The sequence below is a fragment of the Streptomyces sp. NPDC014764 genome (genome assembly GCF_043082785.1).
GTDB classification, from domain to species: Bacteria; Actinomycetota; Actinomycetes; order Streptomycetales; family Streptomycetaceae; genus Streptomyces; species Streptomyces althioticus.
This window is the reverse complement of sequence record NZ_JBIBXY010000004.1, coordinates 55911-113005: the sequence shown is the minus strand read 5'-3', so window position 1 is coordinate 113005 and position 57095 is coordinate 55911. Positions and strand designations below refer to the sequence as shown.

The 57095-nt window shown below is 72.6% G+C and carries 49 protein-coding genes and 1 tRNA gene (1 of these 50 only partly in view); 38 read left to right on the top strand and 12 right to left on the bottom strand.

The annotated features are described in order from the left end of the window. Positions 1 to 167 precede the first annotated feature (167 nt). The 9 genes from ACF1AG_RS12360 to ACF1AG_RS12320 all read left to right on the top strand — a co-directional run bounded on the left by ACF1AG_RS12360 (position 168) and on the right by ACF1AG_RS12320 (position 15292). Positions 168 to 2579: a sodium-translocating pyrophosphatase gene (locus tag ACF1AG_RS12360; RefSeq protein WP_391809706.1), complete on the top strand. Its 2412-nt coding sequence runs from the start codon at positions 168 to 170 to the stop codon at positions 2577 to 2579. A 182-nt stretch (positions 2580 to 2761) separates the two neighbouring features. Beyond that, positions 2762 to 3352 carry a small secreted protein gene (locus ACF1AG_RS12355; RefSeq protein ID WP_242592085.1) on the top strand — a complete coding sequence of 197 codons (591 nt, stop codon included), beginning with the start codon at positions 2762 to 2764 and terminating at the stop codon, positions 3350 to 3352. A 115-nt stretch (positions 3353 to 3467) separates the two neighbouring features. Continuing rightward, the gene (locus ACF1AG_RS12350) at positions 3468 to 4997 is read left to right on the top strand and encodes a methyltransferase (RefSeq protein ID WP_387795817.1); all 1530 of its coding nucleotides are present in this window, start codon (positions 3468 to 3470) and stop codon (positions 4995 to 4997) included. Positions 4998 to 5412: 415 nt separating this feature from the next. Then, on the top strand, positions 5413 to 5610 hold the full coding sequence (locus tag ACF1AG_RS12345; RefSeq protein ID WP_359599879.1) for a hypothetical protein: 198 nt from the start codon (positions 5413 to 5415) through the stop codon (positions 5608 to 5610). A 244-nt stretch (positions 5611 to 5854) separates the two neighbouring features. After that, the gene (gene topA, locus ACF1AG_RS12340; protein ID WP_387795815.1) at positions 5855 to 8692 is read left to right on the top strand and encodes a type I DNA topoisomerase; all 2838 of its coding nucleotides are present in this window, start codon (positions 5855 to 5857) and stop codon (positions 8690 to 8692) included. 158 nt (positions 8693 to 8850) lie between these two features. Continuing rightward, positions 8851 to 12018: a dTMP kinase gene (tmk, locus tag ACF1AG_RS12335; protein WP_359599876.1), complete on the top strand. Its 3168-nt coding sequence runs from the start codon at positions 8851 to 8853 to the stop codon at positions 12016 to 12018. Between the two features lie 163 nt (positions 12019 to 12181). Further along, on the top strand, positions 12182 to 13387 hold the full coding sequence (locus tag ACF1AG_RS12330; protein ID WP_391809705.1) for a DNA polymerase III subunit delta': 1206 nt from the start codon (positions 12182 to 12184) through the stop codon (positions 13385 to 13387). Positions 13388 to 13494: 107 nt separating this feature from the next. Then, on the top strand, positions 13495 to 15099 hold the full coding sequence (locus ACF1AG_RS12325; RefSeq protein WP_391809704.1) for an alpha/beta hydrolase: 1605 nt from the start codon (positions 13495 to 13497) through the stop codon (positions 15097 to 15099). A 119-nt stretch (positions 15100 to 15218) separates the two neighbouring features. Next, a tRNA-Thr gene (locus tag ACF1AG_RS12320) sits at positions 15219 to 15292 on the top strand. Positions 15293 to 15348: 56 nt separating this feature from the next. On the opposite strand, the gene ACF1AG_RS12315 is transcribed toward ACF1AG_RS12320, so the two are convergent. Next, positions 15349 to 16116, bottom strand: coding sequence for a response regulator transcription factor (locus tag ACF1AG_RS12315; RefSeq protein WP_359599871.1), 768 nt, complete (start codon positions 16114 to 16116; stop codon positions 15349 to 15351). Between the two features lie 415 nt (positions 16117 to 16531). On the opposite strand from ACF1AG_RS12315, the gene ACF1AG_RS12310 reads away from it, so the two are divergent. The 14 genes from ACF1AG_RS12310 to ACF1AG_RS12245 all read left to right on the top strand — a co-directional run bounded on the left by ACF1AG_RS12310 (position 16532) and on the right by ACF1AG_RS12245 (position 29637). After that, positions 16532 to 17665 carry a sensor histidine kinase gene (locus ACF1AG_RS12310; RefSeq protein ID WP_391809703.1) on the top strand — a complete coding sequence of 378 codons (1134 nt, stop codon included), beginning with the start codon at positions 16532 to 16534 and terminating at the stop codon, positions 17663 to 17665. 176 nt (positions 17666 to 17841) lie between these two features. Continuing rightward, positions 17842 to 18744: an ATP-binding cassette domain-containing protein gene (locus ACF1AG_RS12305; protein WP_359599907.1), complete on the top strand. Its 903-nt coding sequence runs from the start codon at positions 17842 to 17844 to the stop codon at positions 18742 to 18744. Next, on the top strand, positions 18737 to 19489 hold the full coding sequence (locus tag ACF1AG_RS12300) for an ABC transporter permease (protein WP_359599867.1): 753 nt from the start codon (positions 18737 to 18739) through the stop codon (positions 19487 to 19489). The genes ACF1AG_RS12305 and ACF1AG_RS12300 overlap by 8 nt, the downstream gene beginning before the upstream one ends. A gap of 116 nt (positions 19490 to 19605) precedes the next feature. After that, a complete protein-coding gene (locus ACF1AG_RS12295; protein WP_106963308.1) occupies positions 19606 to 19734 on the top strand; it encodes an aborycin family tricyclic lasso peptide in 129 nt (42 codons plus the stop codon). Positions 19735 to 19795: 61 nt separating this feature from the next. Then, positions 19796 to 21607, top strand: a complete 1812-nt coding sequence (locus ACF1AG_RS12290; RefSeq protein WP_359599865.1) for a lasso peptide isopeptide bond-forming cyclase — start codon at positions 19796 to 19798, stop codon at positions 21605 to 21607. Continuing rightward, positions 21604 to 21867 carry a lasso peptide biosynthesis PqqD family chaperone gene (locus tag ACF1AG_RS12285; protein WP_037640857.1) on the top strand — a complete coding sequence of 88 codons (264 nt, stop codon included), beginning with the start codon at positions 21604 to 21606 and terminating at the stop codon, positions 21865 to 21867. The genes ACF1AG_RS12290 and ACF1AG_RS12285 overlap by 4 nt, the downstream gene beginning before the upstream one ends. Next, a complete protein-coding gene (locus ACF1AG_RS12280; RefSeq protein ID WP_102640378.1) occupies positions 21864 to 22289 on the top strand; it encodes a lasso peptide biosynthesis B2 protein in 426 nt (141 codons plus the stop codon). The genes ACF1AG_RS12285 and ACF1AG_RS12280 overlap by 4 nt, the downstream gene beginning before the upstream one ends. Then, complete coding sequence (locus ACF1AG_RS12275) at positions 22286 to 23254, top strand: ATP-binding cassette domain-containing protein (protein ID WP_391809702.1); 969 nt, start codon at positions 22286 to 22288, stop codon at positions 23252 to 23254. Before ACF1AG_RS12280 ends, ACF1AG_RS12275 begins: the two co-directional genes overlap by 4 nt. Continuing rightward, complete coding sequence (locus tag ACF1AG_RS12270) at positions 23251 to 24120, top strand: ABC transporter permease (RefSeq protein ID WP_359599861.1); 870 nt, start codon at positions 23251 to 23253, stop codon at positions 24118 to 24120. The genes ACF1AG_RS12275 and ACF1AG_RS12270 overlap by 4 nt, the downstream gene beginning before the upstream one ends. 13 nt (positions 24121 to 24133) lie before the next feature. Beyond that, positions 24134 to 24607, top strand: a complete 474-nt coding sequence (locus ACF1AG_RS12265) for a MauE/DoxX family redox-associated membrane protein (RefSeq protein WP_391809701.1) — start codon at positions 24134 to 24136, stop codon at positions 24605 to 24607. Positions 24608 to 24609: 2 nt separating this feature from the next. Further along, positions 24610 to 25335 (top strand): DsbA family protein, encoded by a 726-nt coding sequence (locus ACF1AG_RS12260; RefSeq protein WP_391809700.1) that lies wholly within the window; start codon positions 24610 to 24612, stop codon positions 25333 to 25335. Next, positions 25332 to 26654, top strand: coding sequence for a lasso peptide C-terminal Trp epimerase (gene mslH / locus ACF1AG_RS12255; RefSeq protein ID WP_391809699.1), 1323 nt, complete (start codon positions 25332 to 25334; stop codon positions 26652 to 26654). The genes ACF1AG_RS12260 and mslH overlap by 4 nt, the downstream gene beginning before the upstream one ends. A 99-nt stretch (positions 26655 to 26753) precedes the next feature. Next, positions 26754 to 27431, top strand: coding sequence for a response regulator transcription factor (locus tag ACF1AG_RS12250; RefSeq protein WP_359599854.1), 678 nt, complete (start codon positions 26754 to 26756; stop codon positions 27429 to 27431). A 307-nt stretch (positions 27432 to 27738) separates the two neighbouring features. Then, the gene (locus ACF1AG_RS12245; protein WP_359599852.1) at positions 27739 to 29637 is read left to right on the top strand and encodes a BTAD domain-containing putative transcriptional regulator; all 1899 of its coding nucleotides are present in this window, start codon (positions 27739 to 27741) and stop codon (positions 29635 to 29637) included. Here the strand turns inward: ACF1AG_RS12245 and ACF1AG_RS12240 are convergent. Continuing rightward, positions 29619 to 31313 carry a bifunctional 3'-5' exonuclease/DNA polymerase gene (locus ACF1AG_RS12240; RefSeq protein ID WP_391809698.1) on the bottom strand — a complete coding sequence of 565 codons (1695 nt, stop codon included), beginning with the start codon at positions 31311 to 31313 and terminating at the stop codon, positions 29619 to 29621. The genes ACF1AG_RS12245 and ACF1AG_RS12240 overlap by 19 nt on opposite strands. 64 nt (positions 31314 to 31377) lie before the next feature. Further along, positions 31378 to 32127 (bottom strand): Clp protease N-terminal domain-containing protein, encoded by a 750-nt coding sequence (locus ACF1AG_RS12235; protein WP_359599848.1) that lies wholly within the window; start codon positions 32125 to 32127, stop codon positions 31378 to 31380. A gap of 87 nt (positions 32128 to 32214) precedes the next feature. Between ACF1AG_RS12235 and ACF1AG_RS12230 the strand changes: the two genes are divergently transcribed. Further along, positions 32215 to 33363 carry a DUF2786 domain-containing protein gene (locus ACF1AG_RS12230; RefSeq protein WP_391809697.1) on the top strand — a complete coding sequence of 383 codons (1149 nt, stop codon included), beginning with the start codon at positions 32215 to 32217 and terminating at the stop codon, positions 33361 to 33363. A gap of 129 nt (positions 33364 to 33492) precedes the next feature. On the opposite strand, the gene ACF1AG_RS12225 is transcribed toward ACF1AG_RS12230, so the two are convergent. After that, a complete protein-coding gene (locus ACF1AG_RS12225; protein WP_391809793.1) occupies positions 33493 to 34005 on the bottom strand; it encodes a hypothetical protein in 513 nt (170 codons plus the stop codon). Positions 34006 to 34426: 421 nt separating this feature from the next. Here ACF1AG_RS12225 and ACF1AG_RS12220 point away from each other — a divergent pair, with 421 nt between their 5' ends. Further along, on the top strand, positions 34427 to 34711 hold the full coding sequence (locus ACF1AG_RS12220) for a DUF397 domain-containing protein (protein WP_391809696.1): 285 nt from the start codon (positions 34427 to 34429) through the stop codon (positions 34709 to 34711). 81 nt (positions 34712 to 34792) lie between these two features. Here ACF1AG_RS12220 and ACF1AG_RS12215 read toward each other — a convergent pair whose 3' ends face one another. Continuing rightward, positions 34793 to 35278, bottom strand: coding sequence for an ATP-binding protein (locus tag ACF1AG_RS12215; RefSeq protein ID WP_359599843.1), 486 nt, complete (start codon positions 35276 to 35278; stop codon positions 34793 to 34795). 386 nt (positions 35279 to 35664) lie between these two features. On the opposite strand from ACF1AG_RS12215, the gene ACF1AG_RS12210 reads away from it, so the two are divergent. The 5 genes from ACF1AG_RS12210 (at position 35665) to ACF1AG_RS12190 (ending at position 40607) form a co-directional block, all read left to right on the top strand. Beyond that, positions 35665 to 36489 (top strand): helix-turn-helix transcriptional regulator, encoded by an 825-nt coding sequence (locus ACF1AG_RS12210; protein WP_359599903.1) that lies wholly within the window; start codon positions 35665 to 35667, stop codon positions 36487 to 36489. A gap of 124 nt (positions 36490 to 36613) precedes the next feature. After that, complete coding sequence (locus tag ACF1AG_RS12205) at positions 36614 to 38074, top strand: aldehyde dehydrogenase family protein (RefSeq protein ID WP_391809695.1); 1461 nt, start codon at positions 36614 to 36616, stop codon at positions 38072 to 38074. Positions 38075 to 38153: 79 nt separating this feature from the next. Then, positions 38154 to 38795, top strand: a complete 642-nt coding sequence (locus ACF1AG_RS12200) for a PadR family transcriptional regulator (RefSeq protein ID WP_359599841.1) — start codon at positions 38154 to 38156, stop codon at positions 38793 to 38795. A 76-nt stretch (positions 38796 to 38871) separates the two neighbouring features. Further along, positions 38872 to 39843 carry an ATP-binding cassette domain-containing protein gene (locus ACF1AG_RS12195; protein ID WP_359599840.1) on the top strand — a complete coding sequence of 324 codons (972 nt, stop codon included), beginning with the start codon at positions 38872 to 38874 and terminating at the stop codon, positions 39841 to 39843. Continuing rightward, a complete protein-coding gene (locus ACF1AG_RS12190; protein ID WP_359599839.1) occupies positions 39840 to 40607 on the top strand; it encodes an ABC transporter permease in 768 nt (255 codons plus the stop codon). Before ACF1AG_RS12195 ends, ACF1AG_RS12190 begins: the two co-directional genes overlap by 4 nt. Before the next feature lie 48 nt (positions 40608 to 40655). Here the strand turns inward: ACF1AG_RS12190 and ACF1AG_RS12185 are convergent, their stop codons facing one another. Both ACF1AG_RS12185 and ACF1AG_RS12180 read right to left on the bottom strand, forming a co-directional pair. Next, the gene (locus tag ACF1AG_RS12185; RefSeq protein WP_359599837.1) at positions 40656 to 42065 is read right to left on the bottom strand and encodes a glutamate decarboxylase; all 1410 of its coding nucleotides are present in this window, start codon (positions 42063 to 42065) and stop codon (positions 40656 to 40658) included. Positions 42066 to 42118: 53 nt separating this feature from the next. After that, positions 42119 to 43405: an ion channel protein gene (locus ACF1AG_RS12180; RefSeq protein ID WP_359599836.1), complete on the bottom strand. Its 1287-nt coding sequence runs from the start codon at positions 43403 to 43405 to the stop codon at positions 42119 to 42121. 101 nt (positions 43406 to 43506) lie between these two features. Here ACF1AG_RS12180 and ACF1AG_RS12175 point away from each other — a divergent pair, with 101 nt between their 5' ends. Continuing rightward, a complete protein-coding gene (locus tag ACF1AG_RS12175) occupies positions 43507 to 44268 on the top strand; it encodes a MerR family transcriptional regulator (protein ID WP_359599834.1) in 762 nt (253 codons plus the stop codon). A 189-nt stretch (positions 44269 to 44457) separates the two neighbouring features. Continuing rightward, positions 44458 to 45378 carry a VTT domain-containing protein gene (locus tag ACF1AG_RS12170; RefSeq protein WP_391809694.1) on the top strand — a complete coding sequence of 307 codons (921 nt, stop codon included), beginning with the start codon at positions 44458 to 44460 and terminating at the stop codon, positions 45376 to 45378. A gap of 33 nt (positions 45379 to 45411) precedes the next feature. Here ACF1AG_RS12170 and ACF1AG_RS12165 read toward each other — a convergent pair whose 3' ends face one another. After that, positions 45412 to 47106, bottom strand: coding sequence for a threonine/serine exporter ThrE family protein (locus ACF1AG_RS12165; protein WP_387795766.1), 1695 nt, complete (start codon positions 47104 to 47106; stop codon positions 45412 to 45414). 131 nt (positions 47107 to 47237) lie between these two features. Next, a complete protein-coding gene (locus tag ACF1AG_RS12160; RefSeq protein WP_024885835.1) occupies positions 47238 to 47729 on the bottom strand; it encodes an inorganic diphosphatase in 492 nt (163 codons plus the stop codon). Positions 47730 to 47808: 79 nt separating this feature from the next. Between ACF1AG_RS12160 and dacB the strand changes: the two genes are divergently transcribed. The 6 genes from dacB to folE all read left to right on the top strand — a co-directional run bounded on the left by dacB (position 47809) and on the right by folE (position 55661). Continuing rightward, positions 47809 to 49410, top strand: coding sequence for a D-alanyl-D-alanine carboxypeptidase/D-alanyl-D-alanine-endopeptidase (gene dacB / locus ACF1AG_RS12155; RefSeq protein WP_391809693.1), 1602 nt, complete (start codon positions 47809 to 47811; stop codon positions 49408 to 49410). Positions 49411 to 49703: 293 nt separating this feature from the next. Further along, complete coding sequence (locus ACF1AG_RS12150) at positions 49704 to 50837, top strand: zinc-dependent metalloprotease (protein WP_078492963.1); 1134 nt, start codon at positions 49704 to 49706, stop codon at positions 50835 to 50837. Positions 50838 to 51030: 193 nt separating this feature from the next. After that, positions 51031 to 52059 carry a tRNA lysidine(34) synthetase TilS gene (tilS, locus tag ACF1AG_RS12145; protein ID WP_359607826.1) on the top strand — a complete coding sequence of 343 codons (1029 nt, stop codon included), beginning with the start codon at positions 51031 to 51033 and terminating at the stop codon, positions 52057 to 52059. Positions 52060 to 52125: 66 nt separating this feature from the next. Continuing rightward, the gene (gene hpt, locus ACF1AG_RS12140) at positions 52126 to 52686 is read left to right on the top strand and encodes a hypoxanthine phosphoribosyltransferase (RefSeq protein ID WP_145829365.1); all 561 of its coding nucleotides are present in this window, start codon (positions 52126 to 52128) and stop codon (positions 52684 to 52686) included. A gap of 188 nt (positions 52687 to 52874) precedes the next feature. Further along, positions 52875 to 54914, top strand: coding sequence for an ATP-dependent zinc metalloprotease FtsH (ftsH, locus tag ACF1AG_RS12135; RefSeq protein ID WP_033274921.1), 2040 nt, complete (start codon positions 52875 to 52877; stop codon positions 54912 to 54914). A 141-nt stretch (positions 54915 to 55055) separates the two neighbouring features. Beyond that, entirely contained in the window at positions 55056 to 55661 is a 606-nt protein-coding gene (gene folE, locus ACF1AG_RS12130) for a GTP cyclohydrolase I FolE (protein WP_359607834.1), read from the top strand. A 69-nt stretch (positions 55662 to 55730) separates the two neighbouring features. On the opposite strand, the gene ACF1AG_RS12125 is transcribed toward folE, so the two are convergent. The 3 genes from ACF1AG_RS12125 to folB all read right to left on the bottom strand — a co-directional run. Beyond that, complete coding sequence (locus ACF1AG_RS12125; protein WP_359607836.1) at positions 55731 to 56219, bottom strand: DUF3180 domain-containing protein; 489 nt, start codon at positions 56217 to 56219, stop codon at positions 55731 to 55733. A 61-nt stretch (positions 56220 to 56280) separates the two neighbouring features. Next, the gene (folK, locus tag ACF1AG_RS12120) at positions 56281 to 56892 is read right to left on the bottom strand and encodes a 2-amino-4-hydroxy-6-hydroxymethyldihydropteridine diphosphokinase (protein ID WP_359607838.1); all 612 of its coding nucleotides are present in this window, start codon (positions 56890 to 56892) and stop codon (positions 56281 to 56283) included. After that, a protein-coding gene (gene folB / locus ACF1AG_RS12115; protein WP_359607840.1) for a dihydroneopterin aldolase crosses the window boundary here: on the bottom strand, positions 56889 to 57095 show its 3' portion. Its footprint extends 153 nt past the window's final position; only the last 207 of its 360 coding nucleotides appear in the window; the start codon falls outside the window, past its right edge — the gene reads right to left on this strand; the stop codon is at positions 56889 to 56891. The genes folK and folB overlap by 4 nt, the downstream gene beginning before the upstream one ends.

Here is a 57095-nt window from a genome sequence, read left to right as displayed (position 1 = left end):
GAGAATGCCTCAAAGGCATTACCGATTTCCGGCCGACCGGCTGCCGGAGATCAATGGTGAAGAGCGACTGCACGCCATTTACATTTCTCGCGGTCTGTTTAGATCAGGTTCCGGTACCTACAATCCCGTCCACATCTTGAGCTCAGCCCAAGCGTCAAGGAGGACGAATGGCGGGGCTTTCCATCTCATACGAGTCGGGCCAACCCACATCCCTCGCAGCCGCCGTGCTGACCGACGAGAACCGCGTGCTCGTGGTGACCATCGGTGTCGTGGCCCTGGCGGCGCTGGCCGTCGCGGCCGTCCTGGTGCGCCAGGTGCTCGCGGCCGGCGAGGGCACCGACAGCATGAAGAAGATCGCGGCCGCGGTCCAGGAAGGCGCCAACGCCTATCTGGCCCGCCAACTGCGCACGCTCGGCGTATTCGCCGTGATCGTTTTCTTCCTGCTCCTGCTGCTGCCCGCGGACGACTGGAATCAGCGTGCCGGGCGGTCGGTGTTCTTCTTGATCGGAGCGGCGTTCTCGGCGGCCACCGGCTATATCGGCATGTGGCTCGCGGTACGCAGTAATGTCCGGGTCGCAGCCGCGGCCAGGGAAGCCACTCCGGCCGAGGGCGAGCCGGAAAAGGATCTCACCACCGTTTCGCACAAGGCGATGAAGATCGCTTTCCGTACGGGCGGTGTGGTCGGCATGTTCACGGTGGGGCTGGGTCTGCTCGGCGCCGCCTGTGTCGTGCTGGTGTACGCGGCCGACGCGCCGAAGGTGCTCGAGGGATTCGGCCTCGGGGCCGCGCTGATCGCGATGTTCATGCGGGTCGGCGGCGGCATCTTCACCAAGGCCGCCGACGTCGGCGCCGACCTGGTCGGCAAGGTCGAGAAGGGCATTCCGGAGGACGATCCGCGCAATGCCGCGACCATCGCCGACAACGTGGGCGACAACGTCGGCGACTGCGCGGGCATGGCGGCCGACCTCTTCGAGTCGTACGCCGTGACGCTGGTGGCCGCGCTGATCCTCGGGTCTGCGGCGTTCGGCAACGCGGGCCTCGCGTTCCCGCTGCTGGTCCCCGCGATCGGTGTGATCACCGCGATGATCGGCATCTTCGCAGTGGCGCCCCGGCGCGCCGACCGCAGCGGCATGAGCGCGATCAACCGCGGGTTCTTCATCTCCGCGGTGATCTCGCTCGTGCTGGTCGCGATCGCCACGTTCGTCTACCTGCCGTCGTCGTACGCCGACCTCACCGGGGTGACCGACGAGGCCGTCCTGGCCAAGAGCGGCGACCCGCGGATCCTCGCGCTGGTCGCGGTGGCCATCGGCATCGTGATGGCCGCGCTGATCCAGCAGCTCACCGGCTACTTCACCGAGACCACCCGGCGTCCCGTGCGGGACATCGGGAAGACCTCGCTCACCGGACCGGCCACCGTGATCCTCGCCGGTGTCTCCGTGGGCCTGGAATCGGCCGTCTACACCGCCCTGTTGATCGGCCTCGGCGTGTACGGGGCGTTCCTGCTCGGCGGCACGTCGATCATGCTGGCGCTCTTCGCGGTGGCGCTGGCCGGCACCGGTCTGCTCACCACGGTCGGCGTGATCGTCGCGATGGACACCTTCGGCCCGGTCTCCGACAACGCGCAGGGCATCGCCGAGATGTCCGGCGACGTCGAGGGCGCGGGCGCGCAGGTGCTCACCAACCTGGACGCGGTCGGCAACACCACGAAGGCCATCACCAAGGGCATCGCCATCGCCACGGCCGTCCTCGCGGCGGCGGCGCTGTTCGGCTCGTACCGGGACGCCATCACCACCGGCGCGCGGGAGGTGGGCGAACGGCTCAGCGGCGAGGGCGCGCCGCTGAGTCTGATGATGGACATCTCACAGCCCAACAACCTCGTCGGCCTGATCGCGGGCGCGGCGGTCGTCTTCCTCTTCTCGGGGCTGGCGATCAACGCGGTGTCCCGGTCGGCGGGTTCGGTGGTCTACGAGGTGCGGCGGCAGTTCCGTGAGAAGCCCGGGATCATGGACCACACCGAGACGCCCGAGTACGGCAAGGTCGTCGACATCTGCACCAAGGACGCCCTGCGGGAGCTCGCCACGCCCGGTCTGCTCGCGGTGATGGCGCCCATCTTCATCGGGTTCACGCTCGGTGTGGGCGCGCTCGGCGCCTTCCTGGCCGGCGCGATCGGCTCGGGCACGCTGATGGCGGTGTTCCTCGCCAACTCCGGCGGCGCGTGGGACAACGCCAAGAAGCTCGTCGAGGACGGCCACCACGGCGGCAAGGGCAGCGAGGCCCACGCGGCCACCGTCATCGGCGACACGGTCGGCGACCCGTTCAAGGACACCGCCGGTCCGGCGATCAACCCCCTGCTGAAGGTGATGAACCTGGTGGCGCTGCTCATCGCGCCCGCGGTCATCAAGTTCTCCTACGGCGCCGACGAGAGCGTCGGGGTGCGGGTGCTGATCGCGGTCGTCTCCGCGCTGGTGATCATCGCGGCGGTGTACGTGTCCAAGCGGCGCGGGATCGCCGTGGACGACGACGGGGGCGACGCGCAGCCGAGGCCCAACTCGCCCGACCCGGCGGTGGTTTCCCGGTAGGGCGAGACGGACACCGGTCCAAGGTGCGGGCGGGCGGCGCGGATTGACGCGCAGCCCGCCCGCACCGTTTTCGGCCCGTGACCCTTGTCTCGCCTGGTGCAAATGGTTACAAAAACGTTCTTACCGGACGTTCGACAAGTGGGTGTAGGCCATCCGGCGTGTATGTTCCGGGGCCGAAGGCCATGGAAGGGACCAATCCGGTGAACAAGAAGCTCGCGGCCGCACTGTCCGGCGGTGCGGTACTGGTACTGGCGCTGACGGGATGCGGCGGCGACGACAGCGACGAGAAGCTGGACGCATGGGCGAAGGAGGTCTGCGACGCCGTGCAGCCGCAGGCCGCCAAGATCAAGGCGGCCAACACCGCCATCCAGAAGGAGACCTCGGACAACAGCACGCCGCAGGCGGTCCAGCAGGCCGACTCGAAGGCCTTCCAGGACATGTCCGACGCCTACAAGGCCATCGGCGCCGCCGTGAACAAGGCCGGCGCGCCCGACGTCGAGAACGGCGAGCAGAAGCAGCAGGACGCCGTGAAGGAGCTCAACAGCATCTCCGCGTCCTACGCCACCCTCAAGAAGCAGGTCGACGGCCTCAACACCAAGGACCAGGCGGACTTCGCCGACGGTCTGAAGGACATCGCGGCCGAGCTGGACAAGCTGAGCAAGAGCGGCAGCGACGCCCTCAGCACGCTGGAGGAGGGCAAGGTCGGCGAGGCCATGTCCCGTCAGGCCAGCTGCCAGACCGCCACCGCGTCGGCGGGCGCGACCAAGAGCTGACGGCGGCTCGCGCGGTCGGGGCCGCCCGGCTGACGGCGGCTCGCGCGGTCGGGGCCGCCCGGCTGACGGCGGCTCAGCGGCCGCGGGTGCGCGCCGGGTGGGGGCGGCGGCCACAATGGAGGGCGTGAGTGACGCCAGCCTGCCGCCCCTGCCCTCGTCCGACCGCACCGATGCCGCCGCCCGGCTGCGGGAGGCGCTGCTCGGCGCCTCCTTCACCGCCGACGGACTGCTCGACCTGCTCGGCGCCCCCGCGTACGCGGCGCTGGCCCGCAGCGAGACCGTGCCCGCGCTCCGCGCCACCCGCGGGGACACGCCGCTGGAGCTGCTCGTGAGGCTGTTCCTGCTCCAGCAGCCGGTGTCCCGCGCGGGACTGGACGGCGTCGTGCCCGTCGACGTCTGCCTGGAGAGCGGCTGGCTCCGTCCCGCGGACGCGGACACGCTCGCGGCGACCGTGGACGTCCGGCCGTACGGCGGGTCCGACGGCGAGGACTGGTACGTCGTGTCGGACCTCGGGTGCGCGGTCGGCGGCGCCGGGGGCATCGGCAGCCGGGAGGCGGGCGTGGTGCTCGGCGTCGGCGGCGCGTCCGCCACACTGGCCGGCATCACCGTCCGGACGCCCGTGAGGTCGGCGCTCGACGTGGGCACCGGGTCCGGCATCCAGGCGCTGCACGCCGCCCGGCACGCCATGCGCGTGACCGCCACCGACGTGAACCCGCGCGCCCTGCACATCACGGCGCTCACCCTGGCGCTGTCCGGTGTCCCGGCCGCCGATCTGCGCGAGGGATCGCTGTTCGCCCCCCTGCGGGACGACGAGACGTACGACCTGATCGTGTCGAACCCGCCGTTCGTCATCTCGCCCGGGGCGCGGCTCACCTACCGCGACGGCGGGATGGGCGGGGACGACCTGTGCCGCACACTCGTCCAGCAGGCGGGAGAGCGGCTCGACGAGGGCGGGTACGCGCAGTTCCTGGCCAACTGGCAGCACGTCGAGGGGGAGGACTGGCAGGACCGGCTCCGCTCCTGGGTGCCGCGCGGCTGCGACGCGTGGATCGTGCAGCGCGAGGTGCAGGACGTGACGCAGTACGCCGAGCTGTGGCTGCGGGACGCGGGCGACCACCGCGGGGACGAGGCGGAGTACCGGGCGCGGTACGACGCGTGGCTGGACGAGTTCGAGGCGCGCAAGGTCAGGGCGGTCGGCTTCGGCTGGATCACCCTGCGCCGGACGGACGCAGCTGTGCCGTCGGTCACGGTGGAGGAGTGGCCGCACCCGGTGGAGCAGCCGCTCGGCGACACGGTCCGCGCCCACTTCGAGCGGCTGGACTACCTGCGGTCGCACGACGACGCGGCGCTGCTGGAGGCGCGCTTCGAGCTGGCTCCCGAGGTGGTCCAGGAGCAGGTCGGGCTGCCCGGCGCCGAGGACCCCGAGCACGTCGTGCTGCGCCAGAACCGCGGGATGCGCCGGGCGACCAAGGTCGACACCATCGGTGCCGGCTTCGCCGGCGTCTGCGACGGCACCATGACGGCGGGCCGGATCCTGGACGCCATCGCCCAGCTCCTCGGCGAGGACCCGGTCCTGCTGCGCGACCGCACCCCGGCGCAGATTCGGCTGCTGGTCGAGCAGGGGTTCCTGGACCCGGTGGACTGAGGGGCCCTCGCCCCTGGATCTCGGGTGCGGGTGGTCGGTGGTTGCTCGCGCAGTTCCCCTCGCCCTTGAAGGTGCTGCGGTGGACGCGCCCCGAAGGGGCGCGGGGAACTGCGCGGCCAGCCCGTCCCGCGGACGACGACGACACCGCACCACGCCGAGCCACACGCGCCACGGTGACCGGCTCCCGTACACCTCTGTGTCGTACGCCGCATCTTTCACGCCCGTGTCGGCCCCGGGGCGGGACGGTCCGGATCCCGCTGAAGTTTTCGGAAGCGGACCCCGCGTGCCCGCTTCCGGACCCCTCGCCGCCCTCCCGAGCCGATCCGTTCACCTCCGGTTCGCCCTCCCGCCGCCCACGCGTGACAGCGTCCCGAGCAGTCGGCGCAGGGACGGACGAGAGGGGACGCGGGCGACCATGGAGAGCGGGCCGGCGATCTACGCGGGAACGGTGTTCTGCCTGTTCGGTGCCGGTTTGCTGGCCTGGACGGTGTCCCGTGCGCGGCTGCACCGCCCGGTCGCCCTCGGTGTGAACCGCGTCGCATCGACCACGCTCGCCTGGACCGTCGCGCTCGTCTCCCTGGCCCTGGGCGCCTGGTGCTTCGGCCGTCTCTGACGCGCACCGGGGGCCGGACCCCGCAGTAACCGAAGGATCGCCCTCCGCATAAGAGCGGGCGGAGTCTGGACACTCCGGGCGGCAGGAACGGTGGTAGTCGGGTTACCGTTCGAGTGGCCGTTGCGGGCTTTTCCCGTTTGACACGGGGGCGGGATGTACCGTCACACTCCGCAGCGTCACCATGACCCGACCCCGGGGAGAAGCGCCTGGGGAGGCCCGAGCGTCGACGGAGAGAAGAGCGAAGTTGTCCCCGACCAGCGAGACCGCGAACGGCGGCCGCCGACTCGTCATCGTCGAGTCGCCTGCCAAGGCGAAGACGATCAAGGGCTATCTCGGCCCCGGCTACATCGTCGAGGCGAGCGTCGGGCACATTCGCGACCTCCCCAACGGCGCTGCAGAGGTTCCGGACAAGTACACCGGTGAGGTGCGCCGCCTCGGTGTGGACGTCGACCATGACTTCCAGCCGATCTATGTGGTCAACGCGGACAAGAAGGCGCAGGTCAAGAAGCTCAAGGACCTGCTGAAGGAGTCCGACGAACTCTTCCTCGCCACCGATGAGGACCGCGAGGGCGAGGCCATCGCGTGGCACCTCCAGGAAGTGCTCAAGCCGAAGATCCCGGTCAAGCGCATGGTGTTCCACGAGATCACCAAGGACGCGATCCGGGAGGCCGTGGCCAACCCGCGCGAGCTCAACCAGAAGCTGGTCGACGCCCAGGAGACCCGCCGCATCCTCGACCGTCTCTACGGCTACGAGGTCTCGCCGGTCCTGTGGAAGAAGGTCATGCCGCGGCTGTCCGCCGGCCGCGTGCAGTCCGTCGCCACCCGGCTCGTGGTCGAGCGGGAGCGCGAGCGCATGGCGTTCCGCTCCGCCGAGTACTGGGACCTGACCGGCACCTTCTCCACCGGCCGCGCCGGTGACGCGAGCGACCCGTCGACGCTGGTCGCGCGGTTGCAGACGGTCGACGGACGCCGGGTCGCGCAGGGCCGCGACTTCGACTCGCTGGGGCAGCTGAAGAGCGCCAACACCCTCCATCTCGACGAGGCGAACGCCCGCGCCCTCGCCGCCGCCCTGGAGGACACGCGGTTCGCGGTCCGCTCGGTCGAGTCCAAGCCGTACCGCCGCTCGCCGTACGCGCCGTTCCGTACGACGACGCTGCAGCAGGAGGCGAGCCGCAAGCTCGGCTACGGCGCGAAGGCCACGATGCAGATCGCGCAGAAGCTGTACGAGAACGGCTACATCACTTACATGCGTACGGACTCGACGACCCTGAGCGAGACGGCGGTCGCCGCCGCCCGCGCCCAGGTCACGCAGCTGTACGGAGCCGACTACCTGCCGCCGCAGCCGCGCACCTACGCGGGCAAGGTGAAGAACGCGCAGGAGGCGCACGAGGCGATCCGTCCTTCGGGGGACCGTTTCCGCACGCCCGCCGAGACCGGTCTGACCGGCGACCAGTTCAAGCTCTACGAGCTGATCTGGAAGCGGACCGTCGCCTCGCAGATGAAGGACGCGACCGGCAACAGCGTGACGGTGAAGATCGGCGGCACCGCCGCCGACGGCCGGGACGTCGAGTTCAGCGCGTCCGGCAAGACCATCACCTTCCACGGCTTCCTCAAGGCCTACGTCGAGGGCGCCGACGACCCGAACGCCGAGCTGGACGACCGCGAGCGCCGGCTGCCGCAGGTCGCCGAGGGCGACGCGCTGAGCGCCGAGGAGATCTCGGTCGACGGCCACGCCACCAAGCCTCCGGCCCGCTACACCGAGGCGTCGCTGGTCAAGGAGCTGGAGGAGCGCGAGATCGGCCGCCCGTCGACGTACGCGTCGATCATCGGCACGATCCTCGACCGCGGCTACGTGTTCAAGAAGGGCACGGCCCTGGTGCCGTCCTTCCTCTCCTTCGCCGTGGTCAACCTGCTGGAGAAGCACTTCGGCCGGCTCGTCGACTACGACTTCACCGCGAAGATGGAGGACGACCTCGACCGCATCGCGCGCGGTGAGGCCCGTGCGGTGCCGTGGCTGAAGCGTTTCTACTTCGGCGAGACCGTGCCGGACAGCGGCTTCGCCACGGGCGGCGACGCCGGCGCGGCCGACGCGGGCAACGGCGACGGGGACCACCTCGGCGGCCTCAAGGAACTGGTGACCGACCTGGGCGCGATCGACGCGCGCGAGGTGTCGTCGTTCCCGGTGGGCAACGGCATCGTGCTGCGGGTCGGGCGCTACGGCCCGTACATCGAGCGCGGCGAGAAGGACACCGAGGAGCACCAGCGTGCCGACATCCCGGAGGACCTGGCGCCCGACGAGCTGACCGTCGAGCTGGCCGAGGAACTGCTCGCCAAGCCGAGCGGCGACTTCGAGCTGGGCACCGACCCGGCGACCGGGCACACGATCGTCGCCAAGGACGGCCGCTACGGCCCGTACGTGACGGAGATCCTGCCCGAGGGCACCCCGAAGACCGGCAAGAACGCGGTCAAGCCGCGCACCGCGTCGCTCTTCAAGTCGATGTCCCTGGACACCGTGACGCTCGACGACGCGCTGAAGCTGATGTCGCTGCCGCGCGTGGTCGGCACCGACCCCGAGGGCCAGGAGATCACCGCGCAGAACGGCCGCTACGGCCCGTACCTGAAGAAGGGCACGGACTCGCGGTCGCTGCAGTCGGAGGAGCAGCTCTTCACCATCACGCTGGAGGAGGCTCTGGCGATCTACGCCCAGCCCAAGCAGCGTGGCCGGGCCGCGGCCAAGCCTCCGCTGAAGGAGCTGGGCACCGACCCGGTCAGCGAGAAGCCGGTGGTCGTCAAGGACGGCCGCTTCGGCCCGTACGTCACCGACGGCGAGACGAACGCGACGCTGCGCTCGGGCGACAGCGTGGAGACGATCACGCCGGAGCGCGGGTTCGAGCTGCTGGCCGAGAAGCGCGCCAAGGGTCCCGCCAAGAAGACGGCGAAGAAGACCGCCAAGAAGACGACGGCCAAGAAGGCCCCGGCGAAGAAGACGACCGCGGCGAAGAAGACCACGGCCGCCAAGAAGACGACGGCGAAGAAGACCGCCGCGAAGAAGACGGCCGCGGCGAACGGCGCGGAGGACTGATCCCCGTCCCGCCGGGCAGTGGAACCCCCGTCCCCTGACGCCGGGTTCCGCCGCCCGGCGTTCGGAATGCGAACGTCCCGGCAGGGTTCCGTGTCGGGGCGTGTGCATGTCAGGCGCGTCGGCCCCGGGGTGTCCCCCCGGGCCGATAGGCTGAACGCATGACGCGAGCCGAGCAGCCCACGGCCTCCCCACCGGCCCCCGACGACGCCCTTGTCGCGGACTCCCGCGAGCGTGCCGTCCGCGCCCTGCTGCGCCGACCGCAGGTGAAACGGTTGTGGAGCGCACAGCTCGTGGGCGGGGTGGGCGACGTCCTCGCCCTCCTCGTGCTGGTGCTCCTCGTCCTCCAGGCGTCGGTCGCCGAGCAGGCCTTCGGCGGCGGGTACCGCGGAGCGGCGTTCGCAGTGGCGACCGTTTTCGGCGTGCGGATCCTCGCGACGCTGCTGTTCGGCGCCGTGCTCCTCGGCCCGCTCACCTCGCTCACCTCGCAGGAGGGGCCGCTGGACCGCCGCTGGACCATGGTCGGCGCGGACGGACTGCGCGCCGCCCTGCTGATCGTCGCGCCGCTGTGGATCGACTGGACGTCCGACAACGCCCTGGCGATCCTGCTCGTCACCGCGTTCGTGGCCGGCGTCGCCGAGCGTTTCTGGGCCGTGTCCCGCGAGGGCGCCGCGCCCGCGCTGCTGCCCGGACCGCCGCCCGAGGGCGCCAGCATCCGGCCGCTGCCCGACCATCTCGACGCCCTGCGTCGCCTGTCGCTGCGCACCGGCTTCGTGGCGATACCGCTCGCCGCCCTGACGCTCGTCGCCGCGGCCCTCTTCAACAACCTGCTGGGCACAGGCATCGAGTGGTTCGGCCAGCACCAGGCGGCTCTCCCCTCGTACGTCGCGGCCGGACTCTTCGCCGCGTCGCTGTCCGTCGTCACCTTCCTCGAACTGCCCGGCACCCGCACGCCCCGCCCGCGCTCGCCGCTGGAGGGCCTGCGCCGCCCGCGGCACGCCGCCGGACCCGACAAGGGCCGCACCGGCGCGCTGGCGCTGCTGGTCGTCGCGGGCGCGTCCGTGGCCGGGGCCGTGGCGGCCGCCGTCGCCGTGGCCGTACTGCACGCCAAGGACCTGGGCGGCGGGCCCGTCCTGTTCGGCCTGATGGTGGGCGCGCTCACCGGCGGTGTGGTCGTCGGCATCCGTACGGCCCCCGCCCTGCTGCCGTCGCTGTCCCGGCGGCGCATGCTCGCCCTCACCCTGGCCTTCACGGGCCTCGCGCTGCTCGCCGCCGGGCTCGTCCCGGACGTCACCAGCGTGCTGCTGATCCTGGCGTTCGCCGGCGTCGGCGCGGGCATGGCCGCCAACATCGCGCACACCCTGCTCGACCAGGAGACCGAGGAGCAGCGCCGGTCCCGGGTCACCGAGCACCTGCACGCGGTCGTCCGCGTGTACGTGGCACTCGGCGCGGTGATCGCCCCCGTCGTGGCGGCGGCGATCGGCCCGCACCGCCTGGAGAACGGCAGGTTCGTCTTCGCCCACGGCGGCGCCGCCTTCACGCTCATGCTCGTCGGCGCCCTGCTCCTGCCGGTCGCCGCGATGGTGCTGGCCAAGGTCGACGACCGCTCCGGTGTCCCGCTGCGGCAGGACCTGCGGGACGCGCTGCTCGGCGGCGACGACCCCGCCCCCGCGTCCGCCGGCACCGGCTTCTTCATCGCCCTGGAGGGCGGCGACGGCGCGGGCAAGTCGACCCAGGCCGAGGCCCTCGCCGACTGGATCCGCTCCAAGGGCCACGAGGTCGTCCTCACCCGCGAGCCCGGCGCGACCCCGGTCGGCAAGCGGCTGCGCTCGATCCTGCTGGACGTCTCCAGCGCCGGGCTCTCGCACCGCGCCGAGGCCCTGCTCTACGCGGCGGACCGCGCGGAGCACGTGGACACCGTCGTGCGCCCGGCGCTGGAGCGCGGCGCGGTCGTCATCAGCGACCGTTACATCGACTCCTCCGTCGCCTACCAGGGCGCCGGGCGCGACCTGTCGCCGACCGAGATCGCCCGCATCAACCGCTGGGCCACCGCAGGGCTCGTGCCGAACCTGACGGTGCTGCTCGACGTGTCCCCGGAGACCGCCCGGGAGCGGTTCACCGAGGCGCCGGACCGGCTGGAGTCCGAGCCCGCGGAATTCCACGCGCGCGTGCGCTCCGGTTTCCTCACCCTCGCCGCCGCCGACCCCGGCCGCTACCTGGTGGTCGACGCGGGCCAGGAGCCGGAGGCCGTCACCACGGTGATCCGGCACCGGCTCGACCGCATCCTGCCGCTGTCCGAGGCCGAGATCGCCGCCCGCGAGGAGGCGCGCCGCAAGGCCGAGGAGGAGGCCCGCCGCAAGGCGGAGGAGGAGGCGGCCCGCAAGGCCGAGGAGGAGCGCCTGGAGCGTGAGCGCCAGGAGCAGCTCGCCAAGCTGCGCGCCGAGGAGGAGGAGCGCAAGCGCCGCGAGCTGGAGGAGGCGCAGCGGCGGGAGGCCGAGCGTCAGGCGGAGGAGGCCCGGCAGCGCGCCGAAGAGGCCCGCCGCCGCGCCGAGGAGGAGCGTCAGCGGCTGCTCGCCGAGGAGAAGGCGCGCGCCGAGGAGGAGGCGCGCCGCAAGGCCGAGGAGGAGCGCCGCCGCAAGCAGGCGGAGGAAGAGGCGCGGCTGCGTGCGGAGGCCGAGGCACAGCGCCTGGAGAAGCAGCGCAAGGCCGAGGAGGCCCTGCTGCGCGCCGAACAGGCCCGGCAGCTCGCCGAGCGCGCGGCGGCCGCGGCGGAGGCGGGCCCGCGCACCGCGGCGACCCCCTCCGAGGCCCCGGCCCGGCCTGCCCCGGGTCAGGACGCCGACGAGGCGCTGACCGTGCCGACGCCGGTGGTCACGCCGACCAATGCGACCGGCGGCCCCGTGGACGAGACGGCCGTCCTGCCGCGCGTACGGGACGAGGAAGCGGCGCGGCACGCGGACCGTCCGGCGCCGGCCGACGCCGAGGTGACGACCGAGCTGCCCCGGCCGCAGGTGCCGGGCGCGGCGGACGAGACGGCGGTGCTGCCTTCCGTGCCTCCGGGCGCGGCGGACGAGACGGCGGTGCTGCCGCCGGTGCGCGAGGGCGAGCCCGGCCCCGCGGGCGGCGCGGAGGAACCCGAGGACCGTACGCGTGAGCTGCCGCAGGTCGACGCCGGGAGCGCCCCGCGCCGCCGGGAACGTCCCGACTGGGCGGAGGAGACCCCGCTGGACGACCTGCCGTCGCTGGCCGACGAACTGCTCGGCCCGCACGAGGACGACCACGGCGACGACGACCGCCGGGACGGCGGAGGACGGTGGCGCCGGCGCTGAAGCGCAGCTTGTACCGTGCCGGGCGTGCCTTCGGGCGCGCCCGGCGCTGTTCCCCGCGTCCGGTGGAAACCGGCTCCGGGCGCCGGCCGGGACGGAGGTGTCGGTCCGGACCCGCACAATGGATCCGGCAGAGCACGACGCGACGGAGAGGCGGGGCTGACCCATGACCGTGTGGGACGACCTGGTCGGGCAGGAGCGGGTGAGCGAGCAGCTCGCGGCCGCCGCCCGGGACGCCGACGCGTTCGTCACCGCCGCGGCGAGCGACGCGCCCCCGCCCGAGGCGTCCCGCATGACGCACGCATGGCTGTTCACCGGCCCGCCCGGCGCGGGCCGCAACCAGGCGGCGCGCGCCTTCGCCGCCGCCCTCCAGTGCGTCAGCCCCGACCGGGCCCTCGGCGGCGCCCCCGGCTGCGGCTTCTGCGACGGCTGCCACACCGCGCTCGTCGGCACCCACGCCGACGTCTCCACGGTGGCCGCCGTCGGCGCGGAAATCCTGGTCAAGGACATGCGCGACACGGTCCGCAAGTCGTTCACCGCCCCGGCGAACGGCCGCTGGCAGGTGATCCTCGTCGAGGACGCCGAGCGGCTCAACGAGAAATCCGCCAACGCCGTCCTCAAGGCCGTCGAGGAGCCCGCCCCGCGCACGGTGTGGCTGCTGTGCGCCCCGTCCGTCGAGGACGTCCTGCCGACGATCCGCTCCCGCTGCCGCCACCTCGTCCTGAGCACGCCGTCGGTGGAGGCCGTCGCCGACATGCTCGTCCGCCGCGAGGGCATCGAGCCGGACATCGCCGCCTCCGTCGCCCGCGCCACCCAGGGCCACGTCGACCGGGCGCGCCGCCTGGCCACCGACCCGGCCGCGCGCGCCCGTCGCGCCTCCGTGCTGAAGCTGCCGCAGCGGGTCGAGGACGTCGGTGGCGCGCTGAGGGCCGCCCAGGAACTGGTCGACGCGGCCGCCGAGGACGCCAAGCAGCTCGCCGAGGAGATGGACGGCAAGGAGACCGAGGACCTGAAGACGGCGCTCGGGGCGGGCCAGGGCGGCCGTCTCCCGCGCGGGACGGCAGGCGTGGTCAAGGACCTGGAGGACATGCAGAAGCGGCGCAGGACGCGCACCCAGCGCGACAGCCTCGACGTCGCCCTCGCCGACCTCACCAGCTTCTACCGGGACGTCCTCGCGTTGCAGCTCGGCTCCCGCATCGCCCTCGCCAACACCGACGCCGAGGACGTGCTGGAGCGCCTGGCCCGCAGCAGCACGCCCGAGTCCACCCTCCGCCGCATCGAGGCGATCGCGGCCTGCGGCGAGGCGCTGGACCGGAACGTGGCGCCGCTGCTGGCGGTGGAGGCGATGACGATGGCGCTCAGGGCGGGCTGACACCCAGGCAGGCCGAGCGGTGCCTTCTTCCCCGGAGGCCTCAACTCGTCCGGGTCGCGGCGTGTGCACAGAGCATCCGCCCGGTCGCTCACCGTTACGCTCCCGGTATGCACACACGGCGCACCCCACGCAGGACCCGCACCCCACGCAGGACCCGCACCGCAGCAGCCCTGTTCACCGCGGCCGCGCTGCTGCTGGCGGGCTGCTCCTCCGGGACCTCGACCAGCAGGGCCAGTTCACCGGTGGCGGGAGCGGCCGCCGCCCTCGCCCCGCTGCCCGGCTCGACCCCCGCGGTCCTCGCCGGGTACTACGAACAGGAACCGGCGTGGCGCGACTGCGGCGTTCCCGGGTTCCAGTGCGCCACGGTCAAGGCCCCGCTCGACTACGCCGAACCGTCCTCCGGTGACGTCCGCCTCGCCGTCGCCCGCAAGAAGGCCACCGGACCCGGCAAGCGGCTGGGATCCCTGCTGGTCAACCCGGGCGGCCCCGGCGGCTCGGCGGTCGACTACCTCCAGATGTACGCGGGTATCGGCTACCCCGAGGATGTGCGCGCCCGCTACGACATGGTGGCGGTCGACCCGCGCGGCGTCGCCCGCAGCGAGCCCGTCGAGTGCCTGGACGGACGCGCGATGGACGCGTACACCCGCACGGACACCACGCCCGACGACGAGAAGGAGACCGAGGCGCTCGTCTCGGCGTACCGGACGTTCGCCGAGGGGTGCGGGGCGAAGGCGCCGAAGCTGCTGCGCCATGTCTCGACCGTCGAGGCGGCCCGGGACATGGACATCGTGAGGGCGGTGCTCGGCGACGAGAAGCTGACGTACGTCGGCGCGTCGTACGGCACGCTGCTGGGCGCGACGTACGCGGGGCTGTTCCCGGAGCGGACCGGGCGGCTGGTGCTGGACGGCGCGATGGACCCGTCACTGAGCGCGCGCCGCCTCAACCTGGAGCAGACGGAGGGCTTCGCCACGGCGTTCACGGCGTTCGCGAAGGACTGCGTGCGGCGCAGCGACTGTCCGCTGGGCGGCAAGGGCACGAGCCCGGAGCGGGTCGGCGAGAACCTCAAGACGTTCTTCGAGAAGCTCGACGCCCGCCCGCTGCCCGCCGGAGACGCCGACGGCCGCCGGCTGACCGAGTCGCTGGCGACGATGGGCGTGATCGCCGCGATGTACGACGAGGCGGCCTGGCAGCGGCTGCACGAGGCGCTGACGTCGGCGATGAAGGAGGACGACGGCGCGGGACTGCTCGTCCTCTCCGACAGCTACTACGAGCGCGACGCGGGAGGCGCGTACAGCAACCTGATGTCCGCCAACGCGGCCGTCAACTGCCTGGACCTGCCGCCCGCCTTCGATACCCCGGAGCAGGTGCGGGAGGCGCTCCCCGACTTCGAGAAGGCGTCCCCGGTGTTCGGCGAGGGCCTCGCCTGGGCCGCGCTGAACTGCGCGTACTGGCCGGTGCGGGCCACCGGCGAGCCGCAGCGCATCGAGGCGAAGGGTGCGGCGCCGATCGTGGTCGTCGGCACCACCCGGGACCCGGCGACCCCGTACCGCTGGGCGGAGGGCCTGGCCGGCCAGCTCTCCTCGGCCCGCCTCCTCACCTACGACGGCGACGGCCACACCGCGTACGGCCGCGGCAGCTCCTGCATCGACTCCGCGATCAACACGTACCTGATCGACGGCACCCCTCCGGCGGACGGAAAGCGCTGCTCGTAGCGGGTACGGCCACCCCCGGAGGCGACGGCCCCTGCCCGCCTCCGGGGGCGGTACGAAGCACCCCCGGAAACTGTGTAGACTTACCGACGTCGCTGATCGCACCATGGTGCACACGGCGCGCCGCCTTAGCTCAGATGGCCAGAGCAACGCACTCGTAATGCGTAGGTCTCGGGTTCGAATCCCGAAGGCGGCTCTTCTTCAAGCCCCGCGCAGACAGTGTCTGAGCGGGGCTTTCCCGTTCCGGTGCGCTCACGCGCTGTTCCGCACCAGTTCCCCGGCGGGCTCGCCGAAACCCGCGTCCCGGGCCATCACCACCGCCGTCGCCCGGTCGTGCACCTCGAGCTTGGCGAAGATGCGCGAGACGTAGTTGCGGACGGTCTTCTCGGCCAGGAAGAGCCGGCGGGCGATCTGCCGGTTCCCCATGCCGCCGGCCAGGAGCTCGAGTATCTCCAGCTCGCGGCTGGTGAGCCCCGGGAACCCGGTGCTGTCGTGCGGGCCCTGCATGGTGGAGAAGTAGCGGCTCATGCGGGCCGCGACGCTGGGGCAGAAGGCGGCGCCGCCCCGGGCGACGAGCTTCAGTGAGCGAAGCAGTTCGTCGGCCGAACCGAGGCGGGCGAGGTAGCCGTTGACGCCTGCCCTGAGGGCCGAGACGATCATCTCGTCGTCGTCGTTCTGCGCCACCACGATCGTGTGCGGCCGGGACGCCTCGTCGGGGAAGGCGGAGGCGATGTGCCGGACGCGTGCGGAGACGGTTCTGCTGGAGGACGGTTCGCTCAGGACGATCACGTCGGGGTGGAGGGCCGTGCCGGCCAGGTCCGACAGACATCGGAGGTCGTCCGAGTCGTCCGTGGCACGGCCGACGAGAGCGCACTCCTCATCCTGATCGACAATCGTTTCCAGCCCGGCGAGGGATACCGGGTTGTCGCTGACCACGAACAGGTTGACGGTCATCTCGTACATCCCCCAGAAATGCGTCGGCGTGGTGCGGACGGCGCCGTACGGTCCCCAGGGGCACACGCGACGAAGGGTCGGTCCGTATGCGACCGACTCCGGGCGTGACGTAGTCAGTTGTGGCTTCTCAGCGGCCCCCGTGGCCATGACCTGTCGGCGCAGGCATGGTGTTGCATCGGAGCGCGCAGGGCGCTCGTGATGCCGAGTATGTGGACACGTCCGGACAGAACGCAAGGACGCCAACGCCCCTGTACGGCCCGAGGGGTGAGTATCGGCCGGGCCCCGCCGGACCACCGCGTCCCCGGCGTCGGCGGTGGTGGGGGCGGCTCCGGGCGCGCGACCCGCGGGGCCGCACGCCCGTGTGGGCCGTGGTGCGGGGCGGACGACACTGTCCGAAACGGTCACCTCGGCGTGCGACACGCGGACGTCCGGCCCTGTGCCCGTTGGACGGGCCGTGGAGCGAGGGCCTACGTTCGACGGCATGGGTGAGGGGTCCCGGAGGCGTGCGCTCGTGCTGGACGGGGCGGCGGCCTGTGCTTTCACGCTCCTGCCGCAGGTGTCGCTGTTGCGGCCGGCCGTCGACGGCGGGACGGGCGGCGGCCTCCTGTGGCTGTTGTCCCTGGGGGCCGGGCTCCCGCTCGCCGTACGGCGGTTGTGGCCCGTGCCGGTCTTCGTCCTCGTCCTGGCCGCCGCCTGCGGGGCGCTGGCCGCCGGCCTCGGACCCGCCTCGTTCCTGGCCGCCGCCTACGCCGTCTACACGGTGGCCACCACCCGGCGGCGCGACCCCGGGGTGTCGGCCGTCGCCGTCGCCGCGCTGTGCGCGGCGGTCGCGGCCCTGCTCACGCTGTCGGGCGGGCAGTCCTACCAGGGCGGCAGCACCGCCGTGCAGGCCGTGTTCGGCCTCCTCGTGCTCGGCGCGACCTGGGCGGCCGGCTCGGCGGTCAGGGAGCGCGGACGCAGTACCCGGCGCGCCATCGAGCACGCCGCCGAGCAGGCGAAGACCGAGGAACGCCTGCGTATCGCACGCGACATCCACGACGTCGTCACCCACAGCGTGGGACTCATCGCCGTCAAGGCCGGCATCGCCAACCACGTCGTGCCCACCCGCCCCGAGGAGGCGAAGGAGGCCCTGGCGGTCATCGAGGACGTCAGCCGCCGGGCGCTGCGCGACATGCGCGCCACCCTGACCGTGCTGCGCGGTGAGGACCGGAGCGAGGCAGGAGATCTGCGGCCCGCCCGCGGCCTGGCGGATCTGCCCGCGCTGCTCGAGACCGCCGAGGCGGCAGGCGCCCGCGTCGAACTGCGCACCCGCTACGACCAGGAGCCGCCGGAGGGTGTCGCGCTGGCGGCGTTCCGCATCGTCCAGGAGGCCCTCACCAACGTGGTCAAGCACGCCGCGCCCACCGGCTGCCGGGTGGACGTCACGGCGCGGGAGGGGGTGCTCACGGTGGACGTGACCGACGACGGCCCCGGCCCCGGACGCCGGACGACGGTGCCGGGCGGGGGCATGGGGCTGGTCGGGATGAAGGAGCGGACCGCCGCGCACGGCGGCACGCTCAGGGCCGGCCCCCGGCCCGGCGGCGGCTTCCGGGTGACGGCCACCCTGCCGTTCTAGGTGTGCTGCCCTGGGACTCCAGGTGTGCTGTCCCGGGTCGTCGGTGACAGCAGTCCCAGGGCCTCACCGGCACCGACTCATCCTCGGGTATGAGGGGCGTCCGCGCGGAACCGCGCCGGGTTCCCGACCGCGGACCGATGCGGCCGAGGGGTGCGCGCCGCGAGACTCGACGCGTGATGCTTGCCGAGAGACTGACCAAGCGGTACGGGCCCGCCACCGTCGTCGACGACCTGTCCTTCACGGTGCGACCGGGGGTCGTCACCGGCTTCCTCGGGCCCAACGGCGCCGGGAAGTCCACGACGATGCGGATGATGCTCGGCCTGACCCGCCCCGACAGCGGCACGGCCGTCGTCGGCGGACGCGCCTACCGCGACCTGACCTACCCGCTCCGGCACGTCGGCGCGCTCCTGGAGACGTCGGCCCCGCACCGTGGCATGACCGCCGTCGGTCATCTGTCGTGGCTGGCGCGCAGCAACCGCATCCCCCGCCGCCGGGTGGACGAGGTGCTCGACGCGGTCGGTCTCACGGGAGCCGCCCGTAAACGGGTCGGCACCTTCTCCCTGGGCATGGCACAGCGCCTCGGCCTCGCGGCGGCCCTCCTCGGCGACCCCCCGGTCCTGGTGCTCGACGAGCCGGTCAACGGGCTCGACGCCGAGGGCATCCGATGGCTGCGCGAACTGCTGCGCGCCAAGGCCGCCGAGGGCCGCACCGTCCTCGTCTCCAGCCATCTGATGGCGGAGATGGCGCAGGTCGCCGACGAACTGGTCGTGATCAGCCGGGGCCGGCTCCTCGCCGAGACCGGCGTGGCGGAGTTCATCGGACGCCACGGCCGGACGTTCGTACGGGTCCGGACCCCCGAACCGCTGCGGGCCGCGCAGGAGTTCCAGGCGAAGGGCGCCACCTCGGTGCGGCGGGCCGTGGACGGCGCCCTGGAGGTGGACGGCCTGCCCGCGGCCGAGGTGAACCGCATCGCCGCGGCGGCCGGCGTCCCCGTCGAGGAACTGAGCACCCACACCGGCTCGCTGGAGGAGACCTTCCTCAAGCTCGTCGACGACGGAGGAGATCCCACGCATGTCTGAGACCCTCGCGGCCGCGCGGGCGGAGTTCACCAAGATGCGGGCGGTGCGCGCCACGTCCGTCGCGCTGCTGCTGTTCGTCGCCCTCAGCGTGTTCATCGCCGCGCTGGGCGGCTGGTCCGCCAGGGGTGCGATCGAGTCCGACAACCCCGGGCTGCGCTCCGACTTCACGCCCGAGCAGGCCGGCCTGGACGGCATCCTCTACGGCCAGCTCGCCCTGATCGTGTTCGGGGTGCTGATGATGTCCGGCGAGTACACCTCGGGCATGATGCGGGTCTCGCTGCTGGCGGTGCCCCGGCGCGGCCGGCTCTACCTGGCCAAGACGGCCGTCACCGCCGTCGCGGCCCTGGCCGTCGCCCTCCCGGTCACGGTCGTGTCGTACCTGGTCACCCAAGTCGCGCTGGGCCCCCACGGGTCGTCGCTCGACGCGGACGGCGTCCCGCGCGCCCTGGCCGGCGCGGTCGTCTACCTCACCCTCATGAGCCTGCTCGCCGTCGGGGTGGCGGCCGCCGCCCGCAGTGCCGTCCTTCCGCTGGCCGTGCTGCTGCCGCTGGTGCTGGTCGGCTCGCAGATCCTGTCCGTCATCGGGGCGACCAAGGAGGTGGCGCGCTGGTTCCCCGACCGGGCCGGCGCCCAGATGCTCACCGTCGACTCCGGCGACGCCCTCACCGGTCTCGTCGTGCTGCTCGCGTGGACCGCGGCCGCGCTGACGGCCGGCTTGCTCAGGCACCGCTCGTGGGACGGGTGACGGGACGCGCCTGAGTCATGTGCCCCATGCACGTGGGACATGACCGCTCGTAGGTTCCCGGACAGGTCACGGAGCCGAAAAGGTCGGCCCGGGCCGTTCGACCCACGGGAGGAACCATGACCGCGATCTACGAGCCGCCCGCCCTGCAGGAGATCGGCGACTTCGACGAGCTCACCAAGTGCCTCGGCATCGGGAGCTGCAACGACTTCGCCGGCTGCGGTTACGCCGTCGTCTGCTTCTGGTGATCGCACCGGTGCCGGTGTGCCCCTCGGGGCGCACCGGCACCGCCCGGGGGAGTGAGGCGACATGGAATTCACAGTGCTTCCGGACTGTCCCGCCGGCGCCGCGCTGGCGGACCGGGTGGCGGCGCCGAAGCGGATCGACCACGCGTCGGGCCGGCCCTGGATCGTGGGCGACTGGGCCGAGGGCGAGGCAACGGTGGCCGAGGCCGGCACCCACCGCCTGGCGGTGTTCGGACACACCCGGCCCGACGCGGCGGGGACGGCCTCCGCGGTCGGCCGGATGCGCTCGCTGCACGACGTCGACCAGGTCGCGTCCCGGCTGCCCGGGGTCTTCCACCTCGCGGTCTCCCTGGACGGCGCGGTCCGCCTCCAGGGCTCCGTGGCCGGCGTGCGGCAGGTCTTCACCGCCCGGGTCGACGGGGTGACGGTCGCCGCGAGCGCCGTGGACCCGCTGCTGCGCCTCACCGGCGCGGGACTCGACGAGACACTGCTGGCCGCACGGCTGCTGGCGCCCGGCGGGGCGCCCTGGCCGCTCTCGCTGCGCCCGGTCCACCGCGGCGTGGACGCGCTGCCCACCGGCCACTGGCTGGAACTGGGCGCCGACGGCCGGGCCCGCAGCGTCCGATGGTGGCGACTGCCCGAGGCGACCCTCTCGCTGGAGGAGGGTGCCGGGGCCGTCCGTTCCGCGCTCACCGACGCCCTCGCGACCCGTGTGGACCCGCACCGCACGATCAGCGCGGACCTCTCCGGCGGACTCGACTCGACCACCCTGTGCTTCCTCGCCGACGCGGCCGGCGCCGACCTGGTCACCTACCACGTCATGCCGCTCGACGAGGCCAACGAGGACACCGCGTGGGCCCGCAAGGCAGCCGCGCATCTGCCGCGCGCCCGCCACCACATGCTCGCCGCGGACCGCGCCGCCAACCTCTTCGACATCGGCTACACCGCCGACACCGTCAACGCGGCTCCCGAGGGCCCCTCGACGTGGGCCTCCGGACTCGCACACATCCGGGACCTCGCCGGGCGGGCCACCGCCGAGGGCGCGGCCCTGCACCTGTCCGGGTTCGGCGGGGACGAGCTCTTCGGCCGGATGCCCGCCTGCGCCTGGTCCCTTGCCCGCGTCCGCCCGGCCGACGGCCTGCGACTGGTGAACCGCTACCGGCTGGCCAACCGCTGGCCCTGGCGCAGCACCCTGCGGCAGCTCGCGGACCGTTCGACGTTCGCACGGAACCTGAGCGAGGTCGCGGGGCGGATCACCGCCCCGCCCCCGCCGGTCAACGAGCCCGACTTCGGCTGGGTGTTCGCGCCGCGCATGCCCGCCTGGGCCACCCCGGACGCGGTGGCCGCCGTACGGGACCTGCTGACCACGGCGGCCGAACGGAACCCGGAACCGCTGGACGCCGACCGGGCCCGGCACCAGGCGCTGTCCTCCGTCGTGTTCGAGGGGAACACCGTCCGGCAGGTCAACACCGCCGTCGCCGGCACCGGCCTGGTCTGGGAGGCGCCGTTCCTCGACGACCGGGTTCTCGAGGCGGCCTTCGCCACCCGTATCGACGAGCGGCTGGCCGCCGGACGGTTCAAGCCGCTGCTGACCACCGCCGTGCGGGACCTCGTGCCCGGCGACTTCCTCGCCCGTCGCGACAAGGGCGAGTTCAGCGCCGAGACGTTCCGGGGCATCGAACGCAACCGGGACCGGATCCTGGACCTCTGCGAGGACTCGCTCCTGGCCCGGCTCGGCCTCGTCGACCCGGACGCCTTCCGGTCCGCGGTGCTCAACCCCGGGCCGATGTCCCATCACCTCCAGCCGATCCAGACCACGGTGGCGTGCGAGAGCTGGCTGCGGGCGCACCCCCAGGACACCGGAGAGAACCGATGAAACTGAGTCTTGCCCGCGATGTCACCCTCACGCCCGTCGATTCCGGGGCGGTCCTGCTCGACGGCCGTCGCGGACGCTACTACCAGCTGAACGCCTCCGGCTCGGCGATCCTGCACAAGCTGCTCGACGGCGACACTCCCGCCGCGGCCGCCGCGAGCCTGTCGGAGTCCGCCCCCGTCAGCGAGGAGCGGGTGCACCAGGACGTGCTGGCCCTGGTCCGCTCGCTGAGCGAGGCCGACCTCGTGGAGGTGACACAGTGACCACGCCCGCCGTCGCGGAACAGGCCACGCGCCTCCCGCTGCACCGGCAGATCGCCCCGAGATGCGCGGCCGGCGCCGCCCGCCTGCTGGTAAGGCTGCCCCCGGCCCGGCTGCACCGGGTGCTGCGCGTACTGAGCAAGGGCTCCCGCCCTGCCGGGTACGCCCAGGTGGCACGGGCCCGGCGGTCCGTCGTCTCGGTCAGCACCCGCTGCGCGGGCCTCGGCTGCCTCCAGCGGTCCGTCGCCACCGTGCTGCTGCTCCGCGTCCGGGGCAGGTGGGCCGACTGGTGCACCGGCTTCCGGGTGCAGCCCTTCGCCGCGCACGCCTGGGTCGAGGCCGACGGCCGCCCGGTCGACGAGCCCGGAGAGGTCGGCGTGTTCCGCACCGTGCTGGCCGTGCGCCGCACCGGAGGCGGCTCATGACGGCGATCCGGGCCGAGGGCCTCTACGCGTACTACGGCACCACACCGGCCGTGAACGGCCTCGACCTGAACGTCCCCGAGGGGGCCACCTTCGGGTTCCTCGGGCCGAACGGCGCCGGCAAGACCACCACCATCAGCATGCTCACCACGCTGCTCAGGCCCACGGCGGGCCGCGCGGAGGTGGCCGGGTTCGACGTCACCACGCACGCCGCCGAGGTGCGGCGCAGGATCGGCATCGTCTTCCAGGAGTCGACGCTCGACCTGGAGCTCACGGCCACCGAGAATCTGCGCTTCCAGGCCGACCTGTGCGGTCTGGCCCGCGCCGAGGCGCGCGCCGCGGTAGCCGCGATGCTCGACATGATGGAGCTCACGGGACGCGACAGGACCCCCGTACGGCACTTCTCCACCGGTCTGCGCCGGCGGCTGGAGATCGCCCGCGGCCTGCTCGGCTCCCCGCGCGTGCTTTTCCTCGACGAGCCGACCACCGGCCTCGACACGCAGACCCGAGCGGCCGTCTGGCACCACCTGGACCGGCTCCGCGAGGAGCAGGGCATCACGGTCTTCTTCACCACGCACCAGCTGGAGGAGGCCGAGCACTGCGACCGCATCGCGATCTTCGACCGCGGCAAGCTGGTCACGGAGGGCTCACCCGCGGAGCTGAAGTCCGTCATCGGGGCCGATGTCGTCGACCTGCGCACCGAGGACGACCGGCGGGCCGTGGACCTGCTGTCGGACCGCTTCGGACTGACGGCCGAGAGCACCCCCGGCGGCGGGCTGCGGCTGAGGGTGCAGGACGGCGCCTCCACGGTGCCCCGCCTGTGCACCGGACTGGGCCTGACCGTGCGGTCGGTGACCGTCACCCCGCCCTCGCTCGACGACGTCTACCTGCACCACACCGGGACCGCGATCAGGGACAGCAGGTCCGACGCCCGCTCGCTCGACAGCCTCGGGGAGGGACTGCGATGACCCGGACCGACATCCCGCCGAGCGTCACCGTGACGAAACCGGCCCCGCCCCCGTCCGAGGGGCGGACCTGGCACACCGCACGGCCCTACGCCCTGCTGTGGCGGCGTGAGATGACCAGGCTGCGGCACAATCCGCTGCGCCTCGTCATGGGCCTGGTCACCCCGCTGCTGTTCCTGGTCGTGCTGGGCACGGGGCTGGAAGCGGCGTCGTCCACGCTCGGCAAGGCCCAGCTGAACGACTACCGGGCCTACCTGTTCCCGGGCGCACTCGTGATGTCCGTGCAGGCCCCGGCCATCGCCGTGGGCATCTCGCTCGTCTGGGACCGCCGGCTCGGCATGCTGCGCCAGATGCTCGTCTCCCCGTTCCCACGGTCGAGCATCGTCCTCGGCCTCGCGCTCGGCGGAGCGACCACGGGTGTCGTCTACGGCCTCGCCCTGCTCGCGGTCGGAGGCATCGCGGGCGTCCGGTACACGCCGATGCTGCTGGTCGTCCTCGTCGAACTGCTGCTGGTGTCCCTGCTCTTCACCTCGTTCGGCCTGCTCGCCGCGGTCACCATCCGGCAGGTCGACACCTTCCAGATCGTGGTCAACCTCAGTCTCATGCCGCTGATGTTCTTCTCCGGCGCGATGTTCCCGCCCAACGGGCTGCCGGGCTGGCTCGACACCGTCGTCAAGCTGAACCCGCTGACCTACGGCGTCGACGCCGTGCGCCGGACCCTTCCCGGCCCGGACGTCCTCACCTCGGAGCAGACCCGGCTGATGCTCGGCGACTGGAACCCGCCCGTGTACGCGGAACTCGGGGTGCTGGCCGCCCTCACCGCCGCCGTACTGGGCCTCGCCACCTACCGGTTCTCCCGGACGCAGTGAGGGGGGCCCGGCCGTGACGATCGTGCGGACATGGGCGGGCACCGCGGCCCGGGTCGTCCTCGCGGCGGTCCTGGGCTACGCGGGCTGGGTGAAGGTCCAGGACCTCACGGAGGCCGGCCGTACCGTCGCCCTCTACCAGCTCGTCCCCGAGGAAAGCGCACAACTCGTCGGCGCCGCCGTGGCGTTCACAGAGCTGGCGCTGGCCCTGCTGCTTCTCGCGGGGCTCGCCACCCGCGCGGTGGCGGCCGTCACCGCCCTGCTGATGGTCACGTACATCGCGGCCATCGCCTCGGTGTGGGCGCGCGGGATGTCCATCGACTGCGGCTGCTTCAGCAGCGGCGGCACCCTCACCGGCGGCGCGGAGCGGGGTTACGTCGTCGACATCGCGCGCGACCTCGCCTTCCTCGGTGCCGCCGCGTTCCTGATCACCCGCCCGCGAACCCGTTACGCCCTGGACCGCTGGGTCCTGGAAACAAAGGAGCGTTAGACATGCAGCCGTCGACGGACGTCCAGGTCCGGGAAATGGTGCACCGGCGCCGGCGACGCCGCCGCACCGTGCTGGTGTCGCTCGCGGCGGTGGTCACGGTGCTCGGCGCCGCGCTCGTCGGCGCCGGCCTCGTCCGGGCCACCAACACCGAGCCCGGCGAGGCCCCCGAGGAGGTCCCCGCCGGCGTGGCCGCCGACCGGGCCGGACTCGTCACGTCCGAGGGTCCGGTCCGGGTCGACCTCTACCTCGACTACCTCTGCCCCGAGTGCCGCATCACCGAGAAGGCCCTCGCACCCGAACTGAGGAGGATGCAGGAACGCGGAGAGGTGCGCGTCGTCCACCACCCGGTCGCCTTCCTCGACGACCGCAGCGCCCCCGCCGGCTACTCCACCCGGGCCGCGTCCGCCGCGGCCTGCGCCGCGGACCAGAACAGGTTCCAGCCCTACACGGCGGCGCTCTTCGACGCGCAGCCGCCGGAACAGGGCCCCGGCCTCGACACCGACCGCCTGGTCGCCCTCGGCCGGGACGTCGGCATCACCGGCGCGTCCTTCGAGCGGTGCGTCCGCGACGGCACCTACCGGCCCTGGGTGACGTACGTGTCCGACGTCGCCGCCTCCCGCGGGGTGGCCCTCACCCCGACCGTGAAGGTGGCCGGCAAGCGCGTGGAGCTCTCCGGACCCGACCGGGCCAAGGCGTTCGTGCGAGCGGTGGAGGAGAGCCGTTCATGAGCCGCCTGACCGTGGCCCTGACCGGGGACTGCATGATCACGCGGGGCGCGCCGCTCACCTCCGACCCCGCCGCCGGCCGGCTGGGCGAGGTGCTGCGCACGGCCGACTTCGCCTTCACCAACCTGGAGGTCGCGCCCGCCACCGGACGCGGCCACCCCGTACCCGACGCGGCCAGCGGAGGCGGCCTGATCGCGGACCCCGCCGTCCTCGACGACGTGACGGCGATGGGTTTCTCGGTCCTCAGCTGCGCCAACAACCATGCCCTCGACCTCGGCACGGAGGGAGTCCTCGGCACGGCGGACCTGCTGCGCGCCAAGGGTGTGCCGTTCGCGGGGATCGGCCCCGACCTCACCGCGGCCCGGCGCCCGGTCTACGTGGACCGGCCGGGCGGCAGCCTGGCGCTGATCGCGTGCACCGCCACCTTCCGGGACGGGCAGGAGGCGGCCGCCCCGTCCCCCGACCTGCCGGGGCGGCCGGGACTCAGCCCGCTGCGGCACGGCGTGACGCTCCGGGTGACGGCCGCGCAGCTGGAGGTGTTGCGGGAGATCGACGGCGCCACCGGGCTGCGGTCCCGGCGGGCCGAGGCGCGCACCCTGCTCGGGTTCGACCCCGCCATGCCGGGACCGGGCCGGCTCGCGCTGTTCGGCACCCGGTTCGAGACCGCGGACACCCCGGGCCTGACCACCGCCTGCGACCCGCGGGACGTCCACGACATCGCCCGGTGGGTGGCCGAGGCGCGCCGCCGCGCGGACCTGGTCCTGGTCAGCGTGCACTCCCACGAACCCGGCCCGGCGCCCGAGACGCCCGCCGAGTTCCTGCGGGACTTCGCCCGCGCGGTGATCGACGCCGGCGCCGACGCCGTGGTCGGACACGGCCCGCACATGCTGCGCGGCGTGGAACTCCACCGGGGCAGGCCCGTCTTCCACAGCCTGGGCAACATCGTCAGCCAGATCGAACTGGCCGACCGCATCCCGGCCGAGGACTATGCGCGCGCCGGCACGGACGAGGCCCCCACCCCCGGCGGGTACTTCGAGCGGATCACCGCCCACGGCCGGCGGATGTTCGCCCCGCACCGCCGGTACTGGCAGTCGCTCGTGCCGGTGCTCACCTTCGAGGACGGGGTCTTCACCGGTGCCCGGCTGCACCCGGTCGACCTGGGCTTCGGGCAGCCCGTGCACCGGCGGGGGCGGCCCCGGCTGGCCGGTCCGGTCGACGCCAAGGAGATCCTCACCGACTTCGCGCGGCTCGCGGAGCCCTACGGCGTCACCGTCACCGCCGGGGACGACGGGACGGGGGAACTGGTGGCGGCGGAAAGCTGACGGCGGTCACCGGCCCGGCCGATAGAGTGCCGGGGAGACAGGCTGACGAGGCGTCGGACCGCCGAGCACGGCGGCGACCCGAGGTACGAGGGATGCGGAATGGCCGAGGCGGTCCGGGTCCTGATCGCGGACGACCAGGCGCTGCTGCGCGGGAGCTTCCGGGTCCTCGTCGACTCGACTCCCGGCATGGAGACGGTGGGGGAGGCGGGGGACGGCGCCGAGGCCGTCGCGCTCGCCCGTGAACTGACACCGGACGTCGTCCTGATGGACCTGCGGATGCCCGTCATGGACGGGATCGCCGCCACCCGCGAGATCTGCTCCGACGCGGCACTGGCCGGCGTACGGGTGCTGGCCCTCACGATGTTCGACATGGACGAGTACGTCTACCCGGCCCTCCAGGCGGGTGCGAGCGGCTTCATGCTGAAGGACGCCTCGCCGGACGACCTGGTCGCGGGCATCCGCGTCATCGCCACCGGCGAGGGCGTGCTGGCCCCCTCCGTCACGCGTCGCGTCATCGCGAACTTCTCCCACCAGGACACGGCCGCCCGGCCGGCCCCCCGGCTCGTCGGGCTCACCCGGCGGGAACAGGAGGTGCTCGTACTGATCGCCAAGGGTCTGTCGAACGCGGAGATCGCCGACCACCTGGTGATCAGCCTGCCCACCGTGAAGACGCACGTGAGCAGCCTGCTCTCCAAGCTGAACGCCCGCGACCGCGCCCAGCTCGTCATCGTCGCCTACGAGAGCGGCATCGCGGAGCGCGGGATGCCGCCGGCCTGACCGGGGTGGCGAAGACAGGTCCCCGGGGGAGTGCAAGCAGGCGGTCGAAGGGCTCGCCGCCCCGGAGAGCCGGTGCGGGCCGGCCGAGCGGATTCGGCGGCCGAAAAGAACGAGGCCCCGGTCGTTCACCTCTGGCGACCGGGTCCTCGTGAAGCGGATCGGCCGGCGGCGACACTCCCCCGAGTTGCGCTCGCGCGCGCACCCCCGGGCCGGATCCGATGTAGTGATCACATCAAACCTTGCCAACGGATGGCTAACATGAGGCCAATGGATTCCCCCTCGGTCACCCGAAAGGCAGTGGTGCGGCGTGACACGGCGCGGTCTGCGCTTCGGACTGCTGGGGACGCCTGTCCTCTACGGCGGTGAGCCCACCCCCGGTGAGCCCGCCTCCGACGGGCCGGCCCCCGGCGGGGTGGCACCCCCTCACGCCCCCTGCAGCCGCAACGGCACCCCGGTTCTCCCCGTCACCAGCGCCAAACTCCGCACCCTCCTCGCCGTCCTGCTGCTCGACGCCGGGCGGGTCGTCTCCGTCGAGGGTCTGAAGGACGCCCTGTGGGGCGGGGAGCCGCCCGTCTCCGCGCTGCCCTCGCTGCACAACCACGTCGCCCGGCTGCGCCGCCTCCTCGACGAGCCCGGCCGGCTTCTCACCGTGCCCACGGGGTACGTCCTCCGCGTCGACGACGGCGAACTCGACGTCCAGGTCTTCGACGCCCACGTCTCGGGCGCCCGTGCCGCCCGCGCCGGGGGCGACTGGGAGCGCGTGCGCCGCGAGTGCCGGGCCGCGCTCGGGCTGTGGCGGGGGAGTCCGCTGGGCGGGCTGGCCCCCGAGGTGGGCGGGTACGCCCTCGTGCGCCGCCTGGAGGAGGCGCGGCTGCTGCTCCACGAGTGGCGCTACGACGCCGAACTCGCCCTGGGCGACGACGGCCTGGCCGACCTCGTGCCCGAGCTGTCCGCCCTGGCCGCCGAGCATCCGCTGCGGGAGGCCTACCACCGTCAGCTCATGCTCGCCCTGCACCGCACCGGCCGTCAGGCCGAGGCCCTCGTCGTCCACCGTGATCTGCGCGCCCGCCTCGCCGACGAACTCGGCGTGGAGCCGGGGAAGCCCGTACGCGAGGCGCACGTCGAGGTGCTGCGGGGCAGCGGGACGCGGGACGGCGCGTCCCGGTGGGTGCGGCCCGCGCAACTGCCGCCCGCGCCAGTTCACTTCGTGGGGCGGGCGGACGTCCGGGAGGGCATCGCCCGGGCGCTCTCCGGGGCGGACGCGGCGGGCGCCGTCGTCCTCAGCGGGACGGCCGGCGTCGGGAAGAGCGCCCTCGCGCTCCAGGTCGCGCATGCCCTGGAGGAACGTTTCAGCGGCGGTCAGCTCCACCTCAACCTGCGTGCCACGGAACCCGGTTCCACGCCGTTGACCGTCGAGGAGGCCCTCGCCTCGCTCCTGCGTGACCTCGGCGTCCCCTCCGGTGACGTCCCCGGACACCCCGACGCCGCCTCCGCGCTGCTGCGGTCCCTGCTTGCCCCCACCCGTACGCTGCTCGTGCTGGACGACGCCGCGAGCGCCGCCCAGGTGCGGCCGCTGCTGCCCGCAGGGCCCGGGTGCGGCGTCGTCGTCACCAGCCGGTCGCCCCTCACCGCCCTCGACGGCTCAGCCCGCTTCCTCCTCCGGCCGCTGAGCGACGAGGAGAGCGCCGCGCTGCTGCGCGCCGCGTCCGGGAGGGAGGACATCACCGCCCGGCACCCGCTGGTCGCCCTCACCGGCCGGCTTCCGCTCGCGCTGCGCGTCGTCGCGGCCCGGCTCGCCGCCCGCCGGGCCCTCACCCCGGACGCCCTCGCCGCGCAGCTCGCCGCCGCGGACAGCCGCCTGGACCTCCTCGACCACGACGACCTCGGCGTCCGCCGCTCACTGGACGCGGCCTTCGACGCGCTCACCGCCTCCGACCGCCGCACCGACCGGGACGCGGCACTCGTCCTGCGCCACATCGGCGGCCTCGACCTGCCCTTCTGCGACGCCCCGTCGCTGGCCCGCCTCACCGGCGTCGACGAGGCGCGGGCGGAGGCGGCGCTGGAGCGGCTGGCCGACGTGGCACTGCTGGAGGAGACCACCTACGGCCGCTTCGAGCCGTACGACCTCGTGCGGGACTACGCCCGCGAACGGGCGGCGGAGCCCTGCGCGCACTCCCCGGCGGGGTGTCACTTCGCGTCGGCGTAGCACTCCACCACCGCGGTGGTGAACGGAAAGCGCACCGGCGTCTGTCCGAAGGCGATCCGCCCCGCCTGCTCGGCGGCCTCGCGGATCGCCGCCGTCACCGCTTCCGTCTCCTCCTCGGGGCAGTGCACGATCACCTCGTCGTGCTGGAAGAAGACCAGCTCCGCCGCCATGCCGGTCAGCGCCCGGCGCAGTCCCGCGAGCAGCAGCAGCGCCCAGTCGGCCGCGCTGCCCTGCACCACGAAGTTGCGGGCGAAACGGCCCCGGGCGCGGGCGTCGGTCGAGGCGTAGCCCGGGGTCCACGCGCGGGCCGTGTCGGGGTCCGGCTCGTCCCGCGCCACCGGGATGCCCGCCTCCTCCACCGCGTCGTCCGTCGTCCGCGCGGCCGGCGGGCAGGTGCGGCCCAGCCAGGTGCGGACCAGCCGCCCTTCCTCGCCCGCGCGCGCCGCCTCGTCGACGTACGCGACGGCCTGGGGGAAGCGGCGGCGCAGCGCGGCGAGGTTCTTCAGGCCGTCGCCGGAGGTCTGCCCGTACACCGCGCCCAGGACGGCGATCTTGGCGCGGTCGCGGTCGCCGGAGAAGGCGCGCTCGGACACCGCCTGGTAGAGGTCGCTCTCCCGGCCGGCCACCTCCATCAGACCGGGGTCGCGGGAGATCGCCGCCAGCACCCGTGGTTCCATCTGGTCGGCGTCGGCGACGACGAGCCGCCAGCCCGGGTCGGCGACCGCCGCGCGGCGGATCACCTTGGGGATCTGCAGGGCGCCGCCGCCGTGGGTGACCCAGCGGCCGGTCACGGTGCCGCCCGCCAGGAACTCGGGGCGGAAGCGGCCGTCGCGCACCCAGTCCTGAAGCCAGGACCAGCCGTGCGCGACCCAGATGCGGTACAGCTTCTTGTACTCGAGGAGCGGCTTCACCGCCGGATGGTCCACCGACCGCAGCTCCCAGCGGCGGGTGGACGTCACCTTGATCCCGGCCTGCGCGAACGCCTTGACCACGTCGGCCGGGAGGTCGGGCCGGACCCGGCGGCCGAAGGCGGCGGACACCTCGTCGGCCAGCTCGGCCAGCCGGCGCGGCTCGCCGCCGCCCGCGTACCGCTCGCCCAGCAGGTCGTGCAGCAGCGCGCGGTGCACGTCCGTGCGCCAGGGCAGCCCCGCGCGGTTCATCTCGGCGGCGATCAGCATGCCCGCCGACTCGGCTGCCGTCAGCAGGCGCATCCGGTCCGGGTGCGCGGTGGCGTCGGTGCGCCGCTGCTGCTCGGCGTAGACCGCGAGCAGGTCGGCCGGCGGCAGCGGGGCCGCCTGCGGGTCGAACAGCGAGGACTGGGCGCCCGGGTCCGCGTGCCGCTGCGGCGGGTCGGGCGGCACGGGTCCGCCGCGCAGCCGGGCCAGCGCGGCCTCGGCCGAACGCGGCTCCCCGTACCGCCCCTCGTGGCCGAGGAGCAGGGTCTCGGCGGCCTCGACGTCGTACGCCCGCTCCACTCGCACCCCCGTGGCGAGCAGACGTGGGTAGACCTCGGCCGTGGACCGCCACACCCACCGGGTGACGCCCGGACGGCTCCGTACGGCCTCGGCGAGGTCCGCCTCGCGCCGCACCGGGCCCGAGGGCAGCCCGTCGGGGCCGAGGGGTGCGACGTCCACGCCACCGTCCTCGGCCGGAGCGAGCACCCACCTGCCGGCCATGTACGCGAGTGTCGCAGGGGGGTGTGACAACGGCCTGGTGGGAGCGGGCCGGCCGGGCCGCGGATCAGCCCTCCTGCGCCGGCTCGTCCCCCGTCCTCGTCTCCACGTACTGCGCGAGCATCTCGGCCACGTACCGCTCGGTGGCGTCCTTGGTGACGCCGAGGCCGCTGAGCACACCGGTGCCGTTCTCGTGCTCCAGGAGGGCGAGCAGGAGATGCTCGGTGCCGATGTAGTTGTGGCCGAGGCGCAGCGCCTCGCGGAAGGTCAGTTCCAGCACCTTCTTGGCGGCCGAGTTGTACGGCACCAGCTCGGGGGCGTTCTCGGCGGCGGGCGGCAGCGCCGCGCGCGCGGCGTCACGGACCGCGTCCACGGTGACGCCCTGTTCGGTGATCGCCTTGACGGCCAGGCCCTGCGGTTCGGCCAGCAGTCCGAGGACCAGGTGCTCGGGGCCCATCTCCGCGCTGCGGGCGGTCTGCGCCTCGTTGTGGCCGGCCATGATCGTGTTGCGGGCGCGGGGCGTGTAGCGGTTGAAGCCCTGACTCGGGTCGAGGTCGTTGCCGCCCTGGGGGACGAAGCGCTTCTGGGCGGCCTGGCGGGTGACGCCCATGCTCTTGCCGATGTCGGTCCAGGAGGCGCCGGAGCGCCGGGCCTGGTCGACGAAGTGGCCGATCAGATGGTCCGCGACGTCGCCGAGGTGCTCACCGGCGAGCACCGCGTCCTGGAGCTGTTCGAGCGGTTCGTCGTGGACCGTCTTGATGGCCGCGATGAGGTCGTCGAGACGGACGGATGACTTGATGGCGGGGTTCGTCGTCATGTGTCAACCGTAAGTTGACAGTGCCAGGGTGTCAACCCGTCGTTGACACTTCCGGGTGACGGGGCGCGGCGTGGCACGATCGGCCCTGTGAGTATGTCCGGCACCGTCGACCGCGCCTTCCGCTCCGCCCTCTACGACACGGGCGACGACACCCTCGACACGGGGGCGTCCCTGCTCGCCGCCGACCCCGCGGCGGACGCCGAGCTCGCCCGCCGCGGCGAGGACATCGTCGCGTCCGCCTGGCGGCGGGGGTGGCAGCCCGCGGACGTCGTCCGGGTGGTGCGGCGGGAGCTGGACGAGACGCACGTCCGTCTGGCGGGCTCGCTGATCCGTGCCCAGGCGCGGCGGGACGGGCGGGCACGGGGGGCGCGGTGGGAGGCGCAGGTCGCCGAGGTGCCGACGTCCGACGCGGCCGCGCTCGGTGACCGGTTCTCGTACGCCACCGCCGTCCTGGAGCTGTACCGGCTGCTGCTGCGCCTGCCCTCGCTGGAGCCGCTCGACCAGGCGGCGGGGGCGTCGACGTCCTCGCCGTCCGGCGGGCGGGAGCGGAGGCCGGAGTCACGGATGCTCGGGCGCATCCGGGCGCTGCTGGCGAAGGCCGAGGCGACCGGGTTCCCGGAGGAGGCGGAGGCGCTGAGCGCCAAGGCTCAGGAGCTGATGGCGCGGCACAGCGTGGACGAGGCGCTGCTCGCCGCGCAAGGGGCCGTCGCGGAGGGGCCGGACGCCGTCCGGATCGGGGTGGACCCGCCGTACGAGCAGGCCAAGGCGGTGCTGCTGGACGCGGTGGCCTCGGCGAACCACTGCCGGGCGGTGTGGAACGACGCGTTCGGGTTCTCGACGGTGGTGGGGTTCGCGTCCGACCTCGAGGCGGTCGAACTGCTCTACACCTCGCTGCTGGTGCAGGCGACGGGTGCGATGACCGAGGCGGAGGCGGCGCAGCGGGCGGGCGGCCGGAAGCGGACGAAGACGTTTCGGCAGTCTTTTCTGGCGGCGTACGCCCAGCGGGTGGGGGTGCGGTTGGCCGCTGCCGCGGCCGAGGTGCCGGTGGGGGAGGGGCTGTTGCCCGTGCTGGCGTCGCGGGAGGTCGCTGTGGGGGAGCGGATGGAGCGGTTGTTCCCGTCCACGTCGACCACGCGGTTGCGAGGGGTGAGTGATGTGGCGGGGTGGCAGGAAGGGAGCCGGGCGGCGGAGGAGGCGGTCACCGCGGCGCGGGGGCGGTTGGGGCGGCGCCGCTGACGTCGGGGTGCGGGCGCGTCAGCGGCGCCGCCTGCGGGTGCCGTCTGCGCCCGCCCGTGCCGCCCCGAGCGGCACGACTGCCCCCGGACGGTGCGCGTGACTGCCCGCAGGCGGCGGGATCGCCTGTCCCTACGAGCCCAGGCCCTCGGTCGGGAGGCCCGGGGGCAGGCTGCCGCCCTCTGCCTTGGTGTACGTTTCCTCGCCCGCCGGGCCCTCCCACGTGACCGTGAGGGACTTCCCGTCGACCGACGTCACCGTCCCCTTCGTGCGGTCGCCGTTGCCCGTCGGGCACTTCAGGGTGATCGTCGGCTCGGTGTCGCCCTTCGCCGTGCCGCTGCACACCGTGCCGCCCGTGGCGAAGAGGGCCGCCTCCTCGCCGTTGACCATCAGGACCACCGCCTTGCCGTCCGCGGTGGTGAGCCAGCTGCCCTGGAGACCGCCGGCCGGGGCGTTCTCGGAGCCGCCCGTGCCGCCGCCGGAGTCCGCGGTCCGTGTGACGGACGGGGTGGGCGTGGCCGAGGAGTCGTCCGAGCCGCCGTCGCCGCCGCACGCGGTCAGGGCCAGCGAGCCGGCCAGACCCAGGGCCGCGGCCGTCCACCGGGCCCGCCCGAAGCGCCCTCCGCGCGTGTGCGCCGGACCCATGTGCGCCGGACCGGTGTGCCCCGCCGAAGTCTCCACAGTCACCGTTGGTCCCCTCCCTGGTTCCGGCCCGGGTGGCCGGACGACCGGAGTCAGCTAACAGGAACCGCACCGCGCCCGGCCAGGGTTGCGTGACGGACCTCGCACCATCGACGCCGGCCCGCCCGGAGCACATCACCTGCCACCCACCGGAAGGGCACATGAGGGAACACAATCGCCCCTGCGCGCGTCTCTAAGGCAGCGGGGGATCGGTAAGACGTCCGTCAAAGCGGGCACCGTGCGGCGAGTGAGGCTGTAACCGCGCCGCCACCCCTCGTGCACGTGCATCTGCGCCTGCATATGCACGTGAACGGAGTTATGATCCGGGTCAGTTGACCACTGCATCAATGGCCACACCAGCCAGTGCACCAGCGGGGAGCGACCTGTGGACCACGACGTGTACGACGGTGACGGGCACGACGGTGCCGGCGCGTTCGGCGTGTACAACGGCATGGCGGCCACCCGGCTGGACGGTGTGGCCTGGCAGAAGAGCAGGCACAGCAACTCGCAGGGGTCCTGCGTGGAGTTCGCCCGGCTGCCCGGCGGGGAGGTCGCGGTGCGCAACTCCCGCTTCCCCGAGGGCCCCGCGCTCGTCTACACCCGCGCGGAGATCGAGGCCATGCTGCTGGGCGTGAAGGACGGCGAGTTCGACCACCTGGTGGCGAGCTGACCGCGGGCGGCGCAGGCGCGGGCCGGGTCCGTCGGACGCGACGCGCGTAGACAAGCGGCACGCGCGTGCGCCGTGCGCAGATCAGGGCTGTGGGAGCCGGAACAGCGCCCACACCACCTTGCCGCTGAGCGCACCGGCCAGCGGGTGCCAGCCCCAGCTCTCGCTGAAGGAGTCGACCAGGAACAGCCCGCGTCCCGACTCGGCGGAGCAGTCCTCGGACAGGTCCTCCGGCTCGCGGGTGACCGGGCCCTCGTCGCTGGGGTCGCGCACCGCGCACACCAGCCGTCCGGTCCACCGCATCAGGTGCAGCCGCACCGGGGCCTCCGCGGCGGCGAGGCGCGGGGTGGCCGCCGGCAGGGCGTGGCGCAGGGCGTTGGTGACGAGCTCGGAGACCACCAGGCAGACGTCGTCGAACCGCTCGCCGAGGTGCCACTGGTCCAGGGTGTCCCGGGTGAACTGCCGGGCCTCGCGCACCGCTTCGTAGCGGGCGTGCAGGGCGCAGGAGGCGGCGTCCGAGGCGGCCGCGAGGTTCAGCGGCGGAAGGCCCTGCCGTAACGGCTCGAGCATGGTCGATCCATTCGTCCCCATGCGAGGCACTCCCGGAATTCGCGGTCGTAGCGAGGCGGCGGTGGTGCGGGGCCCATGGTTTCGGATGCGCACAGCAGATGCAAGGGCAGATGCACGTGCAGCTGACCGAAATCAGCCCTACCGTTCTGGTTTGTTGGGCAATTTTTCCGTCATCCCCGCGTCTCCTCCTGGCTGTTCTCTTGCCCCCTTGTTGCGTGGCGGTGCCCGTTCCGTGCCGCTTCCTGACCGGATCGTGCGGCCGAATTCCGTTTGTGTAATCGGTCGAGTACTGCTCGGAGTGTTTTAGTGGCAGACTGCGGGCCTTGAAGACGTTGGGGAGGCTGTCGAACGTGAGCGCGGGAGAGCCGGGATCGGTGGTGCGGCGCATGCTGCTCGGATCACAACTCAGGCGACTGCGTGAGGCGCGGGGGATCACGCGCGAGGCCGCGGGCTACTCGATCCGCGCCTCCGAATCGAAGATCAGCCGGATGGAGCTGGGCCGGGTGAGCTTCAAGACCAGGGACGTGGAAGACCTGCTGACGCTGTACGGCATCACGGACGAGCAGGAGCGGGCCTCGCTGGTCTCCCTCGCCAAGGAGGCCAACGTGGCGGGCTGGTGGCACAGTTACTCGGACGTCCTGCCCAGCTGGTTCCCCACCTATGTCGGCCTGGAGGGCGCGGCCTCGCTGCTGCGCGCCTACGAGGTGCAGTTCGTGCACGGCCTGCTGCAGACCGAGGAGTACGCCCGCGCCGTGGTGCGGCGCGGGATGAAGAGCGCGAGCGACGCCGACGTGGACCGCCGGGTGGCGCTCCGGATGGAGCGGCAGAAGTACCTGGTCGCGGAGAACGCCCCGGAGTTCCACGTGGTGCTCGACGAGGCGGCGCTGCGCCGGCCGTACGGCGACCGCGCGGTGATGCGCGGGCAGCTCCAGCACCTGATCGACGTCTCCGAGCGGCCCAACGTCCGTCTCCAGGTGGTGCCGTTCAGCATGGGCGGCCACTCCGGGGAGTCCGGTGCCTTCACCATCCTCAGCTTCCCCGAGTCCGACCTCTCGGACGTGGTGTACCTGGAGCAGCTCACCAGCGCGCTGTACCTGGACAAGGCCGAGGACGTGGCCCAGTACGAGAAGGCGCTCAAGGAGCTGCAGCACGACAGCCCGGGTCCCGACGAGAGCCGCGACCTGCTCCGAGGGCTGCTGCAACTGTCCTGAAGGACACCGGCGTCTGTCCGTACAGCACCTTCAACTCCCCTGCCGCACAAGTACGATGACGTGTGATCACACCCCGGTGTGCTGATCGTGTTTCTGCTGACGCAGCGAGGGATCGAGGGATCACATGTCGTCGTACTTCACCGACCTGGCTCAGCAGTACATCGACGGTGAGTGGCGCCCGGGCACCGGCTCCTGGGACATCATCGACTTCAACCCGTACGACGACGAGAAGCTCGCGTCGATCACCATCGCCACGGTCGACGAGGTCGACCAGGCGTACCGGGCGGCGGCCCGCGCGCAGAAGGAGTGGGCGGCCACCAACCCCTACGCCCGCCGCGCGGTGTTCGAGAAGGCGCTCCGGCTGGTCGAGGAGCGCGAGGAGGAGATAGCCGAGGCGATCGTCGCCGAGCTGGGCGGCACCCGACTCAAGGCGGCCTTCGAGCTGCACCTCGCCAAGGAGTTCCTGCGCGAGTCGGTGCACCTGGCGCTCGCCCCCGAGGGCCGGATCATCCCCTCGCCGGTGGACGGCAAGGAGAACCGCGTCTACCGCGAGCCGGTCGGCGTGGTCGGCGTGATCAGCCCGTTCAACTTCCCCTTCCTGCTGTCGCTGAAGTCCGTCGCCCCCGCGCTCGCGCTGGGCAACGGAGTGGTGCTCAAGCCGCACCAGAACACCCCGGTCGTCGGCGGTTCCCTGATCGGGAAGATCTTCGAGGACGCGGGGCTGCCCGCCGGGCTGCTCAACGTCGTGATCACCGACATCGCGGAGATAGGCGACGCCTTCATCGAGCACCCGCTCCCGAAGGTCATCTCCTTCACCGGCTCCGACGAGGTCGGCCGGCACGTCGCGACCGTCTGCGCCTCCCTCTTCAAGCGCGCGGTGCTGGAGCTGGGCGGCAACAGCGCGCTGGTGGTCCTGGACGACGCCGACGTGGACTACGCCGTGGACGCGGCCGTGTTCAGCCGGTACGTCCACCAGGGCCAGGTCTGCATGGCCGCCAACCGCATCCTGGTCGACCGGGCCGTGGCCGACGAGTTCACCGAGAAGTTCGTCGCCAAGGTGCGCACGCTGAGGGCCGGCGACCCGCGCGACCCGGAGACCGTCATCGGCCCGGTGATCAACTCCCGGCAGGCGGACGCGCTCACGGGCGTCGTCGAGCAGGCACTCTCCGAGGGCGCCACCGCCCTGGTGCACGGCGGACGCAGCAACAACGTGGTCGAGCCGTCCGTCGTCACCGGGCTGCCGGCCGACTCCGCCCTGCTGCGGCAGGAGGTCTTCGGCCCGGTCGCCTTCCTCGTCCCGTTCGACGGCGAGGAGGAGGCGGTGCGTCTGGTGAACGACACCCCCTACGGGCTCAGCGGCGCCGTGCACACCGGGGACGTCGAGCGGGGCGTGCGGTTCGCGAAGCGGATCGACACCGGGATGTTCCACGTCAACGACGGCACCGTGCACGACGAGCCGATCGTCCCCTTCGGCGGCGAGAAGCACTCGGGCGTGGGCCGGCTGAACGGCGACACGATGCTGGACGCCTTCACCACCACCAAGTGGATCTCGGTGCAGCACGGCCGCAGCGGCTTCCCGTTCTGAGCGGTCCGGTTCCGGGCCGTCCGGCGCGCATCCGTGGGCCGCTCCCGGCGCCGTCCGGGTGCGGCCTACGCTGGTCGGCATGTCAGTGATCCGTCTTCTCGTGCTCGGCGCGGTGCGTCAGCACGGGCGGGCCCACGGCTACCAGGTGCGCAACGACCTGGAGTACTGGGGCGCGCACGAGTGGTCCAACGCCAAGCCCGGCTCGATCTACCACGCGCTGAAGCAGATGGCCAAGCAGGGGCTGCTCGTCGCGCACGAGACCGCCCCCTCCACGGCCGGCGGCCCGCCGCGCACCGAGTACGAGGTCACCGAGCAGGGCACGGAGGAGTACTTCCGGCTGCTGCGCGAGGCGCTGACCTCCTACGACCAGAAGCCGGACGTGCTCTCGGCGGGGCTCGGCCTGATGGTCGACCTGGAGCGCGAGGAGGCCCTGGCCCTGCTGGAGCGGCGGCTGGCGTCGATCGAGGAGTGGCGCAAGGCGGTCACGGAGTACTACGTCCCGGAGAACGGGCCCGGTGAGCTGGGGCACATCGGCGAGATCATGGACTTCTGGGTCCACTCGGCGGACACCGGGGCCGCGTGGACGCGCGGCCTCGTCGCACGCATCCGGGGCGGCGCCTACACCTTCGCCGGCGAGGGCGAGCCGTTCGTCGGCGTGCTCGCCGAGGGCGAGGACAACCCGTACGCCACGGAACAGCGGCATCCCGGGGAATCCGAGTAATCAAGTTTGATAAGTGAGTGCCTCGGGTATTACGCTGCCTGGCACTAGTCAACTTTGACTAATGAGAGGGGCTTCAGTGTCCGACGCGGCGATCACCGTCGAAGAAGCACGCAAGACGTACCGGGGAGCCAAGGGATCGGGCACGGCCGCACTCGACGGACTCGACCTCACGGTCGCCCGCGGCACGGTCCACGCGGTGCTCGGGCCGAACGGCGCGGGCAAGACCACTCTGGTCCGGGTCCTGTCCACCCTGCTCCGCCCCGACTCCGGCCGGGTCGTGGTGGCGGGACACGACGTGGTGCGCGAGGCGTACCAGGTGCGCCTGCGCATCGGCCTGCTCGGCCAGCACGCGGCGCTCGACGAGGAACTCGGCGGCAGGCAGAACCTCGACCTGTTCGGCCGCCTCCACCACCTGGGCGCCCGGCGGGCCCGCGCCCGGGCGGACGAACTGCTGGAGCGCTTCGGGCTCGCGGAGACCGGAGCCAAGGCCGTGGGGCGGTACAGCGGCGGCATGCGGCGCCGCCTCGACCTCGCCGCCTCCCTGATCACCGAACCGGAGGTGCTCTTCCTGGACGAACCGACCACCGGACTCGACCCGCGAGGCCGCGCCGAGGTGTGGGACGCGGTGCGCTCCCTGGTCGGTGGCGGGACCACGGTCCTGCTCACCACGCAGTACCTGGAGGAGGCGGACCAGCTGGCCGACCGGGTGTCGATGGTGGACTCCGGCCGGGTCGTCGCGGACGGCACGGTGGACCAGCTGAAGACGGCCACCGGCGGCGACCGCATCGACGTGGTGGTGCGCGACGCCGGGCAGCTGGAGGCGGCGGCGGGCCTGCTGCCCGTACCGCGGGAGGCGGTCGCCGTGGACGCCGACCGGCGGCTGCTGAGCGCGCCGGTCACCGACCGCATGGCGGCCCTCACGGCCGTGGTGCGAGCCCTGCAGGAGGCCGGCGTCGAGGCCGAGGACGTCGCTCTGCGCAGGCCCACGCTCGACGAGGTCTTCCTGCACCTCACCGGGCGCGACGAGCGAGTGAAGGAGGCAGCATGACCAGCACGGTGTACGCACTGACCGACTCCTGGACCATGACCCGCAGGGAGCTGGCCCGCTGGGGACGGCAGCCGGCCGCGGTGGTGGTGAACCTGGTCTTCCCGGTGATGCTGCTGCTGATGTTCGGCTACCTCATCGGCGGCGGGCGGGGAGTGGGCGGCGACTACCTCGGCTATCTGCTGCCGGGGATGCTCGCGCTCAGCATGGCCTTCGGCCTGGAGGGCACGATGATCGCCGTCACCCAGGACATGAACAAGGGGGTCGTCGACCGGTTCCGGTCCATGCCGATGGCCGACGGCGCGGTGCTGGTGGGCCGCTCCGTCGCCGACATGCTCCAGTCGGTGCTCGGCCTCACGGTGCTGCTCGGCGTGGCCGCCGCGCTCGGCTGGCGCACGGACGCGGGCCCGGGCGCGTTCCTGGGCGCGCTGGGACTGCTCCTGCTGCTCCGGTTCGCGATGCTGTGGGTCGGCATTCTTCTGGCGCTGGTGGCGGGCAAGCCGGAGATGGTGCAGGCCGTACAGATCCTGGTCTGGCCGTTCGGCTTCCTGTCCACCGTCTTCGCCGTCCCCGAGTCCATGCCCGGCTGGCTCGCGACGGTCGTGCAGTGGAACCCGATCTCCCACACGGCCGCGGCCGTACGGGACCTGTTCGGCGCGCCGGGAGCGGAGTCGGGGCACGTGGGGGCCGCGGTCCTCTGGCCCCTCGCCCTGCTCGTGGTGTTCTTCCCGCTGGCGGTACGGCGGTTCGCCCGGCTCAGCAGGTAGGGCGCGCGTGGTCCGGCTCCCGTCCGTGCGGGAGCCGGACCACCCGGCTCAGTGGTGGAACCCGGTCGCCGCGTTCCGGTCCCTGGTGAGCGGGTGCGACTGGCTCCTCAGATCGGGCAGCAGCCGGGTCAGGTCCTCGGCGAACAGGGCGGCGAGGTCCTCGGAGAAACCGTTGCGGCACACCACCCGCAGCACCGCGAGGTCCTGACGGTTCGCCGGGAAGGTGTACGCGGGCACCAGCCAGCCGTTCTCCCGCAGCCGCCGCGCCACGTCGAACACGTCGAACGCCGTCACGTCCGGCGCGGTGGTGAACGCGAACACCGGCAGCTCGTCGCCCCGGGTGAGCAGCCGGAAGTCGCCGAGCGCCTCGATCCGCGCGGACAGCCCCGTGGCGACGTCCCGCGCGGCCTGCTGCACCGCGCGGTAGCCGTCCCGGCCCAGCCGCAGGAAGGAGTAGTACTGCGCCACCACCTGGGCGCCCGGCCGGGAGAAGTTCAGCGCGAAGGTCGGCATGTCGCCGCCCAGGTAGTTCACCCGGAACACCAGCTCCTCGGGCAGCGCCGCCGCGTCCCGCCACAGCACCCAGCCCACCCCCGGGTACACCAAACCGTACTTGTGTCCCGAGGTGTTGATGGACGCCACCCGGTCGAGGCGGAAGTCCCACACCAGGTCCTCGTCGAGGAACGGCGCGATCATCGCCCCCGACGCCCCGTCGACGTGCACCGGGATGTCCAGGCCCGTGCGCTCCTGGAGGTCGTCCAGGGCCGCGCACAGCTCGGCGACCGGCTCGTAGGACCCGTCGAAGGTGGAGCCGAGGATGCCGACGACGCCGATGGTGTTCTCGTCGCACAGCTCGGCGGCGGCCGCCGGGTCGAGGTGGAAGCGGTCGCCCTCCATGGGCACCTGACGGGGCTCCACCTCGAAGAAGGTGCAGAACTTGTCCCAGCACACCTGGACGTTGATCCCCATCACCAGGTTGGGGCGGGCCTCCCGCGAGGGGTAGCGGCCGGCGTTGCGCAGCGCCCAGCGCCGCTTCAGGGCCAGGCCCGCCAGCATGCACGCCTCGCTGGAACCGGTGGTCGAACAGCCCACGGCCTTCGACGGGTCGGGCGCACGCCACAGGTCGGCGAGCATCGCCACGCAGCGCCGCTCCAACTCGGCGGTGCGCGGGTACTCGTCCTTGTCGATCATGTTCTTGTCGCGGCACTCCATCATCAGCACCCCGGCCTCGGGCTCCATCCAGGTGGTGACGAAGGTGGCCAGGTTCAGCCGGGCGTTGCCGTCCAGCATCAGCTCGTCGTGCACCAGCTGGTACGCCGTCGACGGGGCCATGGGGCCGTCCGGGAGCCGGTGCCTGGGCGGAGCCTGGGTCATCCCCCCGACCGGGTTCGCGGGCCCCAGGAAGGGGTTGACGGACATCGGGCGCTCACCGGCAGGCCGGCCGGGGTGCAGCGGCATGGATCCTCCATAGGGGTCGGGCGGCCCGGGGCGGGACCGCCTGGGGAGCGGGGTCACCTGACGGCCGTCCCGTCCGGCCGCAGCTGCATGTGCGGGCGGCCGGTGACGAGCAGCCAGGCGGGCAGGGAGGCGAGGCAGAGCAGCGTGAGGATGCCGGGGGAGGAGGCCAGGACGGCTGCGACGAACAGGCTCACCCAGCCCTGCCGGGTGACGGCCAGCAGCACGCCCAGGACGGCCGCCGACACCCCGACCGCCGGGTGCACCCCGGGCACCAGGGCGTGCGCGCACAGGCCGAGCGCGGTCCCGATGAACACCGACGGGAAGATCCGGCCGCCGCGGAAGCCGCAGGACGCGGCGACCAGCAGCGCGGCCAGCTTCACCACCGTCATCACGGCGAACTCGCCCGCCGTCCAGCCGTCGGGGTCGGCGGCCAGCTCGGCGATCTCGTCGAGCCCTTTGAACAGGGTGAGGTGCCCGCCCAGGGCGGCGAGGGCGCCCAGGACCACCCCTCCGGCCGGGAGCATCAGCATCGGGTGCCGCAGCCGCCGGAACGCGCCGTGCACGTACGGGAAGGCGTAGACGGCGCACATGCCGAGCAGCGCGCCCGCCGAGGCCACCACGAGCGACGCCAGCAGATCGGCCCAGCCGGGCCCCGCGAACGCCGGCAGATGCAGGTCGAAGCTGGGCTCCGAGACCAGCGTGGTGGTCAGCGCGCCGGCCCCGGCGGCGGCCAGCGGTGCGAACAGGCTGTCCCACAGCTGGCCCTTGACGCGCTGCCCGGCCAGCGCCTCGGAGATCACCAGCGCGGCGGCGACCGGCGTGCCGAACAGCGCGCCGATGGTCCCCGCCTCCGCCAGGGCCACCCAGCCCCGCCGGGCCGTCTTCGGGAAGGCGCGGGCTCCGAACCGGACCGCCAGCGAGACGTTCACGGCGATGATCGGGTTCTCCGGTCCCAGGCTGGGCCCGCCCGCCAGGACCAGCGCGGTCACCAGCAGCAGCCCGGGCAGCACCGCGAGCGGCAGCACCGGCGCCTCCAGACCGGTGGTCGCCGGGTCGGGGCCCGCGTGTCCGGGGACCTTCCACACCACGAGCCCGACCGCGACACCGGTGGCGGTCAGCACAGCGAACATCCACGCCACGGAGTAGCGCCCCACGCCGAGCGCGTCCGGCAGGTCCTGCCAGAGCGCGTGCTGCAGTTCCTCGGCGGCCGCGCTCACCCCCAGCAGGACCAGGCTCGTCACCACGCCGACCAGCAGCGCGGGCACGATGGTCGGCAGGAGGGAGCGTGCCGAGGCCGCCGGGGCGGTGCCGGGCGCCGGCTGCGTGCTGTCCTGGGCCACGCGCACACGATAAAGGGGGTGAAAGGGATAAACCGGTAACCCGCTTGCACCTCACGTGGCGTGAGGACCCAGCCTGGAACGCGCAAGGGAAGGGAGCGGACATGAGCTGGTCCGTAGGACAGGTGGCCGGATTCGCCGGCGTCACGGTGCGCACCCTGCACCACTACGACGCCATCGGCCTGCTCGTGCCGAGCGAGCGCAGCCACGCGGGGCACCGGCGCTACAGCGACGCCGACCTCGACCGGCTGCAGCAGATCCTGTTCTACCGCGAGCTCGGCTTCCCGCTCGAGGAGGTCGCCGCGCTGCTCGACGACCCGGACGCGGACCCGCGCGCGCATCTGCGCCGCCAGCACGAGCTGCTGACCGCCCGGATCGAGAGGCTGCAGAAGATGGCGGCGGCCGTGGAACAGGCCATGGAGGCACGCACGATGGGAATCAACCTGACACCCGAGGAGAAGTTCGAGGTCTTCGGCGACTTCGACCCCGACCAGTACCAGGAGGAGGTCCAGGAGCGCTGGGGCGACACCGACGCCTACCGCCAGTCGCGGGAGCGGACGGCCTCCTACACCAAGGAAGACTGGCAGCGGATCCAGGACGAGGCCGACGAGCTGACCCGGCGCTTCGTCGCCCTGATGGAGGCGGGCGAGCCGTCGGACTCCGAGGCGGCGATGGACGCCGCAGAGGACCACCGGCGGGGCATCTCCCGCAACCACTACGACTGCGGGTACGAGATGCACACCTGCCTGGGCGAGATGTACGTCAACGACGAGCGGTTCACCCGCAACATCGACCAGGCGAAGCCGGGACTGGCCGCGTACATGCGGGACGCGATCCTCGCCAACGCCGTACGGCACACCGTCTGACGGTCGTGGGCCCGGCCGCACCGGGCCACGACCAGCGGCGATCACCCCACGGCGCCGGCTCGCGGCTTTGCGCGGGGCGGGGCACAGTGCATCCTGGGTACCCCCGCGGAACCTGGGCTTCTACGGCTGCGTTCATAATTTGGGCAGCCAGCCCCGCCCTTGACCCCCAGCTGCAGGAGCCACATCCCCGTGACCACGCTTGCGCTCGGCCCCGAGTGGCTGAGCCCGGACTACCTCATCGAGACCTTCAGCCTTCCCGGCATCCTGCTGATCGTCTTCGCGGAATCCGGACTCTTCGCGTTCCTGCCCGGCGACTCCCTGCTGTTCACGGCGGGTCTGTTCGTGGCCGAGGGCACCTACATCAGCCAGCCGCTGTGGCTGGTCTGCACGCTGATCGTGCTCGCCGCCGTGATCGGCGACCAGGTCGGCTACATGATCGGCAAGTACTTCGGGCCCAGGCTGTTCAACCGGCCCAACTCCAAGCTCTTCAAACAGGAGAACCTGGAGAAGGCCCACGACTTCATGGAGAAGTACGGGCCCAAGGCGATCGTCCTGGCCCGCTTCGTGCCCATCGTGCGGACCTTCGCGCCCATCGTGGCCGGCGCCGGCCGGATGAAGTACCGCACGTTCTTCACGTACAACGTCATCGGCGGCATCGCCTGGGGCACGGGCGTCACCCTCGCCGGGTACTGGCTGGGCCAGATCTCCTTCATCAAGGAGCACGTCGAGGCGATCCTCATCCTGATCGTCTTCCTCTCCGTGGTGCCGATCATCGTCGAGTACCTGCGTGAGCGCGGCAAGAAGAAGCGCGCCGCCGCCGAGGCCCCGGCCGCCGCGCAGCACCCGCAGCCGCCGGTCATGGACGACGCCACCACCCAGCTGCGCCGCATCAGCCCGGCCGCCGCTCCCCAGCAGCCCCGCCCCCAGCAGCACGGCGGCCAGGGCGGCTACCCGCAGCAGCCCCACCCGCCCTACGGCGGCCAGCCGAACGGCTACCCGCAGCAGCAGCCCCGCCGGCAGCCGTACGGCAACGACCAGCAGCGGTACGACCAGCAGCAGTACGACCAGCAGCGGTACGACCAGCAGCAGCCGTACAACGGCGGCCACTGAGCGATCCCTGCCGGGCGGCGGGCGGTACGCGGGTCAGAAACCCCGCGTCCGCTTCGCCGCCCGTCGCTTCTCCGCCGAGCCGATCCGCAGGAACAGCCGGGAGATCTCCGAACCGAGGTTCACCCCGATCGCGATGGCCATCGCCAGCGCCACCGCCTTGGTGAGCGAGGCGAGGCCCGAGTCGACCTCGTTCTGGGCGATGCCCAGCAGACCGAAGTACGTGGCCGAACCGGGCAGCAGCGGCCCGATCGCGGCCGTCGTGTACGGCAGCGCGGACGCGAACCGGTAGCGGGCCAGCAGCTGCCCGAACAGGCCGACCACACCGGCCGCCACCGCCGTGGACGCCACCGGCGAGATGTCGCCCGCGTCGTGCATCGCCCCGTACACCACCCAGGCGACCCCGCCGTTCAGCGTCACCATCAGCACGGTGGACCTCTCCTGCTGGAGCAGCACCGCGAAGGCGAGCGACAGGCCCAGGGACGCGGCGATCTGGAGCACCGGCTGCGGGTCGGACCCGCCGAGCGCGGCGTCCGGCACCAGGTTGGCGCCGAGCTGCACGCCGAAGTACAGCACCGTCAGCACGCCGATCACGATGCCGACGAAGAAGTACAGCACCTCCAGCAGACGCGCCGACGCCGTGATGTAGAAGCCGGTCAGCCCGTCCTGCACGCCCGCCACCAGCGCCCGTCCGGGCAGCAGCGCGAACAGCCCACCGGTGATCACCGCGGACGCCTTCACGTCCGCGTGCGCCAGGGTCAGCGCCACCCCGATCGCGGCCGGCGGCGTCGCCGCCACCGTGAACTGGTAGAACTCCGGCAGCCCGCGCCCGGCGCACAGCCAGGCCAGCCGGTCGCCGAGCATGGCACCGACCGCCGCCGCGACGAACACCAGCAGACCACCGCCGACCAGCACCGAGGCGGAGCCGGCGAGCAGCCCGCTCGCGGCCGTCAGCGCCCAGCCGGGGTAGGGGTGCCGGTTACGGCGCATCTCCGCCAGCCGCCGGTACGCCTCCTCCAGGGACACCTGGGTCTCGTCGTCGCTGAGGTCGTCCACCAGCTGGTAGACGGCCGCCAGCCGGGTGTAGTCGGGGCTGCGGCGGCGCACCGTGCGGGAGGCGGTCACCGGGTCGTCGACCAGGGACGGCTGGTAGGAGACCGCGAGCAGGGTGAAGGTGACGTTGGGCTCGCAGCGGTCCAGGCCGTAGGAGCGGCACACGGCGAACATCGCCGCCTCCACGTCCTCGGCGCCCTCGCCGCCGGCCAGGAGGAGCTCCCCGATACGCAGGCTCAGGTCGAGCACGCGCGGCACGGCCGGGCCGGAGTCGTCGTGCCGCTGCACCGGCTCCGGGGCCGGCCGCTCGGTCACCGGCATGCGCAGCATCGTGCGCATGCGGTCCTGCCAGGGCACGTCCTTGGTCAGCCGGACCAGCGGGACGCCGGTCGGCGGGGTGAACGTGGCCTGCCGGGCGCTGTACGTCCTCGGCGTGCTGAACGCCGAGCCCTCCGGCTCGTGCTGCGGGGGCGGGGCGACGTCAAGACCGTCCGGAAGGGCGAATTCCGAGGTGGTCTCGGACTCCTGTCCCGGCTTCGGCACGGCCAGCCCGTCGGGGAGGGCGAACTCGGACGTCGTCGACGACTCGTTGTCGGCCGTCGCCGCGAGACCGGAAGGGGGTACGAAGGCGTTCCTCGCCTCGTCCGACTGCGGCTTGCGGTCCTCCGCGTCCGTCACGTGCCTTTCTCTCCCTGCTGACGACACCGTCCTTCAGTGTGCCTTCTGCCCCGCCAGTATGCGCACGCCGCACGACGACGGGCCGCACGCGTCGGCGTGCGGCCCGTCGTCACGTCCCGTGGTGCGGGGGCTCAGTGACCGCCCTGGTCCTTGAAGCGCTTGTAGGACCGCTCGATCTCGGCCTCGGCGTCCACCCGGCCGACCCAGTCGGCGCCCTCGACGGACTTGCCCGGCTCCAGGTCCTTGTAGACCTCGAAGAAGTGCTGGATCTCCAGGCGGTCGAACTCCGACACGTGGTGGATGTCGCGCAGGTGCTCCACACGCGGGTCCGTCGACGGGACGCACAGCAGCTTGTCGTCGCCGCCGGCCTCGTCGGTCATGCGGAACATGCCGATGGCGCGGCAGCGGATCAGGCAGCCCGGGAACGTCGGCTCGTCCAGGATGACCAGCGCGTCCAGCGGGTCGCCGTCCTCGCCGAGGGTGTTCTCGACGAAGCCGTAGTCGGTCGGGTAGGCGGTCGAGGTGAAGAGCCGACGGTCCAGGCGGATCCGACCCGTCTCGTGGTCCACCTCGTACTTGTTCCGCGAACCCTTCGGGATCTCGATCGTGACGTCGAACTCCACCGGACGCTCCTCCATGATCAGCACATCGTTCTGGTGGTTAAGTGTCCCTCACGCAGGTGTGTGATCGCGAAAGGGGCTGGTGGTCGTGCCAGAGCTGAGGCCTTGGCGGGCCGCGGGACCGCACGTCGTGCGGATCGCGGACGCCGTACGACCGCGTCTGGCGCGGGTCGCCGCGGCCACCGGGCCGTGGTTCACCAGGGGACGCCGGCCGGGATCGCCGGGGGCCCCACGGGTCGCTCGGCCCGGAACCGGCTGGTACACCGCGACCGCCGCCACCGCCGGTCTGGCGCTGGCCGCGGGAGTGGCGACCGCCGCCGGCCCCTGGGACTCCTCGGGTCAGCGTACGGCCGAGCGGCACCGGGCCGTGGCCCTGGAAGCCTCGCGTGGCACAGATCACGACGGCTCCCGGGCGCGCGCCGGCACCCCGCCGCGCGGACCGCAGGCCGCCCCGCCCGCCCCGTCCGTGCTCACCGGCCTCGGCGGCACCGCCACCGCCGCCCGTTCGGCGCCCGCCGGGAAGGCGCTCGCAGCCGTCCTCGACCCGCTGCTGAAGGACCCGGTGCTGGGCCGCCGCTCGGCCGCCGTGGTCGACGCCGCCACCGGCCGCCGCCTCTACGGCGCGGACTCCGGGAACGCTCTCACGCCCGCCTCCACCACGAAGATCGCCACCGCGGTCGCCGCGCTGTCCGCGCTGGGCGCCGACCACCGGCTCACCACTCGTACGGTCTACGAGCCCGACACCGAGGAGGTCGTGCTGGTCGGCGGCGGCGATCCGACGCTCACCGCCCGCAAGAACGCCAAGGGTTCCGCGAGCCTGCGCGACCTGGCCGCCCGTACGGCGGCCGCCCTCGCCAAGCGGGGCGTGCGCAAGGTGACGCTGTCGTACGACACGACCCTCTACAAGGGCGACACGGCCCACCCGATCGGGCGGCGCAACGAGAACCTCGCCGCCGTCACCCCTCTGATGGCCGACGAGGGCCGCACCGACGACTCCTCCAGCGGACCCGTCGAGCGTGTCCCCGACCCCGCGGCGGACGCCGCCCGGACGTTCGGCGACCTGCTGAAGACGCACGGCATCACGGCCACGCCTCCCGGCCCGTCGAAGTCGACCACGCGCGCCACCACCCTCGCGACGGTCTCCTCGCCGCCGCTCTCCTCGCTCGTCGAGCGCATGCTGACCGAAAGCGACAACGACATCGCCGAGGCGCTCGCCCGGCACACCGCCGTGGCCACCGGCAAGAAGGCCGACTTCGCCGGCGCGGGGGCGGCGGTCACCGCGCGCCTGAAGGCGCTGAAGCTGCCCGTGAAGGGCGTGGTGATCAAGGACGGCAGCGGGCTGGACCGTGGCGGGCGGCTCACCGCGGACCTGCTGACCGCCCTCCTCGTCAAGGCGGGCGACCCCGCCCACCCGGAACTGCGCTCCGCCCTCACCGGCCTCCCCGTCGCCGGCTTCACCGGCACGCTGTCCAGCCGCTACGCGGACGGGGCGGCGGGCCTGGTCCGCGCCAAGACCGGCACGCTGACCGGCGTCAACACGCTCGCCGGCACGGTCGTGGACCGCGACGGCCGCCTGCTGGCGTTCGCGTTCCTCGCGAACGACACGGCGGGGGCGGAGGCGGCCCAGACGACCTTGGACAAGGCCGCGACAGCCTTGGCGACGTGCGGTTGCCGGACGCCGTAGAGGGCTTCACGGAACGCGGCACGACAACGCCCCTCCGCAGCGTGGCTGCACTCAGGGCGCCTGGACGTGAGGCGTCCTGCCCTCCCGTCTTCGGGGGCTCCGCCCCCGGACCCCCGTTCGCGCAGTTCCCCGCGCCCCTGAGGGTGCAGTTCCCCGCGCCCCTGAGGGCGCAGCCCTCGCGCCCCAGAGCGTGAAGTGCCGCGTCCCTGGGCGTGCCCCCGGGCACCCCCCCCCGGCAGGGGCGCCGCTGTGAGGATCTGCCCGTTTCCCCACCCCTCACGTACCGTTGACACATGACGAGCATCGGTGGTGCTGCCTCATCCGGCATGGTCGACTGGAACCTCGCGGTCGCGACCGCGACCAGGCTCATGCGGCCGGGCCCCGACGTGAGCCGGGACGAGGCCCGCGCCGTCGTCGCGGAGCTCCGCCGCCACGCGCGGTCCGCGGAGGAACACGTCCGCGGCTTCACGAACCTCGGCACGCCCGAGACCCATGACACGCCCCTCCTGGTGGTGGACCGCCCCGGCTGGGTGCGGGCCAACGTCGCCGGCTTCCGCGAGCTGCTGAAACCCCTGCTCGACAAGATGCAGGAACGACGCGGCACGAGCCCCGGCAACGTGATGATGGGCGCCGTCGGCGGCAAGGTCACCGGCGTGGAGCTGGGCATGCTCCTGTCGTTCCTGGCCTCCCGCGTCCTCGGCCAGTACGAGACGTTCGCCCCTGCCACCCGGGACCTCCCGGCCGGGGCCAACGGCGGCGGTCGGCTGCTGCTGGTCGCCCCCAACATCGTCCACGTGGAGCGCGAACTCGACGTGGAGCCGCACGACTTCCGGCTGTGGGTGACGCTCCACGAGGAGACGCACCGCACCCAGTTCACGGCCGTGCCCTGGCTGCGGGACCACCTCGAGGGCGAGATCCAGGCGTTCCTCGCGGAGACCGACGTCGACCCGACGACCGTGCTGGAGCGGGTGCGCGAGGCCGCGCAGTCGCTGGTCGGCGGGCGGCCCGAGGGCGAGGAGGGCGACGAGGGGCGCTCCCTCGTGGAGATCGTGCAGACCCCTGCCCAGCGGGAGATCCTCGGTCGGCTCACCGCCGTGATGTCGCTGTTGGAGGGTCACGCCGACTACGTCATGGACGGCGTGGGCCCCGAGGTCGTGCCGAGCGTCGCGGAGATCCGCGAGAAGTTCCAGCAGCGCCGCGCCAAGGGCGCCTCCCGCCTGGACATGGCGCTGCGCAAGCTGCTCGGCCTGGACGCCAAGCTCCGGCAGTACCGCGACGGCGAGCGCTTCGTCCGCGCGGTCGTCGACGAGGTCGGCATGGAGGGCTTCAACCGCGTGTGGACGTCGCCGAACACCCTCCCCACCAAGGCGGAGATCGGCAAACCGGCGGACTGGATCACACGGGTGCACCGCAAACCGGAGGCGTAGGCACCGCGCCCCGTCGCACAGGCCGTCAGGGCGACGGCAGACGGACGCCCCGCCAATCACCCGTCCGAGGGACCGTGGGCCCCGGGCAGGCGTGCAATGCTCGGGGAACGGCCCGGTTCTGTCACCATCTACACACTCTGCGTGACCGACCCCCGGGTTCACCCCCCCGGACATCATCAGAAGGGAACCGGACATGGGTCCCCATCCTGCGGTCGCGGCGATACGCCTGGCGGTCCGCCGCGTCCTGAACGACATCCTCGCCGAACACGGCCGGACGCCCGGCCGCCTCACGCCCGACGAGCGGTCCTCCTCCCCGCTCGTGCTCGTGGCCTGCTCCGGCGGCGCCGACTCCATGGCGCTCGCCTCCGCCCTCGCCTTCGAAGCCCCCCGCGCCGGCCTGCGCGCCGGCGGCGTCACCGTCGACCACGGCCTCCAGACAGGCTCCGACCTGCGCGCCGCCGAGGTCGCCTCCCGGCTGCGCGAACTCGGCCTGGACCCCGTCGAGTCGGTCGCCGTCACCGTCGGCCGCGAAGGAGGCCCCGAGGCCGCCGCCCGGGACGCCCGCTACGCCGCCCTCGACGCCGCCGCCGAGCGCCGTCGCGCCGCCGCCGTCCTGCTCGGCCACACCCGCGACGACCAGGCCGAGACGGTGCTGCTCGGCCTCGCCCGGGGCTCCGGCATCCGTTCCCTGTCCGGCATGGCCGCGGTCTCGGGGGCCGACGGCCGTTACCGGCGCCCCTTCCTCCAGCTCGACCGGCAGACCGCCCGCAAGGCCTGCATGGTCCAGTCCCTGCCCGTCTGGGACGACCCGCACAACACCGACCCCGCGTTCACCCGCTCCCGGCTGCGCCAGGAGGGTCTGCCCGCCCTGGAGAAGGCGCTCGGCAAGGGCGTCGTGGAGGCCCTCGCCCGTACGGCCCAGCTCTCCCGTGACGATGCCGACGCCCTGGACGCCTGGGCCGGCAGGGCCGCGGACGGCGTCCGTGACGACGACGGCCGCCTGGAGTGCGCCGCGCTGCACGACCTGCCGCCCGCCGTGCGACGCCGGGTGCTGCGCCGGGCCGCCATCGAGGCCGGCGCACCGGCCGGTTCGCTGTTCGCCCGCCACATCGAGGAGGTCGACCGGCTGATCACCGGCTGGCGCGGCCAGGGAGCCATCAATCTCCCCGGCCGGGTCGTCGCCCGCCGGCAGGGTGGCAGACTGGTGATTCGGCAGGGCTGAATCCGGACCCCACCGACCGCCAGGTCGCGGGGCGGACCGGACCGGCCGGTGGGACGACCGAAAGTGATGCGGGTGGACGCGAACGACATGGGTGCCGACCTCGAGAAGGTGCTCATCACCAAGGAAGAGATCGACGCCAAGCTGGCTGAGCTGGCGGCGAAGATCGACGCGGAGTACGCGGGCAAGGACCTGCTGATCGTCGGCGTGCTCAAGGGCGCGGTGATGGTGATGGCCGACCTCGCCAGGGCGCTGTCCACCCCCGTCACGATGGACTGGATGGCCGTGTCCTCGTACGGGGCGGGCACGCAGTCCTCGGGCGTGGTGCGGATCCTCAAGGACCTCGACACGGACATCAAGGGCCGCCACGTCCTCATCGTCGAGGACATCATCGACTCCGGACTGACCCTGTCCTGGCTGATCTCGAACCTCGGCTCGCGCGAGCCCGCCTCCCTCAAGGTGTGCACGCTGCTGCGCAAGCCCGAGGCCGCCAAGGTCGCCATTGACGTCGAATGGGTGGGTTTCGACATTCCCAACGAGTTCGTCGTGGGCTACGGCCTGGACTACGCCGAGAAGTACCGAAACCTGCCGTTCGTCGGGACGCTCGCGCCCCACGTCTACGGCGGGTGAACCGCGGCGGCCCCGGCCGCCGTACGTGATCGGGAACCCCGGCGGGCTCCGCGGCGTTGGAGCATGCGTGGACGCCATTGCCGGCTGTCCCTCGCAGCGTCGGGGGCCGATGCTGGGGTACCGTCCGAAGAACAGCCTTTATCAAACTCACTATGGCAGGAGGGACGGGGCGGCACCGCTCCGTATGGATGGACGTGAAGCGATACTTCCGTGGGCCGGTCATGTGGATCGTGCTGGCCGTCCTTGCCGTGGTCGTGTTGATGCAGGTCGTCGGCTCGTCCGGCGGCTACAAGACGGTGGACACGGGCCAGGTCGTCCAGGCGATCAATGAGAACAAGGTCGAGTCGGCCAAGCTGACCACCGGCGACGAGCAGACCATCAAGGTCCAGCTCAAGGACGGCCAGAAGGTCGAGGACAGCTCGAAGATCCAGGCGAGCTACATCGGCGACCAGGGCGTCACCATCGCCAGCACGCTGCAGGACAAATTCCAGAACAAGCAGATCCCTGACGGCTACACGGTTTCGCCGTCGAAGCAGAACCCCTTCGTGAGCATTCTGCTGTCCCTGCTTCCCTTCGTCCTCATCGTGGTCGTCTTCCTGTTCCTGATGAATCAGATGCAGGGCGGCGGCTCCCGTGTCATGAACTTCGGGAAGTCCAAGGCGAAGCTCATCACCAAGGACACCCCGAAGACGACGTTCTCCGACGTCGCGGGCTCCGAGGAGGCCGTCGAGGAGCTCCACGAGATCAAGGAGTTCCTGCAGGAGCCGGCGAAGTTCCAGGCCGTCGGCGCCAAGATCCCCAAGGGCGTGCTGCTGTACGGCCCGCCCGGCACCGGCAAGACCCTGCTCGCGCGCGCCGTCGCGGGTGAGGCGGGCGTCCCGTTCTACTCGATCTCGGGTTCCGACTTCGTCGAGATGTTCGTCGGTGTCGGCGCCTCCCGCGTCCGTGACCTCTTCGAGCAGGCCAAGGCGAACGCCCCGGCGATCGTCTTCGTCGACGAGATCGACGCGGTCGGCCGTCACCGCGGCGCCGGCCTCGGCGGCGGTCACGACGAGCGCGAGCAGACGCTGAACCAGCTGCTCGTCGAGATGGACGGCTTCGACGTGAAGGGCGGCGTGATCCTCATCGCCGCGACGAACCGCCCGGACATCCTCGACCCGGCGCTGCTGCGTCCCGGCCGCTTCGACCGCCAGATCGCGGTGGACCGCCCGGACATGCAGGGCCGCCTCGAGATCCTCAAGGTGCACCAGAAGGGCAAGCCGGTCGCCCCGGACGTCGACCTCGGCGCCGTGGCCCGCCGCACGCCCGGCATGACCGGTGCCGACCTGGCCAACGTGCTGAACGAGGCCGCGCTGCTCACCGCGCGCAGCGACCAGAAGCTGATCGACAACAAGATGCTCGACGAGGCGATCGACCGCGTCGTCGCGGGCCCGCAGAAGCGGACCCGGATCATGTCCGACAAGGAGAAGAAGATCACCGCGTACCACGAGGGCGGACACGCCCTGGTCGCGGCGGCCTCACCGAACTCCGACCCGGTCCACAAGATCACCATCCTGTCGAGAGGCCGCGCCCTCGGCTACACCATGGTCCTGCCGGACGAGGACAAGTACTCCACCACGCGCAACGAGATGCTGGACCAGCTGGCGTACATGCTGGGCGGCCGCGCGGCGGAGGAGCTGGTCTTCCACGACCCGACCACCGGTGCCGCCAACGACATCGAGAAGGCCACGGGCCTGGCCCGCGCGATGGTCACGCAGTACGGCATGACCGAGCGGCTCGGCGCCATCAAGTTCGGCGGCGACAACACCGAGCCCTTCCTCGGCCGTGAGATGACTCACCAGCGCGACTACTCGGAAGAGGTCGCCGCGCTGGTCGACGAAGAGGTCAAGAAGCTCATCGAGACCGCGCACAACGAGGCGTGGGAGATCCTCGTCGAGAACCGCGACGTCCTCGACAACCTGGTCCTGGCCCTCCTGGAGAAGGAGACGCTGGGCAAGGAGGAGATCGCCGAGATCTTCGCGCCGATCGTGAAGCGCCCGCCCAGGCCCGCCTGGACCGGCTCCTCGCGCCGTACGCCGTCCACCCGCCCGCCGGTCCTCTCCCCCAAGGAGCTGGCCCTGACGAACGGGGCGAACGGCGCCACGCCGGCCATCTCCACCACGAAGAGCGCCACGACGGACCCCGCCCCGCAGCCGGAGCGGACCCCGGAGGAGCGCCCCGAGAGCTGACACGACGCCTTCGGAGCCCCTCAGGGCCCGGAATGGATGCCGCGCCCCCCAGGTTCTAGCCTGGGGGGCGCGGCATTTGCGTAACCCGCAGTTCGAGACGCGTGCCCCTCACGCGTGCAGGCATCAGGAACGAGGCACCCCATGACCGACCCCGTGACGCTGGACGGCATAGCCCCCGTCGGTGAGTTCGACGAGAAGCGGGCGCAGAACGCCGTGCGCGAGCTGCTGATCGCGGTGGGCGAGGACCCGGACCGTGAGGGCCTGCAGGAGACGCCGGCGAGGGTGGCGCGGGCCTACCGGGAGATCTTCGCGGGGCTGTGGCAGAAGCCGGAGGACGTCCTGACGACGACGTTCGACATCGGCCACGACGAGATGGTGCTGGTCAAGGACATCGAGGTGTACTCGACTTGTGAGCATCATCTGGTGCCGTTCCGGGGCGTGGCGCACGTCGGGTACATCCCGTCGACCAGCGGGAAGATCACGGGCCTTTCCAAGCTGGCCCGCCTGGTGGACGTCTACGCGCGGCGCCCGCAGGTGCAGGAGCGGCTCACCACGCAGATCGCGGACTCCCTGATGGACATCCTGGAGCCGCGCGGAGTCATCGTGGTCGTGGAGTGCGAGCACATGTGCATGTCGATGCGGGGCATCCGCAAGCCCGGCGCCAAGACGATCACCTCGGCGGTGCGGGGCCAACTGCGGGACGCGGCGACCCGCAACGAGGCGATGAGCCTGATCATGGCGCGCTGACGCCGGACAGACGGAAACGGAAAGGGCACGGTCCGGGTGGACCGTGCCCCCTTTCGCGTGCGGGACGTCTCAGCTCGCCGGGGCCGTGCCCGGGTGGTCGTCGTCCTCGTCCTCCGGGAGCTTGCAGACGTGCTCAAGCCACTTGGCGGCCGCTATCACGGCGATGCCCGCCACCACGGAGAATCCGGCGTAGATGGCCTGGTCGCGGCGGGCGGGGATGTCCAGGGAGCCCAGCAGCACGACGAACGTGCCGCCGTAGAGGCCGGCGACGAGGGCCGCCACCAGGGCGCTGGCCTGCCCGAAGACCACCGCGCGGGCCGCCTGCAGCGGGTCGACGCCCTTGGCCTCCGGACGGCGCTCGCGCTGCGCCTTGAGGCGGGCGCGCAGGGAGAGCGCGGTGGCCGCGAGGACCGTGGCGATCAGGGCGAGCACGATCGGCGCGGCCACGGGGACGCTCGGGAGGGTCCCCAGCGAGTTCCACAGGCGGGCGCCGGCCCAGGACAGGACACCGGCGACGACGAAGACGCCGGCCAGCACCCTGATGCGCAGCTCTTTCACGGTGTCCCTTCGCGTTCCCCCGGCCGGTGGCCCGGGCTGTGGCCGTCCTCGACCTTAACGGCTACTCGGGCAGCCGGAGTTCCAGGTCGGCGCGCGGCGTGACCCCGTCCCGGGTGACCGCGTCCAGCAGCTCGGCCACCGGACCGCGTCCGGGAAGCTCGGCGGCGGGGTCGACGTCCAGCCAGGGGGCGAGCACGAAGGCGCGCTCGTGGGCCCGCGGGTGCGGCAGGGTGAGCTGCGGGTCCTCGGAGTGCAGTTCGGCGTAGGAGACGATGTCGACGTCCAGGGTGCGGGGGCCCCAGCGCTCGTCCCGTACGCGGTGGAACGCCTCCTCGACCGCCTGGGCGCGCTCCAGCAGGGAGGACGGCGGCAGGGTGGTCCTCAGGACGACGACCGCGTTGAAGTAGGACGGCTGGCTGCCGGGCTCGACGCCCCAGGGCTCCGTCTCGTACACGGGGGAGACCGCCTTGACCCGGATGCCCGGGGTGTCCTCCAGGGCGTCCACGGCCCCCTGGAGGGTCTCCAGACGGTTGCCGAGGTTGGCGCCGAGGGACACCACGGCCCGTTTCGGGTTCTGCAAGGTGGTGTCGGCGGCGTCCACCTGCTCGACCACGGAGGCGGGGACGGGCTGGACGGTCGGGTCGGTGTGGCCCGTGGTGGTCGGCCTGGTCATGCGCGGCTCCGGGTGATGGTGACGGTCACGTCGTCGAAGGGCACGGTGATCGGCGCGTCCGGCTTGTGGACGCACACCTCGACCTCCTGCACGACGTCGTGCTTCAGGCAGACCTGGGCGATGCGCTCGGCGAGGGTCTCGACGAGGTTGACGGGCTCGCCCTCGACGACGGCCACCACCTCCTCGGCCACGATGCCGTAGTG

Bases quoted from the DNA above. Each gene is read 5' to 3' on its own strand.
- ACF1AG_RS12360 (WP_391809706.1), top strand. From the start codon at position 168: ATGGCGGGGCTTTCCATCTCATACGAGTCGGGCCAACCCACATCCCTC.
- ACF1AG_RS12355 (WP_242592085.1), top strand. From the start codon at position 2,762: ATGGAAGGGACCAATCCGGTGAACAAGAAGCTCGCGGCCGCACTGTCC.
- ACF1AG_RS12350 (WP_387795817.1), top strand. From the start codon at position 3,468: ATGGAGGGCGTGAGTGACGCCAGCCTGCCGCCCCTGCCCTCGTCCGAC.
- ACF1AG_RS12345 (WP_359599879.1), top strand. From the start codon at position 5,413: ATGGAGAGCGGGCCGGCGATCTACGCGGGAACGGTGTTCTGCCTGTTC.
- tmk (WP_359599876.1), top strand. From the start codon at position 8,851: ATGACGCGAGCCGAGCAGCCCACGGCCTCCCCACCGGCCCCCGACGAC.
- ACF1AG_RS12330 (WP_391809705.1), top strand. From the start codon at position 12,182: ATGACCGTGTGGGACGACCTGGTCGGGCAGGAGCGGGTGAGCGAGCAG.
- ACF1AG_RS12325 (WP_391809704.1), top strand. From the start codon at position 13,495: ATGCACACACGGCGCACCCCACGCAGGACCCGCACCCCACGCAGGACC.
- ACF1AG_RS12310 (WP_391809703.1), top strand. From the start codon at position 16,532: ATGGGTGAGGGGTCCCGGAGGCGTGCGCTCGTGCTGGACGGGGCGGCG.
- ACF1AG_RS12305 (WP_359599907.1), top strand. From the start codon at position 17,842: ATGCTTGCCGAGAGACTGACCAAGCGGTACGGGCCCGCCACCGTCGTC.
- ACF1AG_RS12300 (WP_359599867.1), top strand. From the start codon at position 18,737: ATGTCTGAGACCCTCGCGGCCGCGCGGGCGGAGTTCACCAAGATGCGG.
- ACF1AG_RS12295 (WP_106963308.1), top strand. From the start codon at position 19,606: ATGACCGCGATCTACGAGCCGCCCGCCCTGCAGGAGATCGGCGACTTC.
- ACF1AG_RS12290 (WP_359599865.1), top strand. From the start codon at position 19,796: ATGGAATTCACAGTGCTTCCGGACTGTCCCGCCGGCGCCGCGCTGGCG.
- ACF1AG_RS12285 (WP_037640857.1), top strand. From the start codon at position 21,604: ATGAAACTGAGTCTTGCCCGCGATGTCACCCTCACGCCCGTCGATTCC.
- ACF1AG_RS12275 (WP_391809702.1), top strand. From the start codon at position 22,286: ATGACGGCGATCCGGGCCGAGGGCCTCTACGCGTACTACGGCACCACA.
- ACF1AG_RS12270 (WP_359599861.1), top strand. From the start codon at position 23,251: ATGACCCGGACCGACATCCCGCCGAGCGTCACCGTGACGAAACCGGCC.
- ACF1AG_RS12260 (WP_391809700.1), top strand. From the start codon at position 24,610: ATGCAGCCGTCGACGGACGTCCAGGTCCGGGAAATGGTGCACCGGCGC.
- mslH (WP_391809699.1), top strand. From the start codon at position 25,332: ATGAGCCGCCTGACCGTGGCCCTGACCGGGGACTGCATGATCACGCGG.
- ACF1AG_RS12250 (WP_359599854.1), top strand. From the start codon at position 26,754: ATGGCCGAGGCGGTCCGGGTCCTGATCGCGGACGACCAGGCGCTGCTG.
- ACF1AG_RS12240 (WP_391809698.1), bottom strand. From the start codon at position 31,313: ATGGCCGGCAGGTGGGTGCTCGCTCCGGCCGAGGACGGTGGCGTGGAC.
- ACF1AG_RS12235 (WP_359599848.1), bottom strand. From the start codon at position 32,127: ATGACGACGAACCCCGCCATCAAGTCATCCGTCCGTCTCGACGACCTC.
- ACF1AG_RS12225 (WP_391809793.1), bottom strand. From the start codon at position 34,005: ATGGGTCCGGCGCACACGCGCGGAGGGCGCTTCGGGCGGGCCCGGTGG.
- ACF1AG_RS12215 (WP_359599843.1), bottom strand. From the start codon at position 35,278: ATGCTCGAGCCGTTACGGCAGGGCCTTCCGCCGCTGAACCTCGCGGCC.
- ACF1AG_RS12210 (WP_359599903.1), top strand. From the start codon at position 35,665: ATGCTGCTCGGATCACAACTCAGGCGACTGCGTGAGGCGCGGGGGATC.
- ACF1AG_RS12205 (WP_391809695.1), top strand. From the start codon at position 36,614: ATGTCGTCGTACTTCACCGACCTGGCTCAGCAGTACATCGACGGTGAG.
- ACF1AG_RS12200 (WP_359599841.1), top strand. From the start codon at position 38,154: ATGTCAGTGATCCGTCTTCTCGTGCTCGGCGCGGTGCGTCAGCACGGG.
- ACF1AG_RS12190 (WP_359599839.1), top strand. From the start codon at position 39,840: ATGACCAGCACGGTGTACGCACTGACCGACTCCTGGACCATGACCCGC.
- ACF1AG_RS12185 (WP_359599837.1), bottom strand. From the start codon at position 42,065: ATGCCGCTGCACCCCGGCCGGCCTGCCGGTGAGCGCCCGATGTCCGTC.
- ACF1AG_RS12175 (WP_359599834.1), top strand. From the start codon at position 43,507: ATGAGCTGGTCCGTAGGACAGGTGGCCGGATTCGCCGGCGTCACGGTG.
- ACF1AG_RS12150 (WP_078492963.1), top strand. From the start codon at position 49,704: ATGACGAGCATCGGTGGTGCTGCCTCATCCGGCATGGTCGACTGGAAC.
- tilS (WP_359607826.1), top strand. From the start codon at position 51,031: ATGGGTCCCCATCCTGCGGTCGCGGCGATACGCCTGGCGGTCCGCCGC.
- hpt (WP_145829365.1), top strand. From the start codon at position 52,126: ATGCGGGTGGACGCGAACGACATGGGTGCCGACCTCGAGAAGGTGCTC.
- ftsH (WP_033274921.1), top strand. From the start codon at position 52,875: ATGGACGTGAAGCGATACTTCCGTGGGCCGGTCATGTGGATCGTGCTG.
- folE (WP_359607834.1), top strand. From the start codon at position 55,056: ATGACCGACCCCGTGACGCTGGACGGCATAGCCCCCGTCGGTGAGTTC.
- folK (WP_359607838.1), bottom strand. From the start codon at position 56,892: ATGACCAGGCCGACCACCACGGGCCACACCGACCCGACCGTCCAGCCC.